General features: G+C 72.2%; 49 protein-coding genes (1 of these 49 running past the window's edge). 27 read left to right on the plus strand and 22 right to left on the minus strand.

Translation table 11 applies throughout. The features are described from left to right. Positions 1–58 precede the first annotated feature (58 nt). A complete protein-coding gene (locus ACFVS8_RS13070; protein ID WP_387062777.1) occupies positions 59–1,183 on the plus strand; it encodes an ROK family transcriptional regulator in 1,125 nt (374 codons plus the stop codon). A gap of 10 nt (positions 1,184–1,193) precedes the next feature. Here the strand turns inward: ACFVS8_RS13070 and ACFVS8_RS13075 are convergent, their stop codons facing one another. Both ACFVS8_RS13075 and ACFVS8_RS13080 read right to left on the minus strand, forming a co-directional pair. After that, positions 1,194–2,201, minus strand: a complete 1,008-nt coding sequence (locus ACFVS8_RS13075) for a YihY/virulence factor BrkB family protein (protein WP_387062780.1) — start codon at positions 2,199–2,201, stop codon at positions 1,194–1,196. An 84-nt stretch (positions 2,202–2,285) separates the two neighbouring features. Then, on the minus strand, positions 2,286–3,317 hold the full coding sequence (locus ACFVS8_RS13080; RefSeq protein ID WP_387062783.1) for an alpha/beta hydrolase: 1,032 nt from the start codon (positions 3,315–3,317) through the stop codon (positions 2,286–2,288). A 333-nt stretch (positions 3,318–3,650) separates the two neighbouring features. On the opposite strand from ACFVS8_RS13080, the gene ACFVS8_RS13085 reads away from it, so the two are divergent. The 6 genes from ACFVS8_RS13085 to ACFVS8_RS13110 all read left to right on the plus strand — a co-directional run bounded on the left by ACFVS8_RS13085 (position 3,651) and on the right by ACFVS8_RS13110 (position 14,592). Next, the gene (locus tag ACFVS8_RS13085) at positions 3,651–5,981 is read left to right on the plus strand and encodes a DEAD/DEAH box helicase (RefSeq protein WP_387062785.1); all 2,331 of its coding nucleotides are present in this window, start codon (positions 3,651–3,653) and stop codon (positions 5,979–5,981) included. A 141-nt stretch (positions 5,982–6,122) separates the two neighbouring features. Then, positions 6,123–6,530, plus strand: a complete 408-nt coding sequence (locus ACFVS8_RS13090; protein ID WP_387062788.1) for a DUF5684 domain-containing protein — start codon at positions 6,123–6,125, stop codon at positions 6,528–6,530. Between the two features lie 153 nt (positions 6,531–6,683). Next, positions 6,684–7,478: a hypothetical protein gene (locus tag ACFVS8_RS13095; RefSeq protein WP_387062791.1), complete on the plus strand. Its 795-nt coding sequence runs from the start codon at positions 6,684–6,686 to the stop codon at positions 7,476–7,478. A 337-nt stretch (positions 7,479–7,815) separates the two neighbouring features. Beyond that, positions 7,816–12,819: a family 43 glycosylhydrolase gene (locus tag ACFVS8_RS13100; RefSeq protein ID WP_387062794.1), complete on the plus strand. Its 5,004-nt coding sequence runs from the start codon at positions 7,816–7,818 to the stop codon at positions 12,817–12,819. A 47-nt stretch (positions 12,820–12,866) separates the two neighbouring features. Then, a complete protein-coding gene (locus tag ACFVS8_RS13105) occupies positions 12,867–13,502 on the plus strand; it encodes a hypothetical protein (RefSeq protein WP_387062797.1) in 636 nt (211 codons plus the stop codon). A gap of 22 nt (positions 13,503–13,524) precedes the next feature. After that, positions 13,525–14,592 carry a hypothetical protein gene (locus ACFVS8_RS13110; RefSeq protein WP_387062800.1) on the plus strand — a complete coding sequence of 356 codons (1,068 nt, stop codon included), beginning with the start codon at positions 13,525–13,527 and terminating at the stop codon, positions 14,590–14,592. A gap of 79 nt (positions 14,593–14,671) precedes the next feature. Here ACFVS8_RS13110 and ACFVS8_RS13115 read toward each other — a convergent pair whose 3' ends face one another. Then, positions 14,672–16,846: a DEAD/DEAH box helicase gene (locus ACFVS8_RS13115; RefSeq protein WP_387062803.1), complete on the minus strand. Its 2,175-nt coding sequence runs from the start codon at positions 16,844–16,846 to the stop codon at positions 14,672–14,674. A 257-nt stretch (positions 16,847–17,103) separates the two neighbouring features. On the opposite strand from ACFVS8_RS13115, the gene ACFVS8_RS13120 reads away from it, so the two are divergent. The 9 genes from ACFVS8_RS13120 to ACFVS8_RS13160 all read left to right on the plus strand — a co-directional run bounded on the left by ACFVS8_RS13120 (position 17,104) and on the right by ACFVS8_RS13160 (position 26,301). Beyond that, positions 17,104–17,919: a GDSL-type esterase/lipase family protein gene (locus tag ACFVS8_RS13120; RefSeq protein ID WP_387062806.1), complete on the plus strand. Its 816-nt coding sequence runs from the start codon at positions 17,104–17,106 to the stop codon at positions 17,917–17,919. Between the two features lie 208 nt (positions 17,920–18,127). Further along, positions 18,128–18,358, plus strand: coding sequence for a hypothetical protein (locus tag ACFVS8_RS13125; protein ID WP_387062809.1), 231 nt, complete (start codon positions 18,128–18,130; stop codon positions 18,356–18,358). 293 nt (positions 18,359–18,651) lie between these two features. Then, positions 18,652–19,971 (plus strand): MFS transporter, encoded by a 1,320-nt coding sequence (locus tag ACFVS8_RS13130; RefSeq protein ID WP_387062812.1) that lies wholly within the window; start codon positions 18,652–18,654, stop codon positions 19,969–19,971. 207 nt (positions 19,972–20,178) lie between these two features. Next, positions 20,179–21,384, plus strand: a complete 1,206-nt coding sequence (locus tag ACFVS8_RS13135) for a thiolase family protein (protein ID WP_387062814.1) — start codon at positions 20,179–20,181, stop codon at positions 21,382–21,384. After that, positions 21,381–22,148, plus strand: coding sequence for an enoyl-CoA hydratase/isomerase family protein (locus ACFVS8_RS13140; protein ID WP_387062817.1), 768 nt, complete (start codon positions 21,381–21,383; stop codon positions 22,146–22,148). The genes ACFVS8_RS13135 and ACFVS8_RS13140 overlap by 4 nt, the downstream gene beginning before the upstream one ends. Continuing rightward, positions 22,145–23,020: a 3-hydroxyacyl-CoA dehydrogenase family protein gene (locus tag ACFVS8_RS13145; RefSeq protein ID WP_387062820.1), complete on the plus strand. Its 876-nt coding sequence runs from the start codon at positions 22,145–22,147 to the stop codon at positions 23,018–23,020. Before ACFVS8_RS13140 ends, ACFVS8_RS13145 begins: the two co-directional genes overlap by 4 nt. A gap of 11 nt (positions 23,021–23,031) precedes the next feature. After that, positions 23,032–25,170 carry a phenylacetic acid degradation bifunctional protein PaaZ gene (gene paaZ, locus ACFVS8_RS13150; RefSeq protein WP_387062823.1) on the plus strand — a complete coding sequence of 713 codons (2,139 nt, stop codon included), beginning with the start codon at positions 23,032–23,034 and terminating at the stop codon, positions 25,168–25,170. Between the two features lie 106 nt (positions 25,171–25,276). Next, positions 25,277–25,666 carry a hypothetical protein gene (locus ACFVS8_RS13155; protein WP_387062826.1) on the plus strand — a complete coding sequence of 130 codons (390 nt, stop codon included), beginning with the start codon at positions 25,277–25,279 and terminating at the stop codon, positions 25,664–25,666. Between the two features lie 8 nt (positions 25,667–25,674). Next, positions 25,675–26,301, plus strand: coding sequence for a hypothetical protein (locus tag ACFVS8_RS13160; RefSeq protein WP_387062830.1), 627 nt, complete (start codon positions 25,675–25,677; stop codon positions 26,299–26,301). A 1-nt stretch (position 26,302) separates the two neighbouring features. Here the strand turns inward: ACFVS8_RS13160 and ACFVS8_RS13165 are convergent, their stop codons facing one another. Next, positions 26,303–26,932 (minus strand): TetR/AcrR family transcriptional regulator, encoded by a 630-nt coding sequence (locus ACFVS8_RS13165; protein WP_387062832.1) that lies wholly within the window; start codon positions 26,930–26,932, stop codon positions 26,303–26,305. A gap of 277 nt (positions 26,933–27,209) precedes the next feature. On the opposite strand from ACFVS8_RS13165, the gene ACFVS8_RS13170 reads away from it, so the two are divergent. Next, positions 27,210–27,887, plus strand: coding sequence for a YdeI family protein (locus ACFVS8_RS13170; RefSeq protein WP_387062835.1), 678 nt, complete (start codon positions 27,210–27,212; stop codon positions 27,885–27,887). Between the two features lie 250 nt (positions 27,888–28,137). On the opposite strand, the gene paaK is transcribed toward ACFVS8_RS13170, so the two are convergent. Together paaK and paaI are read right to left on the minus strand one after the other, a co-directional pair. Further along, a complete protein-coding gene (gene paaK / locus ACFVS8_RS13175) occupies positions 28,138–29,391 on the minus strand; it encodes a phenylacetate--CoA ligase PaaK (protein WP_387063883.1) in 1,254 nt (417 codons plus the stop codon). 145 nt (positions 29,392–29,536) lie between these two features. Next, positions 29,537–29,953: a hydroxyphenylacetyl-CoA thioesterase PaaI gene (gene paaI, locus ACFVS8_RS13180; protein ID WP_387062838.1), complete on the minus strand. Its 417-nt coding sequence runs from the start codon at positions 29,951–29,953 to the stop codon at positions 29,537–29,539. Between the two features lie 158 nt (positions 29,954–30,111). Between paaI and paaA the strand changes: the two genes are divergently transcribed. Genes paaA through ACFVS8_RS13210 form a run of 6 tightly spaced genes read left to right on the plus strand, consistent with a single transcriptional unit; the run spans position 30,112 to position 34,845 of the window. Beyond that, complete coding sequence (gene paaA, locus ACFVS8_RS13185; protein WP_387062841.1) at positions 30,112–31,101, plus strand: 1,2-phenylacetyl-CoA epoxidase subunit PaaA; 990 nt, start codon at positions 30,112–30,114, stop codon at positions 31,099–31,101. Further along, complete coding sequence (paaB, locus tag ACFVS8_RS13190; protein WP_157422835.1) at positions 31,101–31,406, plus strand: 1,2-phenylacetyl-CoA epoxidase subunit PaaB; 306 nt, start codon at positions 31,101–31,103, stop codon at positions 31,404–31,406. Before paaA ends, paaB begins: the two co-directional genes overlap by 1 nt. Then, entirely contained in the window at positions 31,403–32,287 is an 885-nt protein-coding gene (paaC, locus tag ACFVS8_RS13195; RefSeq protein WP_387062844.1) for a 1,2-phenylacetyl-CoA epoxidase subunit PaaC, read from the plus strand. The genes paaB and paaC overlap by 4 nt, the downstream gene beginning before the upstream one ends. Further along, positions 32,281–32,781, plus strand: a complete 501-nt coding sequence (gene paaD, locus ACFVS8_RS13200; RefSeq protein WP_387062847.1) for a 1,2-phenylacetyl-CoA epoxidase subunit PaaD — start codon at positions 32,281–32,283, stop codon at positions 32,779–32,781. The genes paaC and paaD overlap by 7 nt, the downstream gene beginning before the upstream one ends. Beyond that, positions 32,781–34,010: a 1,2-phenylacetyl-CoA epoxidase subunit PaaE gene (gene paaE, locus ACFVS8_RS13205; RefSeq protein ID WP_387062850.1), complete on the plus strand. Its 1,230-nt coding sequence runs from the start codon at positions 32,781–32,783 to the stop codon at positions 34,008–34,010. Before paaD ends, paaE begins: the two co-directional genes overlap by 1 nt. A 52-nt stretch (positions 34,011–34,062) precedes the next feature. Next, the gene (locus tag ACFVS8_RS13210) at positions 34,063–34,845 is read left to right on the plus strand and encodes an enoyl-CoA hydratase/isomerase family protein (protein ID WP_387062853.1); all 783 of its coding nucleotides are present in this window, start codon (positions 34,063–34,065) and stop codon (positions 34,843–34,845) included. A gap of 60 nt (positions 34,846–34,905) precedes the next feature. Here the strand turns inward: ACFVS8_RS13210 and mnhG are convergent, their stop codons facing one another. From mnhG to ACFVS8_RS13240, 6 genes are all read right to left on the minus strand, one after another. After that, positions 34,906–35,286: a monovalent cation/H(+) antiporter subunit G gene (gene mnhG, locus ACFVS8_RS13215; protein WP_387062855.1), complete on the minus strand. Its 381-nt coding sequence runs from the start codon at positions 35,284–35,286 to the stop codon at positions 34,906–34,908. Between the two features lie 108 nt (positions 35,287–35,394). Then, entirely contained in the window at positions 35,395–35,667 is a 273-nt protein-coding gene (locus ACFVS8_RS13220; RefSeq protein ID WP_092968598.1) for a monovalent cation/H+ antiporter complex subunit F, read from the minus strand. Beyond that, positions 35,664–36,338, minus strand: a complete 675-nt coding sequence (locus tag ACFVS8_RS13225) for a Na+/H+ antiporter subunit E (protein ID WP_387062859.1) — start codon at positions 36,336–36,338, stop codon at positions 35,664–35,666. Before ACFVS8_RS13225 ends, ACFVS8_RS13220 begins: the two co-directional genes overlap by 4 nt. Continuing rightward, a complete protein-coding gene (locus tag ACFVS8_RS13230; RefSeq protein ID WP_387062862.1) occupies positions 36,335–37,918 on the minus strand; it encodes a Na+/H+ antiporter subunit D in 1,584 nt (527 codons plus the stop codon). Before ACFVS8_RS13230 ends, ACFVS8_RS13225 begins: the two co-directional genes overlap by 4 nt. Beyond that, on the minus strand, positions 37,915–38,469 hold the full coding sequence (locus tag ACFVS8_RS13235) for a sodium:proton antiporter (RefSeq protein WP_387062865.1): 555 nt from the start codon (positions 38,467–38,469) through the stop codon (positions 37,915–37,917). The genes ACFVS8_RS13230 and ACFVS8_RS13235 overlap by 4 nt, the downstream gene beginning before the upstream one ends. Further along, positions 38,466–41,435, minus strand: a complete 2,970-nt coding sequence (locus tag ACFVS8_RS13240; protein ID WP_387062868.1) for a Na+/H+ antiporter subunit A — start codon at positions 41,433–41,435, stop codon at positions 38,466–38,468. The genes ACFVS8_RS13235 and ACFVS8_RS13240 overlap by 4 nt, the downstream gene beginning before the upstream one ends. 140 nt (positions 41,436–41,575) lie before the next feature. Between ACFVS8_RS13240 and ACFVS8_RS13245 the strand changes: the two genes are divergently transcribed. Then, positions 41,576–42,424 carry a sulfurtransferase gene (locus ACFVS8_RS13245; protein ID WP_387062871.1) on the plus strand — a complete coding sequence of 283 codons (849 nt, stop codon included), beginning with the start codon at positions 41,576–41,578 and terminating at the stop codon, positions 42,422–42,424. A 40-nt stretch (positions 42,425–42,464) separates the two neighbouring features. Here the strand turns inward: ACFVS8_RS13245 and ACFVS8_RS13250 are convergent, their stop codons facing one another. Next, complete coding sequence (locus ACFVS8_RS13250; protein ID WP_387062874.1) at positions 42,465–43,301, minus strand: class I SAM-dependent methyltransferase; 837 nt, start codon at positions 43,299–43,301, stop codon at positions 42,465–42,467. Positions 43,302–43,413: 112 nt separating this feature from the next. Between ACFVS8_RS13250 and ACFVS8_RS13255 the strand changes: the two genes are divergently transcribed. Further along, entirely contained in the window at positions 43,414–44,364 is a 951-nt protein-coding gene (locus ACFVS8_RS13255; RefSeq protein WP_387062876.1) for an FKBP-type peptidyl-prolyl cis-trans isomerase, read from the plus strand. Between the two features lie 194 nt (positions 44,365–44,558). Here the strand turns inward: ACFVS8_RS13255 and ACFVS8_RS13260 are convergent, their stop codons facing one another. The 5 genes from ACFVS8_RS13260 to ACFVS8_RS13280 form a co-directional block, all read right to left on the minus strand. After that, the gene (locus tag ACFVS8_RS13260) at positions 44,559–45,176 is read right to left on the minus strand and encodes an ECF transporter S component (protein WP_387062879.1); all 618 of its coding nucleotides are present in this window, start codon (positions 45,174–45,176) and stop codon (positions 44,559–44,561) included. A 3-nt stretch (positions 45,177–45,179) separates the two neighbouring features. After that, on the minus strand, positions 45,180–46,049 hold the full coding sequence (locus ACFVS8_RS13265) for a siderophore-interacting protein (protein ID WP_387062882.1): 870 nt from the start codon (positions 46,047–46,049) through the stop codon (positions 45,180–45,182). 166 nt (positions 46,050–46,215) lie between these two features. Further along, positions 46,216–47,244 carry an energy-coupling factor transporter transmembrane component T family protein gene (locus ACFVS8_RS13270; protein WP_387062885.1) on the minus strand — a complete coding sequence of 343 codons (1,029 nt, stop codon included), beginning with the start codon at positions 47,242–47,244 and terminating at the stop codon, positions 46,216–46,218. After that, positions 47,241–48,992 carry an ABC transporter ATP-binding protein gene (locus ACFVS8_RS13275; RefSeq protein ID WP_387062887.1) on the minus strand — a complete coding sequence of 584 codons (1,752 nt, stop codon included), beginning with the start codon at positions 48,990–48,992 and terminating at the stop codon, positions 47,241–47,243. Before ACFVS8_RS13275 ends, ACFVS8_RS13270 begins: the two co-directional genes overlap by 4 nt. Positions 48,993–49,233: 241 nt before the next feature. Next, positions 49,234–50,556 carry a glycosyltransferase gene (locus tag ACFVS8_RS13280; protein ID WP_387062890.1) on the minus strand — a complete coding sequence of 441 codons (1,323 nt, stop codon included), beginning with the start codon at positions 50,554–50,556 and terminating at the stop codon, positions 49,234–49,236. Between the two features lie 266 nt (positions 50,557–50,822). Here ACFVS8_RS13280 and ACFVS8_RS13285 point away from each other — a divergent pair, with 266 nt between their 5' ends. Next, positions 50,823–51,239 (plus strand): transferase, encoded by a 417-nt coding sequence (locus ACFVS8_RS13285; protein ID WP_387062893.1) that lies wholly within the window; start codon positions 50,823–50,825, stop codon positions 51,237–51,239. Between the two features lie 142 nt (positions 51,240–51,381). On the opposite strand, the gene ACFVS8_RS13290 is transcribed toward ACFVS8_RS13285, so the two are convergent. From ACFVS8_RS13290 to ACFVS8_RS13305, 4 genes are all read right to left on the minus strand, one after another. Next, a complete protein-coding gene (locus ACFVS8_RS13290) occupies positions 51,382–53,175 on the minus strand; it encodes a carbohydrate-binding domain-containing protein (RefSeq protein WP_387062895.1) in 1,794 nt (597 codons plus the stop codon). Next, a complete protein-coding gene (locus ACFVS8_RS13295; RefSeq protein ID WP_387062898.1) occupies positions 53,172–54,005 on the minus strand; it encodes a polyphosphate polymerase domain-containing protein in 834 nt (277 codons plus the stop codon). The genes ACFVS8_RS13290 and ACFVS8_RS13295 overlap by 4 nt, the downstream gene beginning before the upstream one ends. Beyond that, positions 54,002–54,580, minus strand: coding sequence for a DUF4956 domain-containing protein (locus ACFVS8_RS13300; RefSeq protein ID WP_387062901.1), 579 nt, complete (start codon positions 54,578–54,580; stop codon positions 54,002–54,004). Before ACFVS8_RS13300 ends, ACFVS8_RS13295 begins: the two co-directional genes overlap by 4 nt. 120 nt (positions 54,581–54,700) lie before the next feature. Next, a complete protein-coding gene (locus ACFVS8_RS13305; protein ID WP_387062904.1) occupies positions 54,701–55,747 on the minus strand; it encodes an LLM class flavin-dependent oxidoreductase in 1,047 nt (348 codons plus the stop codon). A 285-nt stretch (positions 55,748–56,032) separates the two neighbouring features. Between ACFVS8_RS13305 and ACFVS8_RS13310 the strand changes: the two genes are divergently transcribed. After that, on the plus strand, positions 56,033–57,126 hold the 5' portion of the coding sequence (locus ACFVS8_RS13310) for an FAD-binding protein (protein WP_387062907.1). 352 nt of this gene lie beyond the right edge of the window; only the first 1,094 of its 1,446 coding nucleotides appear in the window; its start codon is at positions 56,033–56,035; its stop codon lies off the right edge, out of view.

Here is a 57,126-nt window from a genome sequence, read left to right on the forward strand (position 1 = left end):
ACGCGAAGATGGAGGCATCCGCGCCCCGCCCGGGGACCGGTCCGAGAGGAGCACCCGCATGAGCCGCACACCCGGCAGCGGCGGCGCAGACCTGCGCAGCATGAACGCGCGTCAGGTGCTCGGGGCGCTGCACGGCCGAACCGTGCCGATGACGGTGGCCGAGCTCGCCGCCGCCGTGCGCCTGACCCGGCCGACCGTCGAGGCGGCGCTCGCCGAGCTCGCCGGCCTGGGATGGGTCGAGGACCTCGAGCCCGAGGCCTCGCCCAACCGGGTCGGACGGCGTGCGCGACGCTACCGGTTCAACGCCGATGCCGGACTGCTCATGGGCGTCGACGTCGGCCCGCATGCGGTGACGTGCCTCATCGCCGACCTCTGCGGGGCGGTGCTCCACTCCGAGCAGGAACGCTACGACGACCACGGCGATGCGGCGACCGCGTGGGCCGTGATCCGCGCGGTCGTCGATCGGGCGATCGCCGCCGTGCCCGAGCGTCCGCTGCTCGCGACCACCGTCGGCGTGCCCGCGGTCGTCGGCCCCGACGGCGCGATCGCGTACTCCGTGGTCGTGCCCGGGTGGCTCAGGGCCGACATCCCCTCGCTCATCACGACCTCGTTCCCGTCGGAGGCGACGTACTTCGACAACGACGTGAAGCTCGCGACGCTCGCCGAGGCCGAGTGGGGGCGCCTCGCCGGCGCCGAGCACGCGATCTTCCTGCTCGCCGGCCGGCAGATCGGCGCGGGCCTCATCGTCAACGGCCGCCTCACGAGGGGCGCGAACGGAGCGGCGGGCGAGATCGGCGGCCTCGACTCGGTCGACTGGGCCTCGGCGCCCCTGCGCCTCACCGACTCGTTCGAGCCGCGCATCCCGATCGAGGAGATCTTCGAACGCGCCGCCGGCGGCGACCCCGAAGCGGTCGGCGCGGTCGCGGTCTTCGCCAGGGACCTCGCCGAGGGCGTCGCGGCGCTCGCGCTCACGGTCGATCCGGAGATCGTCGTGATCTCGGGTGAGGCCGCGCTCGCCGGCGATGCGTTCCTCGTGCCGTTGCGTCGGGCGCTCTCGTCGCTGGCGCTGTCGACGCCGCGGGTCGAGCGCTCGTCGCTCGACACCCGTGCGGTCGCGCTCGGTGCCGTGGCCCGATCGCTCGACCACCTGCGCGCGTCGGTGCTCGAGCTTCCGGCTCCCTGACGCGGGCGCCTCAGACGAACGGCTCGACGTCGACCGGGGCCCGGAGCGCGGCCGAGGCGCGCATGTCGGCCTCGCGCTCAGCGCGGTTCTTGCGGATCATACGGTCGTCGCGCAGCGGCAGGTGCAGGTGCTCCTCGGCGGGGATGCCGGCCCGGAGCTGCCTGACGCGTTCCATCTCGGTGTCGAGCACCGCGCCGAAGACGATCGCGAGGTTCGACAGCCACCCCCAGAGCAGGAAGGCCACCGCTCCGCCCAGCACGCCGTAGTTGCGCTCATACGTGTCGAACCCGAACACGTAGATGCCGAAGAGCACGGTGGTGACGACCCAGGCCAGCACGGCGGCCACGGCCCCGACGCTGAACCACCGCAGGTTGCGGCGCTTCACGTTCGGCGTGGCCCAGTACAGCAGCCCGATGGTCGCGGCCAGCAGCACGAGCGCGACCGGCACCTTCGCGAGGTCCCACCAGAACACGACGCCCTCGTCGAGCCCCAGCGTGCGCGCGACGCCGTCGGCGACCGGGCCGCTCAGCAGCACGAGGAGGCCGACCGTCGCGCCGAGTGCGAGCACCACGGCCGCGGCGAGGACCATGCGCGGCCGCGACTCCCAGAACGGGCGACCCTCCTGCACGTGGAGGATGCGGTTCATGCCCCTGCCGAAGACGCCGAGGAACCCGGAGGTCGACCACAGCGCGCCGACCGCGCCGACGACGATCGCCGTCCACTGGTGCGAGGCTCCGAGCAGCTGGTCGACCGGCTCCTTCAGCGCCGTGGCGAACGTGTCGCCGCCGAGATCGGCGAGCGTGCGGAGCACCTCACGGGCGACGTCTTCGGCCGTGCCGAAGAGGCCGAGCACGGCGAGCCCCGCGAGCGCGGCGGGGAACAGCGCCAGCACCGCGTAGTAGGTGAGCGCGGCGGCGATGTCGGCGCCCTGGTTGATGCGGAACTCGTGCCACGTGCGAACCATGACGACGCGCCACTCGTGCCTCGAGACCTTCACCGGGGAATCGTCGTGCGTCATCAGCGCCCTCCTGCAGCCGTCGACGGCCGGACGGCGGACTCCTCGATGATGGCATGTCGGGCGTACCCGCGCATGGCCCCGGCCTCAGCCCAGGTGCTCGTGCAGGAAGGCGCCCACGCGGGCCCGCATGGCCTCGTCGAGGATGCCGATCGAGTGCTCGGCGCCCGCGCTCACCGCGAGCTCGACCGGCACGCCCGCCGAGGCGAGGTCGGCCGCGAACCGGCGCGACTGTGCGAGCGGCACGACCTCGGACTCGGCGTGCACGACGAGGAACGGCGGGTCGCTCGGGTCGGCGAAGGTCGCGGGCGAGGCATCCGTCGCCTGGGGGCACGCGTCGGCGTCGGCGTCGGGCTCGCAACCGAGGTACTCCGCCACGATGCCGCGCAGCCAAGGCGAGGCGCCGTCGGCGGTGAGCTCTGCAGAACCGAGGCCGACGGGCCCGGAGATCTCGGCGACCGCGGCGACGCGCGCGCCCGAGTCGAGTGCGCCCTCGCCGCGGGCGCCGAGCAGGGCGGCCAGGTTGCCGCCCGCGGACCCGCCGAAGGCCCCGATGCGGGCGGGGTCGATGCCGAAGCGGGCGAGCTGCTCGGGCTCTCGGAGCCACGACACCGCGAGCGAGACGTCGTCGATGGCCGCGGGGAATCGCACGTCGGGCACCAGGCGGTAGTTCACGGATGCCGCGACGAAGCCCTCGCTCGCGAGCCACGCGCAGACGTTGCGCCAGTCGGCGTTCGCCTTGTCGCCGCGCGCCCAGCTGCCGCCGTGGATCGACACGACGGCGGGCAGCAGCCCGGCGTCGTCGGCGGCGAGCACGGCCGCGGTCTGCGACGGACGGCAGACGTCGAGCGTCAGCAGCGTGCCGTCGTCCTGTACGCCGTACTCGAGGTCCTCGTCGATGCGGATGCCGTCGGGTGCGTGGAACGTGCGGATGCCGACCTGGGCGACCGTGCCCGAGAGCTCGCTCGCGGCATCCGCCCCGCTCGGATCGATCTCGCGCAGCTCGCGATGGAAGCCCGAGAGAGCGGCCACGCCGACGACCGCCACGAGGGCGGCGAGGGCGGCGGCGCCGAGTCGACGTGCTCGAGGGCGACCGCCTGCGGTTCGGGTCGAGGTCACGGCGGGCTCCGGTCAGGGGTGCAGTGATGCTACTCCCGACTCGCCCTGCGGCCGAATCGAACACGAGCGCGCCTCGGGATCGGCGACGGAACGGCTGGTGCACGGCGGTTTCCCAGCGGCATCCGCTAAGCTTCTGAAGTCGGTTCTGGACACCGCACATGTCGTGCGGATGGGTTTGTGAGTCCAAAGGGCCGGTTTCGCGTCATCAGGTCGCGAATAGTCACCGTATGTGAACGGCCCCGGTCGACGATGTTCCGGGTTCTCAGTCATGCTTCGCGCCCCGTGCGCGCGGCCATGCTGCCATGTACTTCGAGTAACCCAGAAAGCATCTCCATGCCCAAGAACAAGAAGCCCGCCGGCGGACGCCCGGCCAAGAACTTCGATCCCTCGTACGCCGGCGGCGGCAAGGGCCGCCCGGCGCGCGCCGGCGGCGCCAAGCCCGGCTCCCGCAGCGCCGGCCACCGCGGCTACCGCCCCGAGGAGCCCGACGCCCCCCGCGCGAAGGACCGCTGGTCGCGCGACGAGCGCGTCGCCGCCGGCCGCACGCCGCACCGCGCCGACCGCGACGGCCGCGCCGACCGCTCCACGCGCGACGGCCGCTCCGACCGCGCGCCCCGCGAGGGCGACCGCGGTGCCCGCCACTACCGCGAGGAGCGTGCGCCGCGCTCGTTCGACCGGAACGACCGCCCCGCGCGCTCGTACGACCGTGACGAGCGTGCACCGCGTCGTGACTTCGACCGCAGCGACCGTGCGCCGCGCTCGTTCGACCGCAACGACCGTCCGGCGCGCTCGTACGACCGTGACGAGCGTGCACCGCGTCGTGACTTCGACCGGAACGACCGCCCGGCTCGTTCGTTCGACCGCAACGACCGTCCGGCGCGTTCGTACGACCGTGACGAGCGTGCGCCGCGTCGCGGGTTCGACCGGAACGACCGCCCGGCTCGTTCGTTCGACCGCAACGACCGACCCGCTCGTTCGTTCGACCGTGACGAGCGTGCGCCGCGTCGCGGGTTCGACCGGAACGACCGCCCCGTGCGTTCGTACGATCGTGACGAGCGTGCGCCGCGTCGCGAGTTCGACCGCAACGACCGCCCCGCTCGTTCGTTCGACCGTGACGAGCGTGCGCCGCGTCGCGAGTTCGACCGCAGCGACCGCGCGCCCCGTTCGTTCGACCGCAACGACCGCCCGGCCCGCCGCGACTTCGACCGCCCCGGGTTCCAGGACTCCGAGCGTCGCCCGTCGAGCTTCTACCCGGCCAAGGACGCCGGCAGTCGCTTCACCCCGAACGACGACGTCGTGCTCGAGCGCCTCGAGGCCGAGGCGATCCAGGCCGGCGACGTCGACGGCGTGAGCTTCGCCGACCTCGGCCTCGGCAACAACGTCGTGCGTGCCCTCGCCGACCTCGGCGCCGCGTCGCCGTTCCCGATCCAGGCCGCGACGATCCCCGTCGTGCTCGAGGGTCGCGACGTGCTCGGCCGCGGCAAGACCGGCTCGGGCAAGACCATCGCCTTCGGCGCACCCACGGTCGAGCGCCTCATGAAGCTCTGGGCCGAGTCGGGCAAGGCCGGCGGCAAGCGCCAGATGGGCCGTGCCCCCCGCGCCCTGATCCTCGCCCCGACGCGCGAGCTCGCGCTGCAGATCGACCGCACCGTGCAGCCGATCGCGCAGAGCGTGGGCCTCTTCACGACCCAGATCTACGGCGGCGTGCCCCAGGGCCGCCAGGTCGGTGCGCTCCAGCGCGGCGTCGACATCGTCATCGGCACCCCCGGCCGCATCGAGGACCTCATCGAGCAGGGTCGCCTCGACCTCAGCCAGATCGCCGTCACGGTGCTCGACGAGGCCGACCACATGTGCGACCTCGGGTTCCTCGAGCCCGTGCAGCGCATCCTCCGCCGTACGGCCGAGGGCAGCCAGAAGCTCCTCTTCTCGGCGACCCTCGACACCGGCGTGGCCGCGCTCGTCGACGAGTTCCTCGTCGACCCGGCCGTGCACGAGGTCGCCGGCGAAGACCAGGCATCGTCGACCATCGAGCACCGCGTGTTCGTGATCGAGAACCGCGAGAAGCGCGACATCGTCGCCCAGCTCGCGAACCGCAAGGGCAAGACCCTCGTCTTCAGCCGCACGCGCGCGTTCGCCGAGGACCTGACCGACCACCTCGAGGACTACGGCATCCGTGCCGTGGCGCTGCACGGCGACCTCAACCAGTCGCGTCGCACGCGCAACCTGCAGCAGCTCACCTCGGGCCGGGTCGACGTGCTCGTGGCGACGGATGTCGCGGCACGCGGTATTCACGTCGACGACATCGACCTCGTGATCCAGGCCGACGCGCCCGACGAGTACAAGACCTACCTGCACCGCGCCGGCCGTACCGGCCGGGCGGGCAAGGAGGGTCGCGTCGTCACCCTGATCCCGCGCAACCGCCAGCGCCGCATGACGGAGCTGCTCGACCGCGCCGAGATCGACGTCGACTTCGAGTTCCTCGCGTTCGGCGACGAGGCGTTCCCCGAGGACCACGCCCCGAAGGCCGCTCCCACCGCCGCGGCGGAGCAGCCCGACACCGCCGACGTCCCCGACGTGCTCGAGGAAGCCGACGAGACGATCGAGGCCGATGACGAGTCCGGCACGCCCGAAGCCGAGCCGTCCGACGAGCCGACGGCCGTCTGAGGCATCCGTCACCCGAAGTCGAACGGGCCCGCGTCGTGCTGACGCGGGCCCGTTCCGCGTGCCGGGGGCGTGGGCGCTCGGACGCTCGCTAGGCTCCCGAGGGGCAGGGTGCCCGGCACCACGATGCAGAGGCGGTGCACGATGGAATTCTCGACGCTGCTCGCCGCGAGCGACGACCTGGTCGCCACGCAGGACTACTCCGGGTCGATCTGGGGGAGCCTGGTCGGCTACGTGATCTGGGCGATCGCCCTCTGGCTCGTCTTCGCGAAGACCGACTACCCCGGCTGGGCGGCGATCGTGCCGATCTACAACGCCTACGTGCTCGTCAAGATCGCCGGGTACCACGGCGCGACGGTGCTGCTCTACCTGATCCCGATCGTGAACATCGTCTTCTCGATCTTCGTGGCGTTCCGGGTCGGGGCCGCATTCGGCAAGGGCGGTGCGTTCAGCTTCTTCCTGCTGTGGCTCTTCTCGTTGATCGGGTACCTGATCATCGGGCTCGGCTCGTCGAAGTACGTCGGACCCGGCGGGCGCGCCGCGGTCGCCTGAGCCACCTGTTGACCGGGCCCGCTTCCCGGGTGGGCGCACCCACCCGGAAGCGGGCCTGTTCTGCGCCGGGGCTCGCCGTTAGCATGAGCGCGACACGCCTTCGACGCCGACGATGCGCGGCTGAGGTCAGGGGCGAGATGTGGAGGGCACGACATGGTCGACGACGGCAACCCGCAGCAGACGCCTTCCGAGCAGCCGACGCCGCCCGAGCAACCCACGGCGCCGCCCGTGCAACCGGCGCCGGCGGGAACCACGCCGGCCGGAACCGGCACCGCGCCCGTCGGCGCGGACTCCGGGCGCCAGCCCGCCGGGGTGACCGCCGCGACCCTCATCTGGGTCGGCGTCGCCGTGGTCGTGCTCTCGTTCGTGGCGGCGTTCCTCGGCTCGTGGCTGGCAGGGTCCGCAGAAACCGAAGCGGTGGCCTCGCCGACCCCGACGCCCGAGGTGGTCGACGAGGCGGCGTACGAGGAGGCCCTCGACGAGATCCTGCCCGCTGGGTCGGCCGTGCGGGCCGGAACCGGAGCGCCCGAGGAGGGCAAGGGCCACGAGGGCGACGTCTACATCGACCTCGAGACCTCCGACGTGCACTACTTCCAGGACGGCGCGTGGGAGCTCGTGGGCAACATCCGCACCTCTGCCGCGGAGAACCTCACCGGCGCGACCGGCGCGACGGGTGAGACCGGTGCCACCGGTGAGACGGGAGCAACCGGGGCGACCGGCGAGACCGGCGCCACGGGCGAGACCGGCGCGCCGGGTGCGCCGGGCACCCAGGTGCTGCTCGGCGTCGGCGAACCCGATCCGACGACGTGCGCCGCCGACGGCGACGTGTACGTCGACACCGAGACGACCTCGTTCTACGAGTGCGACTCGGGGGTGTGGACGCTGTTCGGCCCGCCGGCCGACACGACGCCGACGCCGGCGCCGACCGAGGAGTCCGCCCCGGAGTGACCTGATTCCTGCCCCGGAATCCGCCCCGCAGCGACCTGACTCTCTCCGCGGAGTGACCTGAATCCCGCGCTCGAAGTGACCTGAATCCCCGCCGTGGAGCAGCCCGGCGGGAGTCCGGCCGTCTCCGCGTGGTCCGCGGCCGGCGGCCTCGCGCGGTCAGCGCTCCGAGGCCCGCGGTCCGCGGGGTACAACGTTTACCTACAGCGACATCCTGAAAATCGCTCGACACGGCGGGTCTATCTCCGATATGTTGACGTCAACATCTGAATGTTGACGTCAACATTCCTGATCGAAAGAGACAACGGTGTCCCATTTGACCTCACGCGCGCGTCGCGGGGTGGCAGTCGCCATCGCCGCCACAGCACTCGTCGGATCCGTGCAACTCACCGCGTTCCCCGCTGCCGCGGCCGAACCCGACGCGGTGCTCACCCCGAACCCGGCGGTCACCGGCCCCGCGTTCGACGGCTGGGGCACCAGCCTCGTCTGGATGGCGAACGCCACGGGCGACTACCCGGCAGAGCTCCGGACCGAGCTCATCGACCAGCTCTTCGGCGACGACGGGCTCAACCTCAACATCGCCCGCTACAACATCGGCGGCGGCAACGCGAGCGACGTCGCCGACTACCTGCGCGCGGGTGGAGCGGTCGACGGCTGGTGGAACGCCGATGCACCGCTGACCGACGACCAGGGCGCGATCCCGAGCACGTACGCGGACCGCGACCGCTACCTCGCCGCATGGACCGGCGACGAGGCATCCGACTACGACTTCACCGCCGACGCCACGCAGCTCGCGTGGGTGGACGAGATCAAGGACCGCGTCACGAAGTGGGAGGCGTTCAGCAACTCGCCGCCCTACTTCATGACCGAGAGCGGCTACGTCTCGGGCGGATTCGACGCGAACGCCGAGCAGATCAAGCCCGGGGCGATCGGGAAGTTCGCCACCTACCTGAAGACCGTCGCGCAGCACGTCGAGGACACGACGGGCATCAGCTTCGACACCATCGACCCGCTGAACGAGCCCAACACGAACTACTGGGGCACGACGCTCGACGGTGCGGGCAAGCCGATCGGAGGCCGTCAGGAGGGTGCGCACGTCGGGCCGGCCATGCAGGCGCAGGTGCTCACCGCACTCGCGGCCGAACTCGCCGAGGGCGACACCACCACCGAGGCATCCGTCTCCGGTCCCGACGAGACCAACCCGGGCCGGTTCGTGACCGACTGGGAGGACTGGACGCCCGAGGCCAAGGCCGCCGTCGACCAGCTCAACGTGCACACCTACGGCACCGGCGACCGACTCCGGGTGCGGGACATCGCCAAGGCCGCCGACAAGCCGCTCTGGATGAGCGAGGTCGAGGGCAACTGGGGCGGCAACGGGTGGAACCCGTCGTCGATCGAGAACGGCCTCGGGATCGCCCAGCACGTCACCGACGACCTGCGCGAGCTCGACCCGTCGGCCTGGGTGCTTTGGCAGCCCGTCGAGGACCTCTACAACATGGAGAAGACCGAGAAGCTCAACTGGGGCTCGGTGTTCATCGACTTCGACTGCAACGCCGACGGCGACTCCGAGCGGCGCATCGCCGACGGCGACGCCGACCCGTCGTGCAAGGTCGTGACCAACACGAAGTACGACACCCTCCGCAACTTCACGCACTACATCGAGCCCGGTGATCGCGTCGTGCCGACGAGCGACGCGAACACCACCTCTGCGGTCAAGGCCGATGGCGCCGGCGCCGTGCTCGTGCACACGAACACCTCGACCTCGGCGCGCACCGTGCGCGTCGACCTCTCGCGCTTCGGCGAGATCGCCGCAGGCGCCACCGTCACGCCGATCGTGACGACCCAGTCGCCCGCCGACCAGCCCTCGGCGAACGCGCTCGTGGCCGGAGCCGCGGTCGCGGTCGACGCGGCGACGAAGTCGGCCCTGCTCACGGTGCCCGCCAAGTCGGTCACGACCTTCGTCGTCGACGGAGCGAGCGGCACGGCCGCCGATGCACCCGCACTCCGCGACGGCGAGAGCTTCCGGCTGACCGGGGCGCAGAGCGGCAAGCCCGTGACTGCCACGACCGGCTCGCCCTCGACCGTGCTCGGCGGTTCCACCGACGACGCCGCGGCCCAGGTGTGGACCGCGACGCGCATCGCCGAGGGCGACGGCACGGCGCGCGACCGCTTCGTGCTCCGCCTCGCCGACGGCCGGGCCCTAGTCACGAACGGCAACAGCACCGCGCTGCGATCCGTCAGCGACGAGGAGGCCGCGACGGACGCCGCGGCGCAGTGGCTCGCGAGCTCGACCGACGGCACGCGATTCACGCTGCTGAACGCCGCCCGCGAGCGCGTGCTCGACGTCTCGGGTCAATCCACGTCGGCCGGCGCGACCGTCGGGCTCTGGCAGTCGAACGGCGGAGCGAACCAGCAGTTCACGCTCGACGTCCCCGCGACCGAGACGGGCGGCGACTTCCCCGAAGCCACCCTCGAGGAACTCGTGGCGCGCGACTTCACCCTCTACTTCGCCAACAGCGGGGCGGTCACCACCGACGCCGTCGCCAAGAGCGACCGCATCGGCCTGTACCAGACCCGCTCCGACCAGCCGTACGGCATCGATGCGGCGACCGGCGCGAGCTGGGGCTACGTCGCGAGCGCCACGTCCAACCCGGTCAAGGGCAACTCGAGCACCTCGACCGCCAGGACCGACACGATCCTGGTCGACCAGGAGCCGAGCGGGGCGACGCTCGCGAACCGCGAGGTCGGCTACGGCTTCGACCTGCCCGACGGGGAGTACGAGCTCACGTTCGGCTTCGACATGCCCTCCGGATGGGCGGCACGCCCGGTCGAGCTGCGCGCCGAGGGCCAGGTGCTCGCGAGCGTCACGGCCGGCGACTCGCTCGTCGAGCGCACCTTCCCGGTGACAGTGGACGACGGACGACTGGATGTCTCGGTGCACAGCGCCGCCGGGCGCACCAACGCCTTCCTCGACCCGGCGGTGAACTACGTGATCGTCAAGGCACCCGCCGAGTGGACCACCGCGCTGCTCGCCGAGAAGCTCGCGCAGTCCGAGGCATCCGACGGGGTGGACTACACCGAGGCGAGTCTCGACGAGCTCGAGGCGGCGCGCGAAGCGGCACAGCAGCTCGTCGACGAGGCATCCGACGACGACGCCGCCATCGAAGCGGCATACGACCGGCTCAAGGCGGCCTTCGAGAACCTGCTCGAGGCGATCCCCGCCTACACGAGCTTCCGTCCGGGGCAGGAGTGGCGCGACACCAGCGGCACGATCATCCAGGCGCACGGCGGTCAGGTCGTCCCCTCGACCGATGACGAGGGGAAGACGATCTACTACCTCTACGGCGAGGACCGCACCAACGGCTACCACTCGGCGCCGGGCGTGCACGTGTACAGCTCGTACGACCTGTACAACTGGACCGACCGGGGGCTCGCGCTGCGCACGCTCACGTCGAAGGAGCAGTTCGACGACCCGTACTTCGAGGAGCTCTACGGCGACTACAGCCAAGCGCAGAAGGACGCCGTCTACCGCGACCTCGGCACCGTGCCGGTCGCGGGCGTGACGCCGCCGATCATCGAACGACCCAAGGTCATCCACAACGAGCAGACCGGCAAGTGGGTCATGTGGGCGCACATGGACGGCCCGTCGGCGACCTCGACCGCGCAGTACGCCAAGGCCCGCGCAGGCGTCGCCGTGTCGGACTCGCCCTTCGGCCCGTTCCGGTACATCGACAACTACGCGCTGAACTCCTCGCCCGACGGGTGGGGCGACCCCGGAATGGCGCGCGACATGAACCTCTTCGTCGACGACGACGGAACCGGATACATCATCTACTCGAGCGAAGACAACGCGACGATGTACATCTCGAAGCTCGACGAGGAGTACACCGCGCTCGCGACGCCCGCCGACGAGGCGGTGCAGGGGGTGGACTACAACCGCATCTTCCCGGGTGCGTCCCGCGAGGCACCGGCGCTGTTCAAGCACGACGGCCGGTACTTCCTGCTGACCTCGGGCACGAGCGGGTGGGCTCCGAACCCGACGAAGGTGGCGACCGCCACCGACCTGATGGGCGCCTGGACCGACCAGGGCGACCCGTTCCCGTGGTGGGCGCAGTCCAACTCGTGGAACACGCAGCCGACCTCGGTGATCCCGGTGGATCCCGAGCACGGCAAGTACATCTACATGGGCGACCGCTGGAACGGCGGATCCGACTCGGCGCTCGCGAACGCGCCGCTCGTCTGGCTGCCGATCAGCCTCGGCGAGGGCGGCGACTCGCTCGCGGTGGAGGTGTACGACGAGTGGACGCTCGAGGACCTCGACGGGTGGACCGAATGGAACGTCTCCGGCGTTCCGACCTCGGTCAAGGTCGGCGAAGGATTCGACGCGACGGTCGAGGTCTCGCAGAACGGCGAGGTGACGACGCAGCCGGTGACCTGGAGCTTCGACGGGTCGTTCGACCTGCCCGGCGTCGTCACCGCGACCGGCACCCTGCCCGAGTTCGGCGACCGCACCTTCACCCGCCGGATCACCGTCGTTCCCGAGAACGTGCGGTACGCGGTGAACGCGGGGGGCCAGCGCACCGCCGATTGGCAGACGCTCGTCGATGCGGCGGCCGAGCAGGCGCCGCTGCTGAACAGCCGGCCCGATCAGCAGTACGCGGTCGATGCGGGCAGCCACGCCTCGTGGGGGTACCTGGGCGACCAGAACGCGGTCTCGGGCAGTGACGACGGCACGATGTTCAGCACCCTGCGCTACGCGACCGAGGGCGCCGACCTGGCGTACCGGTTCGACGGCCTCGAGCCCGGGACCTACACGGTCTACGCGGGCTACGCCGACCCGTGGGCGCAATGGGACGACCGCGGCGCGAAGGTCACCGTGAACGGCGTCGTCGTCGAGGCCGACCACGACTTCGACGCGACGAACCAGACCGCCGCGTACGCCGGCGTCTCGGTCGGCGAGAACGGACGCATCGACGTCGCCCTGAGCCCGACCCGCGGGCCCGACGTGCAGTTGAGCTGGCTGATCGTCACGTCGGACGCGGCGCCGCAGCCCGCGCTCGACGTGACCGTGACGGCCTCGACGAGGTGCGTGGCCAAGAAGGTCGTCGTGACCGCATCGCTGAACAACGCCGACGAGGTTCCGGTGACCGTGACCTTCGCCACGGAGTACGGCAGCAAGACGATCACGGCGGTCGCGCCCGGCAAGAACGGCGTGCACGCCTTCACCACGCGGCAGGCCGAGCTGTCTGCCGGAACGGTGACCGCGACCGTGCAGGCCACGGTCGGCGGGCAGCCGGTGACCCGGACCATCGAGGCGGCGTACAGCGGCGCCACCTGCAACTGAACTGATCAGCTTTGATGCGACGAAGCAAGGAAACGAGGAGCACCACCATGAGACGCACCCGAATCGTCGGCCGAGCCTGCGCCATCGGCGCCGGAACCGTGCTGCTGCTGGGCGTGGCCGGCATGGCCGCGGCCGAGGAGAACCACGGCGAGAACGCCGTCGCCGTCGACGTGCAGATCGCCGAGATCGATGAGCCGGGAGTGCTCGCGATGTCGGTCGCGAACACCTCGACGTCGTTGACCGAGAGCGGATCGACGGCGGGCGTGCGACAGTTCGTCGGCACGCTGCCCACCGTCACGGTGACCGATACCCGCACCGCCGACGAGATTCCCCAGGGGGCGGGCTGGTACGTGCTCGGGACCTCGAGCGACTTCGCCGGGGATGCCGGTCAGCCGGCGATCCCCGCCGGGCACCTGGGGTGGGCTCCCCACCTCATCGACGGCGGCGACGCAGGACTCGTCTCGGAGGGCGACGTGGTCGACACCGTGATGGATGCCGACGCTCCTGACGCGCAGTCGCCGTACGGGCTCGTCGACCAGGAGTTGCTCGCGATGGCGTTCGACTCGGCGGAGATCGCCCCCGAAGGCCGATGGACGGCTGACGCGGACCTGTTCCTCCGCACGCCCACGACGGTGGAGCCGGGCGCGTACTCGGCGACCCTCACCCTGTCGCTCTTCGAATAGGGCGGGGCGGATGCGTCGTCGGATGCCCGTCGCGCTCGCGGCCGTGGGGCTCCTCCTCGGATCGGTCCTCTCGGCGGCGCTCGCGCCGGCGCCGGCGGCCGCGGACGGCGTGGCGGCGGCCGTCGCGGACGGCGGCGCGGATTCGACGGTGACCTGGTCGGTGACCCCGTCGGATACGACGGGGCCCGACGGCCGGTCCCGGGTCGAGCTCGAACTCGACCCGGGACGGTCGGTGACCGAGCACCTCGCGGTGCGCAATCTCGGCACCGAGACGGTGACGTTCGCCCTCACGGCGGCCGACGGGTACTTCACCGCGTCAGGGCGGTTCAACATGCTCGCATCCGATCGGCCGTCGACCGGCGCAGGAACGTGGATCTCGATCGCCGACAGCGTGACGGTGCTCCCCGGAGCCACGGCGGTGGTGCCGTTCACCGTCGAGGTGCCGTCGGACGCGACCCCCGGAGACCACCCGGCCGGGGTAGCGGCGTCGGTCACCTCGGTGTCGGACGGCGACGGCGCGAAGGTCGGGGTCGAGAGCCGCGTCGGGTTCCGGGTCATGACCCGGGTGACCGGCGAGTTGGCCCCGGCCCTCCTGACGACGGAGCGTGGCGCATACCGGATCTCGTGGAACCCCCTCGAACCCGGCAGCGTCGTGGTCTCGACCGAGCTGGTCAACGGGGGCAACGTGCGGCTCTCGGCGGAACCGACGGTCGAGGTCGGCGGCAGGACGATCACGCCCGACGGGGCCGAGGCCGGGGTTCCGATCGAGCTGTTCCCCGGTGATCGGCGAGCGGTGCGCTTCACCGTTCCCGCCGTATGGCCGATCGGCCCGGTCACGGTGCGGTCGGTGGCGGAGGCGACGACGATCGAGCCCGACGGAAGCACGAACCCGATCGCACCCGTGCAACGGACGACGAGCGTCTGGGCGCTTCCGCTGCCCCAACTCGTCGTGCTCGTCGCGCTCGCGCTGATCGTGGTCGGGTTCGTGGCCGGACGGCGACGTCAGGCGCATCGGGTCGAGCGCCTGGTCGCGGATGCCCTGGCCCAGGGTCGACGCGAGGCGCTGGACGGTCGCGTCGGCGCGGCATGACGACCGCCTGAGGCACGCCTTCCGTCACCGAGGTGGGCGAACGGCCCGCGCGGCGCGGGCGGGCTCGGGTCGCGCGGTGTCAGCCGCGCAGCGCCAGCACGAACGGCAGCACCGACGTGGCGCCGGCCAGCCGGAGTTCGCGGGCCGCGACCGTGAGCGACCAGCGGCTGTCGGCCAGGTCGTCGACGAGCAGCACGCCCCCCGACGGGAGGTCGAGGCCGTCGGCCGCGAACCGCTGCCAGACCCCGGCGAGTCGGAAGGCGCTGTTGCCGCCCGGTTGCCCGGTCGGGCCGCCGTCGACGGGCGCGAGCTCGCCGAGGTAGGGCAGCCGCCCGATGCGGGCCAATCCCTCGGCGAGCGTGCGCACGAGCTCGGGGTGCGACCGCGACGGCATCGACACCACGGCGACGGGGCGCTCCGACCAGCCCCAGTCGGCGAGCACGCGCACGCAGGCGTCGAGCATCTGCGGGGTGACCGCACGATCGGGCGCCCCCGCGGCGAACACCTCGCGGAGCGTGCCGCCCCACCCGAGGTCGGTCAGGCGCGCGAGTGCGCGGCCCTCGTCGGCCTGCTCGGCGGGCGGGATGCGGCCCTTGACCGGCACCCCGAGCCGGTCGGCCCCGGTCGGCCAGGCCTTGCGGGGCTCGACGGGCACGCCGACGCGATCGAGTGCTCCGGATGCCGCGGCCGCCGCACCTTCGTCGACCTCGCCGGGGTACCAGACCCCCGCGCAGTTGTCGCAGCGGCCGCACGGCGCCGCGGTCTCGTCGTCGAGCGAGCGCTGGAGGAAGGCCATGCGGCAGGAGTCGGTCTGCTCGTACTCGATCATGTGCTGCTGCTCGGCCTCGCGCTCGGCGGCGATGCGCTCGTACCGCTCGGCGTCGTAGCTCCAGGGGATGCCGGTGGCGATCCACCCGCCCGAGACCCGGCGCACGGCTCCGTCGACGTCGAGCACCTTGAGCAGCAGCTCGAGCGGGGTACGGCGGATGTCGACGCGGGCCTCGAGCGCGGGCGTCGACAGGGGCACGTCGGAGAGCTCGTCGATGACCCGGCGCGCGCGGTCTTCGTCGGGCATCGACGCGGTCGCGAAGTAGTGCCAGATGGCGCGGTCTTCGGTGCCGGGCAGGAGCAGCACGTCGGCGCTCTCGCTCGCGCGGCCGGCGCGACCGACCTGCTGGTAGTAGGCGACCGGCGACGACGGGGCGCCGAGGTGCAGCACGAAGCCGAGGTCGGGCTTGTCGAAGCCCATGCCGAGCGCGCTCGTGGCGACGAGCGCCTTGACCTCGTTGCGCTTCAGCAGGCCCTCGGACTCCTCGCGCTCGTCGGGGTCGGTCTGGCCGGTGTAGGCGCGCACGTCGTGGCCGCGTTCGCGCAGCACCCGCGCGGTGTCGGTCGCGGCCGAGACCGTCAGCGTGTAGATGATGCCCGACCCGGGCAGGTCGTCGAGATGGCTGAGCAGCCAGCCCAGCCGGCTCTCGGAGTCGGGCAGCCGCAGCACCCCGAGCCGAAGCGACTGGCGCGCGAGCGGCCCGCGGATCGTGAGCACGCCCTCACCGCCGCGGTCGAACGAGCCGGAGCCGCCGACCGTGTCGGAGGCCGTCGCGCCCAGCTGCTCGGCGACGTCGGCGACGACCCTGCTGTTCGCGGTGGCCGTGGTGGCGAGCACGGGCACCGAACCGGGCATCTGCGCGATGAGGTCGCGCAGGCGTCGGTAGTCGGGGCGGAAATCGTGGCCCCAGTCGCTGATGCAGTGCGCCTCGTCGACCACGAGCATGCCCATGCGCCGCACGAGGGTCGGCAGCTGCTGCTCGCGGAACGAGGGGTTGTTCAGCCGCTCGGGCGAGACGAGCAGCACGTCGACCTCGTCGGCGTCGAGCCTCGCGAGCACCTCGCCCCACTCGTGCGCGTTCGTCGAGTTGATCGCCACGGCGCGCACGCCGGCGCGCTCGGCGGCGGCGATCTGGTCTCGCATCAGGGCGAGCAGCGGTGAGACGAGCACGGTCGGGCCCGCACCCTCCCGCCTGAGCAGCAGGGTGGCGACGAAGTACACGGCCGACTTGCCCCAGCCGGTGCGCTGCACGACGAGGGCCCGCCTGCGCCCCTCGACGAGCGCGCGGATCGCCTCGAACTGCCCGTCGTGGAAGACGGCGTCGTCGCGCCCGACGAGTTCGCGCAGCGCTCCGAGCGCCGCGTCGTGGAGGACTCGGTCGCGATCGGCGGGCGCGTCGGCGGGGTCGGGGGCTTCGGTCACCACCCCACTCTGACGGATGCCGCCGACACCCGCACCCCGCGACGGTCGCCCGCCCGCGGCATCCGGTCGGGCAGTAGCCCGCACCGACCACGCAGCTGGAGGGACCATCCACGAGCGCCGTCGTCGGGGTTGCCGGTGCCACCCGGACGGCGTAGATTTCGCCGCGTTCCCTGCAACGCCTCGGTTCCGGCCGGCGCGACCCGATGTCGGACGGTGCAGCGGAAGGACGTGCCATGACGAGCCGGCGACGGATCCGGAACATGCTGAGTGCGACCGCGGCGGCGGTCGCACTGGTCGCGGGAACCCTGATCGGCGCATCGGGCGCCCAGGCCGCTGCGCCGCCGCCACCCTCGATCGCCGCGCTCGGCGACTCGATCTCGCAGGCGTACGACGCGTGCGGCTACCGCGCGTGCCCCACCTACAGTTGGTCGACCGGCAGCGTCACGTCGGTGAACTCCCACGCGTCGCGACTGCGCGCGCTCGGCGCGACGGGGCTCGTCGTGTCCAACAACTCGGTCGTGGCCGTGAAGGCGGCCGGCCTCCCGGCCCAGGCGCAGGCCGCGGTGACGCAGAAGGCCCAGTACGTGACGGTGCAGATCGGCGCGAACGACGCGTGCACGCCGACGGTCGCCCAGATGACGCCGACCGCGGCGTACGAGGCCTCGGTGCTCGCCGCGATCACCACGATCAACCAAGGCACCCCGACCGCGAAGATCTTCGTCGCGAGCGTGCCCAACCTCAAGCGCATGTGGGAGATCAGCAAGTCGAAGGCGGGCGCACGGCTCATCTGGGCCGCGGCGCGCATCTGTCAGTCGATGCTCGTGAAGCCGACGAGCACGGCGGCGGCCGACAACGCTCGCCGCGACCAGGTGCAGGCGAGGGTGAACGAGTACAACGCGGCCCTCGCACGTGTCTGCACGCCCGCCAGGAACTGCACGTTCGACGGCAACGCCGTCGCGAACTACGTGTTCACGTCGAGCCAGATCTCGACGCTCGACTACTTCCACCCGAGCATCTCGGGGCAGGCGAAGCTCGCCGAGATCACGTGGCCGCTGACGCCGTACGGCGCTCCCTGACCCGGGTCGGGCGCCCCGGCAGGCCGCGCCGCAGCAGGCCGCGGCGCGGCGGGGCGTTCGGGTCGCAGCGTTCTCGCACCGGCCGCCTGAGGCACCTCAGGGACGGCGGATGCCGGTGGCATCCGCCCGTCCCGAATTAAGGCGGTTGCCCGATACCCGAGGGGCACCTCAGCGACGAACGTCGACTCCAGACGAACAGGGAGTCGACATGATGATCTCGGAACTGAGCTACCTGCACCTGCAGCACGTCGAGGAGGTGCGCATCGCGGCTGAGCTCGAGCGCCGCCGCGAGCAGCAGGAGCGCGCGCTCGACGACGATGCGTTCGCCGTCGCGGCGAGCGGGCGCGGCGCGGGCCGCGGCTGGTGGGCCTCGGTGCTCCACCCGCGGGTGCGCCAGGCGGCGGCGAGCCCGTCGCGCGAGCACGCGCGAGCCGCCTGACCACGAACGACGACGACCCGGCCCGCATCGATCGCGATGCGGGCCTCGGCGTGCCGGGCGGCGGGCGTGCCGGGCGTGCGAGGCATGCCGGGCGTACGAGGCGTGGCGGGCGTGCCGGGGTTGCCGGGGTCGTGCGGCCCGACGCCTCGGCCCGGCATGTCACCCGTTCGGGTTGCGTCCGAGCGGGCGCCTGCGTACCCTCATTTCCTAACCGAACAATCGGTCAGGAAGTCGGGCAACGCCGCCGGCCCCGACCGCCGGCCCCCATCCCACGCCAGAACAACGGAGTTCGCATGTCGACCGACGTCAGAGAGACCACGAAGACCGGGCGGATGCCCGCCGAGGAACGGCGGGTGCTCGCCGGCACCCTCGTCGGCACCTCGATCGAGTGGTACGACTTCTTCATCTACGCGCAGGCCGCCGGCCTCGTGCTCGCCCCGCTCTTCCTCGCGCCGCTCGCGGAGTCCAACCCCGGGCTCGCCCAGGTGCTGGCGTTCGCCACCATCGGCATCTCGTTCCTGTTCCGCCCGCTCGGCGCGATCGTGGCCGGCTACCTCGGCGACAAGCTCGGGCGCAAGAAGATGCTCGTCTTCACGCTCATCATGATGGGCGTGTCGACCTCGCTCATCGGCTTCCTGCCGACCTACGCGGCCATCGGCATCGCGGCGCCCATCCTGCTGATCCTGCTGCGCATCCTGCAGGGCTTCTCGGCCGGCGGCGAGTGGGGCGGTGCGGCGCTCATGGCCGTCGAGCACGCGCCGAACAGCCGACGCGGCTTCTTCGGCGCGTTCCCGCAGATCGGCGTGCCCGTCGGCATGATCCTCGCCACCTTCACGCTGTGGGTGCTCACGAGCTCGATGTCGCCCGAGGCGTTCATGGAGTGGGGCTGGCGCATCCCGTTCCTGCTCTCGATCGTGCTCATCATCGTGGGCTACGTGATCCGCCGTGCGGTCGAGGAGAGCCCTGTCTTCGAGGAGCTGCTGAAGCGACGCAAGGAGTCCTCGGCGCCGCTGCGCGAGCTCTTCAAGCACAACACCAAGCAGGTCGTGCTCACGGCGGTCATCTTCATCGCGAACAACGCCGCCGGCTACCTGCTCATCGCGTACTTCGCGACCTACGCGGTGACCGCGCTCGGCATGGACCGCCCGAGCGTGCTGCTCGCGACCACGTTCGCCTCATTCGGCTGGCTGATCTTCACGCTCTTCGGCGGTCGCGTCTCCGACCGGCTCGGTCGCGTGCGCACGTTCCAGATCGGCTACGTGTTCCTTGCGCTGTGGGCGGTGCCCATGTGGTTCCTCATCGACACGGGCGACATCGTCTGGTACTTCGTCGCGCTGTTCGTGATGACCTTCGGGCTCGGCCTGTCGTACGGCCCGCAGGCCGCGCTGTACGCCGAGATGTTCCCGGCGAAGGTGCGTTACTCGGGCGTCTCGATCGGCTACGCGCTCGGCGCCATCCTCGGCGGCGCGTTCGCGCCGATGATCGCCGAGGCGCTGCTCACCTCGACCGGCCAGTCGTGGACCATCGGCCTGTACATCGCGATCGCGAGCGTCATCTCGCTGATCGGAGTCTCGCTGGTGAAGGAGACGAAGGGCCGCGACCTGCTGCAGTGAGCGGATGCGGCGTGCATGACGGCGGCCTCGAGTGACGGATGCCGCGTGCAGGACGGATGCCCCGGGCGAGACTTCGCCCGGGGCATCCGTCATGTGCGGCCGGTTCTCTCGAGGCTCGTGTGGCCAGGATCGCGATCGACGTGCCATAATTACTACCTGAACGGTCGGTCACTAATTCCGACACGACGATGACGTCAGGAGACACGCATGCCGGAGGCCTACCTCGTCGGAGGCGTGCGCACGCCAGTGGGCCGGTACGGCGGTGCGCTCGCGAGCGTGCGACCCGACGACCTCGCCGCCCTCGTGGTCGGCGAGGCCGTGCGCCGAGCCGGTCTCGAGCAGGGTGCGATCGACGCCGGCGCGATCGACGAGGTGATCCTCGGCGCAGCGAACCAGGCCGGCGAAGACAACCGCAACGTCGCCCGCATGGCCGCGCTGCTCGCCGGCCTGCCCGATTCGACCCCGGGCATCACGGTGAACCGGCTGTGCGCGTCGGGCATGTCGGCGATCACCATGGCCGCGCAGTCGATCCGCGCCGGCGACGCCGATCTCGTCATCGCCGGCGGGGTCGAGTCGATGACCCGCGCGCCGTGGGTGCAGGCGAAGCCCGAGAAGGCATGGGCGAAGCCGGGCGCCGCGTACGACACGTCGATCGGCTGGCGCTTCCCGAACCCGCGCCTGCTCGCCCGCGACAAGGCCACGTTCTCGATGCCCGAGACGGCCGAAGAGGTCGCCAGGGTCGACGGCATCACCCGCGAAGCGGCCGACGCGTTCGCGCTGCGCTCGCAGCAGCGGGCTGCCGCGGCTATCGCCGCAGGCCGCTTCGAGGCCGAGATCGTCGGCGTGCCGCTCGCCCGCGGCGGCGCGGTGCTCGTCGACGAGGGGCCCCGCCCCGAGACCACGCTCGAGGTGCTCGCCGGGCTCCGGCCGGTCGTCGCCGGCGGATCCGTCGTCACCGCGGGCAACTCCAGCGCCCTGAACGACGGGGCCTCGGCGATCATCGTCGCCAGCGCGGAGGCCGTCGAGCGCTACGGGCTCGTGCCTCGCGCACGCGTGGTCGTCGGGGCATCCGCCGGCATCGCTCCCGAGATCATGGGCCTCGGCCCGGTGCCCGCCACCGAGAAGGCCCTCGCCCGCGCGGGTCTCACGGTCGCCGACCTCGGCTCGATCGAACTCAACGAAGCGTTCGCCACGCAGTCGCTCGCCTCCATGCAGCGCCTCGGCTTCGACCCCGAGCGGGTCAACGTCGACGGCGGGGCGATCGCCCTGGGGCATCCGCTCGGCTCGTCGGGCTCGCGCCTGGTCGTGACGCTGCTCGGCCGTATGCAGCGCGAGGGCTCGCGGTACGGCCTCGCGACCATGTGCGTCGGCGTCGGCCAGGGCTCGGCCCTCATCGTGGAGCACCTCTCATGACGGATGCCGCGACCGACCTCGACACGACCGACACGCCCCTGCGCATCGAACGCCGGCCCGACCGCGTGATCGCGACGCTCGACCGGCCCGACGTGCGCAACGCGATCGACCAGCGCACGATCGACGCGTTGCACCTGCTGTGCGCCGAACTCGAGGCGATCCCGCGCATCCTCATCCTCACGGGCGCCGGCGGCGTCTTCGCCTCGGGCGCCGACATCCGTCAGCTGCGCGATCGCGGTGCCGACGACGCGAGGCGCGGCATCAACGCGAACGCCTTCATCCGGGTGAGCGAACTGCCGATGCCCGTCATCGCCGCGCTCGACGGCTTCGCGCTGGGCGGCGGGGCCGAGCTGGCCTACGCCGCCGACATCCGCATCGCGACGCCGTCGCTCAAGATCGGCAACCCCGAGACCGGCCTCGGCATCCTCGCCGCGGCGGGCGCGAGCTGGCGCCTGAAGGAGATCGTCGGCGACGCCCGCGCAGCCGAACTGCTGCTCACCGGCCGCACGGTCGAGGCCGACGAGGCCTTGGCGATCGGCCTGGTGAGCGCCCTGCACCCCTCGGAGTCCCTGCTCGACGCGGCGCACGCCGTCGCCGATCGCATCGCCCGCAACGACCGCGACGCCACGATCGCGACCAAGCGCGTCTTCCGCGCTCCCCGCTCCGCGCACCCCGCGGTCGACCTCGAGGCGCAGGCGGTGCTCTTCGAGAGCCCCGAGAAGTTCCGACGCATGACCGAGTTCCTCGAGCGGAGGCAGAAGTGAACGAGCGCACGACCCACGCCGGTGCCCCGCTCGACGTCGGCGTGCTCGGCGGCGGACGCATGGGCGCGGGCATCGCGCACGCGTTCCTGCTCGCCGGCTCGCGGGTCACGGTCGTCGAACGCGACGTGGATGCCGCGGCCGCGGCGTCGTCGCGCGTGCTCGACTCCGTCGCGGCATCCGTCGCCCGAGGCACCGCCGACCAGGGCGCCGAGGCGATCGGCGCGCGCTTCGCCTCGAGCACCGATGTCGCCGCGTTCGCGCGCTGCGGACTCGTGGTCGAGGCCGTGCCCGAGCAGCTCGAGCTGAAGATCGACGCGCTCACCCGCGTCGAGGCCGTGCTCGCCGACGACGCCGTGCTCGCCTCCAACACCTCGTCGATCTCGATCGATGAGCTCGCGGCTCTGCTCGAACGCCCGTCGCGGTTTCTCGGCATGCACTTCTTCAACCCCGTGCCCGCGTCGACGCTCGTCGAGCTCGTGCGCGGCCGCGCGACCGACCACGCGCTCGTCGACGAGGCGCGCGACTGGGTGCGGGCCATCGGCAAGACGCCGATCGTGGTCGCCGACGCCCCCGGGTTCGCGTCGTCGCGGCTGGGCGTCGCGATCGGCCTCGAGGCGATCCGCATGCTCGAGGACGGCGTCGCGTCGGCGGAGGACATCGACCTCGCCATGACGCTCGGCTACAAGCATCCGGTCGGGCCGCTGCGCCTGACCGACCTCGTCGGGCTCGACGTGCGACTCGGCATCGCCGAGTACCTCGCCGCGAACCTCGGCGACCGATTCACCCCGCCCGCCCTGATGCGACGCATGGTCGCCGAGGGCAAGCTCGGCCGCAAGACCGGCGAGGGCTTCTACGTGTGGGACACCCCGTGAAAGGAACGCAGATGACGACCGAGATCCTGCCGAGCTACGTGAACGGCGCCTGGTGGACCCCGGGTGCCGCGGGGGCGACGCCCGGCGACGGCACCCGCGCTGAAGGCTCGCGCCCGGCGACCGAGGTTCGCGACGCATCCACCGGCGAGGTCGTCGCGCGCGTCTCGACCGAGGGACTCGACCTCGGCGCCGCGCTCGAGTACGCCCGCACGGTCGGGCAGCGCTCGCTCGGCGAGCTGACCTTCCACCAGCGAGCCGTGCTGCTCAAGCAGATGGCGCTCGCCCTCACCGAGCGCAAGCAGGAGCTGTACGAGCTCTCGAGTCGCACCGGAGCCACCAAGCAGGACTCGTGGGTCGACATCGACGGTGGCATCGGCGTGCTGTTCACGTACTCGTCGAAGGGGCGCCGCGAGCTGCCCAACTCGCAGGTCTACGTCGACGGCGGCGTCGAGCAGCTCTCCAAGGACGGCTCGTTCCTCGGCCGCCACATCTTCACGCGCCTGCCCGGCGTGGCCGTGCAGATCAACGCCTTCAACTTCCCGGTGTGGGGCTCGCTCGAGAAGTTCGCCCCGGCCTTCCTCGCGGGGGTGCCCTCGCTGGTCAAGCCGGCGACGCCGACCGGATACCTCGCCGAGGCCTTCGTGCGCATCCTCGTCGAGTCGAGGCTTCTGCCCGAGGGGTCGCTGCAGCTCGTCTCGGGCAGCGTGCCCGACCTCTTCGACCACCTGCGCCTCGGCGACCTCGTCGCGTTCACCGGTTCGGCGTCGACGGCCGAGCGCCTGCGCGCGAACGACTCCGTGCAGACCGGCGGCGTGCGGTTCACGAGCGAGACGGACTCCATCAACGCCTCCGTGCTCGGCCCCGACGCCGTCGCGGGTACGCCCGAGTTCGACGCGTACGTGAAGCAGCTCGTCACCGAGATGACGACGAAGGCGGGGCAGAAGTGCACCGCCATCCGCCGGGCCGTCGTGCCCGCGGCATCCGTCGACGGCGTGATCGACGCCGTGCGCGCACGCATCGCCGAGCGCGTCGTGGTGGGCGACCCGCGCGCCGAGGGCGTGACCATGGGCCCGCTCGCGAGCCTCGAGCAGCGCGACGAGGTGCTGCGCCAGGTGCGTCGGCTCGCCGAGGCCGGCGGTGAGGTCGTCATCGGGTCGACCGATGCCCCGACCGTCACGCTCGCCGACGGCTCGACCGGTACCGCCGCCGACGGCGCCTTCGTCGCGCCCGTCATGCTGCGGTTCGCGGATGCCGCGAGCGACGCGCTGCACGAGGTCGAGGCGTTCGGGCCGGTGAGCTCGATCGTCGGCTACGACAGCGTCGAAGAGGCCGTGCGCCTCGTCGCCCGCGGCGGCGGATCGCTCGTGACGAGCGTCGCGACCCACGACCCCTCCGTCGCGGTGGCCCTCGCCACGGGCACCGCGGCCTACAACGGACGACTGCTGCTGCTCGACCGCGACGACGCCCGCACGTCGACCGGGCACGGCTCGCCCCTGCCGAACCTCGTGCACGGCGGCCCCGGCCGCGCGGGCGGCGGCGAGGAGCTCGGCGGCATCCGCGCCGTGCTGCACCACATGCAGCGCACCGCGGTGCAGGGCTCGCCCGAGATGCTCACCGCCCTCACCGGCGTCTGGCATGCGGGAGCCGCGGCCACGCCCTACGCCGAGGCGGGCGAGGCGCACCCGTTCCGCAAGTCGCTCGCCGAGCTGCGCATCGGCGACCAGGTCGTGTCGGGCTCGCGCACGGTGACCCTCGAGGACATCGAGACCTTCGCCCACTTCACGGGCGACACCTTCTACGCGCACATGGACGAGGAGTCGGCCGCGGCCAACCCGTTCTTCCCGGGGCGCGTCGCGCACGGGTACCTGCTGGTGTCGTGGGCGGCCGGCCTCTTCGTCGACGCCGCACCCGGCCCGGTGCTCGCGAACTCGGGACTCGAGAACCTGCGCTTCGTCACGCCCGTCTCGCCCGGCGACGCGATCCGCGTGGAGCTCACGGCCAAGCAGATCACCCCGCGCGAGACCGACGAGTACGGCGAGGTGCGCTGGGACGCGGTGCTGAAGAACCAGCGCGACGAGCTCGTGGCGCAGTACGACGTGCTGACCCTCGTGGCGAAGGAGCTCGTGCCGGTACCGGCCCCGGTCGGGTGAGCGTCGCGGGCGCCGCGCCGTGACGCGCAGGTTCGGTCGCGGGCCGAGCCCGCGCCCCGCCGCGGCTGTCCTTGACCCCGCGGCATCCGTCGTCCACGCTGAGCGCATGAGCCAATCGCCCACAGGCAGGGTCCGCGGCGCGGCCTTCTGGATCTGCTATGCCGTCACGGTGATCAGCGCGGTCACGAGCATCACGTTCGCCATCATCGCGGTCACCGAGTCGGGCATCACCGGGGCAGAGGGCGCGAACGCGCTCTACGCGGCATCCCGCAGCACCGCACTGCTGGTGCTCGCGCTGGTCGCGCCGCTGTTCCGGTCGGATGCCGCGCTCCTCGCGATCGCCGTGGCGATGACCATCGTGCAGGGCATCGACTCGTTCATCGGCGCGATCCAGGGCGACCTCGCGAAGACCATCGGCCCGGCCGTGCTCTGCATCGTCACGATCGTCGCGGCGACCTTCCTCGCGCGGAGCGACCGCATGCGATCGGTGGACTGACCCGAACCATGCCGCACCAGTACCCGCTCCACGTCGACGTCGACGCCACCTGCCTCTGCTGCGGCAGCGTGCAGCGCTTCCGGTTCGCCTCGCCCTCCGACCACGTCGTGTGCTCGCACTGCCGCACGCACGGCGGCGACGAGAAGGCCGTGCGCCGCGACCGCGAGCACGTGGCGCTGTGGCGCGGCATCCTCGAGACGCACGACCGCGAGGCGCGCGAGGCGGCGTCGGCGGCGGCGGATGCGGCGACGGATGCCGCTGCCGCGATCGCCCGGCTGACCGCCGAGGGCGAGCAGTTGCGCGCCGGCGCGCTCGACGCGAGCAGCGCAGCGGGGGCGGCCGTGCGCGACGAGCTGCAGGGCGACCTGGTGCGACGCGCCGAGCGGGCGACCGAGCTCACGAACCGTCGTCTCGACAAGGCGATGGCCGCGCTCTGGCGGCTGCAGGCGTTCCACCACCCCGACCCGCGCAAGCCCGGCTCGTGCACCTGCGGGCGCTCGCTCGCCGCGTGCGGCGAGAGCCGGGTGCTCGAGGGCAGCCGGCAGGACATGCTCGACTGGGAGCGCCGCAACCTCGACCTGCTGCGCGCCGGCAAGCGGCACGGCCTCCCGCCGGAGCACCCCGAGGTCGGCTGAGTCAGCCCAGCAGGTCCTCGATGCGGTTCGACGTGGGCATGCGCAGCCCGTCGAGGGCGACCGCGACCACGTCGTCGGCGAGGCGGTCGGCGTCTTCGGCTCCGCCGGGGCGGTACCACTCGACGAGCGAGTTGATCATGCCGAACGTGAGGCGCGAGACGACGCTCGCGTCGAGATCGCTGCGCAGCGAGCCCTCGGACTGCGCCTCCGAGACGAGTGCGGTGACACGCTTGTCGAACGCGCGCCGACGTTCCAGCGCGCGCCGCTCGACCTCGGTGTTGCCGCGCACGCGCAGCAGCAGGGTCACCGACGGGAGGCGCTCGACGAGCACGTGCACGGCGCCGCGCAGCACGAGGTCGAGCCGGTCGGCAGCGCGGCCGCCCGCGGAATCCGCCGTCTCGAGCACCCCCTCGAGCGCGCCGAGCGCGGAGTCGAGCGCCCGGTCGAGGATCTCGTCCTTCGAGGCGAAGTGGTGGTAGATCGCCGACTTCGAGAGCCCCAGTCGGTCGGCGAGCACGCCCATCGAGGTCGCGTCGTAGCCGAACTCGTTGAAGGCCGCGACGGCGACATCGAGGATGCCCTGCTGGTCGTAGCCCGGGCGCCCGCGGCGGAGCGAGGTGTTCTCTGACATCGGCTTCAGTCTCCCATCTGAACGGTCGGTCGGGCGTGAACGCGGGCGAGCGGATGCCGCGTGGCGGGTGTCGCGCGGGCACTCGCCGCCCGAGTCGTCGCCAACTCAGGACGGACACGCGACACGCCGTCACGGGCGCGGCGACGCGACGAGGAAGCCGACGCGATCCTGAATTCCCGACGCGAAATGAGCGAGCGGATGCCGCGGGGCGGGTGTCGCCGCGGCTGCGGCCCCGGGTGTCGGCTCGGGTGTCGGCGGCCACTGGCAGACTGGGCGCGTGACGAGGCAGATCGGAACCCCCGGAGGCACGCCCGAGCGGCCCGCCCTCTTCTTCGCCGACGCCGCGGAGTTCCGCGCCTGGCTCGAGGCGAACCACGAGACGGCGACCGAGCTCTGGATGGGCCTCAACAAGAAGCACGTCGTCGATCCGGGGCTCACCTGGGCCGAAGCCGTGCCCGAGGCGCTCTGCTTCGGCTGGATCGACTCGGTCGCGCAGCGCATCGACGACGACACGAGGCGACAGCGATGGTCGCCGCGCAAGTCGACGAGCATCTGGTCCGACGTGAACATCGCGCACGTCGAGCGGCTGACGGCCGAGGGGCGCATGCATCCGGCCGGCCTCGCCGCGTTCGAGAAGCGCAGTCCCGACCGCACGGGCGTCTACTCGCACGAGGCCGGCGAACGGGTGCTGCCGCCCGCGGCGCAGGCGCGGCTCGACGCCGACCCCGCGGCATCCGCGTTCTGGAACGCCTCGACCCAGACCTACCGCCGGGTCGTCACGCACTGGCTGCTCTCGGCCAAGCAGGAGGCCACGCGAGAGCGGCGACTGGTGCAGCTCATCGAAGAGAGCGCTGCGGGGCAGATGGTGCCGTTCCAGCGGTACGGCGAGACGCCCAAGTGGGTCGAGCGCGCGGCCGAGGCCGCGCGGGCCGCCGGCGGACCGGCGAGCGAGTAGCGGGGCACGCGGGCGGAACGTCCATCGGCGCCGGCCGCATGCTCGACCGGCGACCGGCGACCGGCGACCGGCGACCGGCGGCCGACCGGCGACCGGCGGCCGACCGGCGACCGTCGACTGGCCCGGCGACCGGCGACCGGCGGCCGACCGGCGACCGGCGGCCGACCGGCGACCGTCGACTGGCCCGGCGACCGGCGACCGGCCCGGCGGCCGTCGACCGACGAGCGCCTGCCCGCGGCATCCGCTCGGCTCAGCGCAGGTCGTAGACGCGCTTGTACTTGCCCTCGCTGCGCGGCAGGGTGCCGGGCTCCTCGAGCTGCACCTCGACGGTCGAGCCGATGAGCACCTTGATCTTCTTCGCGAGCACGACGGATGCCGCCTCGCACGTCTCGCGCGAGAGGTCGGGGTGCCGTTCGATGCGCACCTTCATGGTGTCCATGCGCCCGGCCTTCGAGAGCTCGAGGATGAAGTGCGGGGTGAGCGTCTCGATGCCGAGCACGATCTCCTCGATCTGCGTCGGGAAGAGGTTCACGCCGCGCAGGATGATCATGTCGTCGTTGCGGCCGGTGATCTTCTCGATGCGACGCATCGCCGGGCGTGCGGTGCCGGGCAGCAGGCGCGTGAGGTCGCGCGTGCGGTAGCGGATGACCGGGAACGCCTCCTTCGTGAGCGAGGTGAACACGAGTTCGCCCATCTCGCCGTCGCCGAGCACGGCGCCGGTGTCGCCGTCGATGATCTCGGGCAGGAAGTGGTCCTCCCAGATGTGGGGTCCGTCTTTCGTCTCGAGGCACTCGTTGCCGACGCCGGGGCCCATGACCTCGCTGAGGCCGTAGATGTCGAGCGCGTCGACGCCGAGGCGCTCCTCGAGCTCACGGCGCATCTCGTTCGTCCACGGCTCGGCGCCGAGCACGGCGACCTTGAGCGAGGTCGAGCGCGGGTCGATGCCGGCCTCGACCATGGCGTCGGCGATCGTGAGCAGGTAGCTCGGCGTGCAGAGGATCGCGTCGGGCTCGAAGTCCATGATGAGCTGCACCTGGCGGGCCGTCTGGCCGCCAGACATCGGGATGACCGTCGCGCCGAGCGCCTCGATGCCCGCGTGCGCGCCGAGGCCGCCCGTGAACAGGCCGTAGCCGTAGGCGTTGTGCACCTTCATGCCCGGGCGGATGCCGCTCGCGCGGAGCGAGCGCGCGATGAGCGATGCCCAGCGCTCGAGGTCGCCCTTCGTGTAGCCGACGACCGTGGGCCGGCCGGTCGTGCCGCTCGAGGCGTGGATGCGCGCGACCTGCTCCATCGGCACGGCGAACATGCCGAACGGGTAGGTCTCGCGCAGGTCGGCCTTGGTCGTGAACGGCAGCTTCGCGACATCCGCCAGCGTTCTGATGTCGTCGGGGTGCACGCCCGCCTCGTCGAACTTGCGGGTGTAGAGCGGCACGTTCTCGTAGGCGTGGCGGACGGTCTGCTGCAGCCGTTCGAGCTGCAGCGCCTCGAGCTCGCTGCGGGTCATTCGCTCCTCGGCGTCGAGGGCATCGGATGCCGCGGGCGCGAGGCCCGAGACGCTGGGGGTCGTGATGCCGGTGGTCGTGCTGCTGGGGGAGAGGGTCGTCATCGACACGTGGTGCTCCTGGTTCGCGGTCAGGTCGGAGGTCAAGTCAGAAGGTTCGGTTGGTGGAGATCGAGCGGCCGCGGTACTCGGCGACGGGCTCGCCGTGCTCGTCGACGACCGTGACGTCGTAGATGCCGGTGCGGCCCGATCGGGTGCGGCGCACGGCCGTGGCCGTGAGGGTCTGGCCGGCGGTGGTGGACTTCAGGAACGCGATGTCGGCGCCGGCGGCGACCGTGACGTTCTCGTCTTCATTGCAGGCGATCGCGAAGGCCGTGTCGGCGAGGGCGAACACGAAGCCGCCGTGCGTGATGGCGAATCCGTTCGTCATGTCCTCGCGCACGCGCATCGAGACGACGGCGTGGCCGGGGTCGTCGCGTTCGACGACGAGGCCGAGGGATGCCGCAGCACGGTCGCGCTGCATCATCTCGCGGTTGATCGGGGCGGCGGTCGCGGCATCCGTCATGTGAAGCTCCTCGTCGAGTTCCGGGCGCCGTTGCTGCGGCGTACCTTCGACTATATACTAACTGAACGATCGGTTAGTATTATGTTCTGAGACGGACGGATGCCACCGGCACCGCGCCCGAGAACACCACAGGTACGTGAACAACACAGGAGTCGACGATGACCTCACCCGCTGACCTCAGCGTGGTCGAACCCGAGCCCTCGGCAGAGCAGGCCCGGTTCGACGACCTCATCGCCGCGGACTCGCGCATCGAGCCCCGCGACTGGATGCCCGAGGCGTACCGCAAGACGCTGATCCGGCAGATCAGCCAGCACGCGCACTCCGAGATCATCGGCATGCAGCCCGAGTCCAACTGGATCACGCGCGCGCCGAGCCTCAAGCGCAAGGCGATCCTCATGGCCAAGGTGCAAGACGAGGCCGGCCACGGGCTCTACCTCTACTCCGCCGCACAGACGCTCGGCATCACACGCGACGAGATGATGCAGCAGCTCATCGAGGGCCGCGCGCGCTACTCGTCGATCTTCAACTACCCGACCCCGACCTGGGCCGACATGGGCGCCATCGGCTGGCTCGTCGACGGCGCGGCCATCTGCAACCAGGTGCCGCTCTGCCGCGCCTCCTACGGCCCGTACGGCCGCGCGATGGTGCGCATCTGCAAGGAGGAGTCGTTCCACCAGCGGCAGGGCTTCGAGATCCTGCTCGAGCTCATGCAGGGCACCGAGGCGCAGCGGCAGATGGCCCAGGAGGCCGTGAACCGCTGGTACTGGCCCGCGCTGCAGATGTTCGGCCCGCCCGACGACCAGTCGCCCAACTCGGCGCAGTCGATGGCGTGGAACATCAAGCGCTTCTCGAACGACGACCTGCGCCAGCGCTTCGTCGGCATGCTCGTGCCGCAGGCGGAGGTCATGGGCGTCACGCTGCCCGACCCCGCGCTCGCGTGGAACGAGGAGACCGGGCAGTACGACATGAGTGAGATCGACTGGACCGAGTTCAACGAGGTGCTCGCCGGCCGCGGCCCCGCCAATGCCGAGCGCCTGCGCCGCCGCCGCGAGGCGCACGACGAGGGAGCATGGGTGCGCGAGGCCGCCGCCGAGTACGCGCGCAAGCAGTCCGAGCGCGAGCTCGCGGCATCCGGGGCGGTGGCGTGATGTCGACACCCGGCGAGATGGGCACCGAGCCCTGGCCCCTGTGGGAGGTCTTCGTTCGCGCCAACCGCGGACTCAGCCACGTGCACGTGGGCTCGCTGCACGCGCCCGACGCCGACATGGCCGTGCGCAACGCGCGCGACCTCTACACGCGCCGCAACGAGGGCGTCTCGATCTGGGTCGTGCCCGCCGATGCGGTCACGACGAGCGACCCCGACGCGAAGGGCGCCTTCTTCGAGAGCCCCGCCGGCAAGAACTACCGTCACGCGGTCTACTACACGAAGAGCGAAGGGGTGAAGCACCTGTGAGCGCGCACGCACCCGACGCCGATCCGCACGGCGGGCATGGCGACGTGCACGGCGACGTCTCGGTCGAGCAGCTCGAGCTGGCCGAGGAGCTCGCCGGCGCGGGCATCACGGGCACCGGCGCGGTCGCGACGACGGATGCCGCGGAGTACGCGACCCGGCTCGGCGACGACGCCCTCGTGCTCGCCCAGCAGCTCGGCATGTGGATCACGCGCGCCCCCGAGCTCGAAGAGGACGTCGCGCTCGGCAACATCGCCCTCGACCTCATCGGCCACGCGCGTTCGCTGCTCCACTACGCGGGCACCGCGACCGGGCGCACCGAAGACGACCTCGCCTACTGGCGCGACGAGCCCGACTGGCGCAACGCCTGGCTCTTCGAGCAGCCGAACGGCGACTTCGCGCACACGATCGCCCGCCAGCTCGTGGCCTCGCTGTACCTGTTCGAGTTGTACCGCGCGCTCGAGTCCTCGACCGATGCGACGATCGCCGCGATCGCCGCGAAATCCGTCAAGGAGGTCGACTACCACCGCGACCACGCCGTGCAGTGGGTGCTCCGGCTCGCCGGCGGCACCGACGAGTCGCGGCGCCGCATGATCGTGGCCGTGGCCGACACCTGGCCGTACGTCGACGAGCTGTTCGTCGACGACGTGCTCACCTCGCGTCTGGTGGAGCGCGGCGTCGCGGTCGCGCCGTCGACGCTCCGGCCCGCGTTCGAGTCGGCGATCGACGCGGTGTTCGCCGAGGCGCAGCTCGAGCGGCCCACCGGGCGCACCGCGTTCATCGCATCCGGCGGCGGACGCGAGGGCCGCCACACCGAGCACCTCGGGCCGCTGCTCGCCGAGATGCAGGTGCTCGCCCGCCAGCACCAGGGGGCGTCGTGGTGACCGCGACCGCCGAACGCACCGCCTGGCAGGTCGCGGCGACCGTGACCGACCCCGAGATCCCCGTGCTCACGATCGAAGACCTGGGCGTGCTGCGCACCGTCGAGGTCGCCGACGACGGTGCGGTGCACGTCGAACTGACCCCCACGTACAGCGGGTGCCCCGCGATGGACGCCATGCGCGACGACGTGCTGCTCGCGCTCACCCACGCCGGCTACGACGACGTGCGCGTCGACCTCGTGCTCGCACCAGCCTGGACCACCGACTGGATGACCGAGGACGGCAAGCAGAAGCTGCGCCGCTACGGCATCCAGGCGCCGACCGGTCGCGCCGCCGCGCGCGACGCCGGGCCGGTGCGGGTGCAGCTCGCCGTGAAGTGCCCCCGATGCGACTCCCTGAACACCAAGGAGCTCGCCCGGTTCGGGTCGACGTCGTGCAAGGCGCTCTACGAGTGCCGCGACTGCCTCGAGCCCTTCGACTACTTCAAGGTGCTCTGATGGCCGCGCGAAACCTCGGGTCGACCGGACACTTCGGCACGGCGACGGCCACGGCGCCGACTCCCTCGGAGGAGTCGGTCGCGACGGCGTTCCTCGCCTCGACGGTCGGCGGCACCGCGTCGAGCGACGAGGGCCTGCCGAAGCGCCGTCGGGCGCGGTTCCACACGCTCTCGGTCGCCGAGGTGCGTCCCCTCACCGCCGACTCGGTCGAGGTCACCTTCGCCGTGCCCGACGAGCTCGCCGACGACTACACGTACCTGCCGGGCCAGTACGTCGCCCTGCGACGCGACTTCGACGGACACGAGCTGCGGCGCAGCTACTCGATCTGCCGCCCGCCGGTGCGAGGCAGCGTCTCGGTCGCGATCAAGCGCGACCTCGGCGGCCTGTTCTCGACGTGGGCGAACACCGAGCTCGCAGCCGGCGACACGCTCGACGTCATGAGCCCGCAGGGCACGTTCACGTCGACGCTCGACGCGCTCGACGGCAAGCACGTCGTCGGCATCGCCGCGGGCTCGGGCATCACCCCGCTCATGGCGCTCGCCCACACGGTGCTGTCGCGGTCCGAGACATCCGAGTTCGAGCTCGTCTACACGAACCGCTCGACGCTCGACGTGATGTTCCTCGAAGAGCTCGCCGACCTGAAGGACCGCTATCCGTCCAGGCTCGCGCTGCACCACGTGCTCTCGCGCGAGCAGCGCACGGCGCCCGTGCTTTCGGGCCGCATCGACGGCGAGAAGCTCGAGACCATGCTCGACGTGATGATCCGCCCCGAGACGGTCGACGAGTGGTTCCTCTGCGGACCGTTCGAGCTCGTGCAGCTCGCCCGCGACACGCTCGAGTCCCGCGGCGTGGCGGCCGAGCACGTGCGGTACGAGCTCTTCACGACCGACGCCGACCGCGTCGAACCCCGCCACGGTCGGCCCGTCGTGGTCGAGCGCGACGAGCCGACGATCGCGATCGAGTTCATGCTCGACGGGCAGTCCACGACGGTCGAGAGCCCCGTGAGCGCGAACGAGTCGATCTTGAACGCGGCCCTCCGCGTTCGGCCCGACGTGCCGTTCGCCTGCGCGGGCGGCGTGTGCGGCACGTGCCGTGCGCGTGTGATCGACGGCAGCGTGGCGATGACCGAGAACTACGCGCTCGAACCCGACGAGCTCGAGCGCGGCTACGTGCTCACCTGCCAGTCGCACCCGAAGTCCGACCGCGTCGTGGTCGACTACGACGTATGAACGACGACCGCACGCCGGTGCCGGTGCGGCGCCGCCGATCGAACGGAGCATCATGATCGAGCTCACCGTGGCCGACGGGGTCGCCGAGATCACGCTGAACGCCCCCGAGAAGCTGAACGCCCTCGACGAGCAGGCGCTCGACGAACTGGCAGCGGCCTACGGCGAGGCCGAGCGCCTCGTCGCATCGGGAGATGTGCGGGCGCTCGTGCTGCGCGGCGAGGGGCGCGCGTTCTGCGCCGGCCGCGACATCTCGGGCGTCGATCCGCGTGAAGACGACGTGCTCGGCTACCTCGGCGGCCGCGTGCAGCCGCTACTCGAGCGCATGGCCGCGATCCCGGTGCCCACGTTCGCCATCGCGCACGGCGCGTGCCTCGGGGTCGGACTCGGCCTGCTCGTCGCGAGCGATATCGTCTACGTCGCCGATACCGCGAAGATCGGCTCGCCGTTCGCGAACCTCGGCGCGACGCTCGACTCGGGCGGCCACGCGCTGTTCGTCGAGCGCCTCGGCGCGCACCGCACCATGGACCTCATCGTCACCGGTCGCCTCATGTCGGGCGCCGAGGCCGTCGCCGCGGGCCTCTTCTCGCAGGTGTTCCCGGCCGACGAGGTGACGGATGCCGCCCGCTCCGCGGCCCGCGCCGCTGCGACGGGCGCCACGCAGGCGTTCGTCGCCTCGAAGGCGCTCGTGGCCTCGCTGCGCGACCGGCTCGGACTCTGGGCCTCGATGGCCGATGAGAACCGCGCGCAGGCCGCGCTCTGCGACACCGACGACTACCGCGAGGGGTTCGCGGCGTTCCAGGAGAAGCGCCGGCCGGTGTTCACCGGGCGCGGCTGAGCCGGCGCGGCTGAAGCGAGCAACGCCCCAGGGGCGGCGCCGGCTGCGTCGCGACGCGCCTCAGCGCACGTCGTCGGCCCGCGGCATCCGCTCGGCCTGCTGGTCGTGCTCGGCGATGTCGCGGTCGAGTTCGTCCTCGATGAGCAGGTCGCGGCGCACATGGTCGCTGCGGTAGGCCGAACGCCCGAGCATGTGCGCGGTCATGGGTTGGGTGAGCAGCTGGAACGTCATGACGAGCACCACCGTCGTGAGCACGCCCCACGTCGGCACCTGCACGACGATCGCGACGAGCACGGCCGCGAGACCGAGCACCTGCGGCTTCGTCGCGGCGTGCAGGCGGGTGAGCACATCGGGGAAGCGCAGGATGCCGATGCCCGCGGCCATCGACAGGAACCCGCTCACCACGATGAGCAGGCCCACGGCGATCTCGGCGGCGCTCATCGCGGGCTCCTGACGTGAGCAGGGCGGCACGCGGGGGCGATCTCGGCGGCGCTCATCGCGGGCTCCTGACGTGAGCAGGGCGGCACGCGGGGGCGATCTCGGCGGCGCTCACGAGGCATCCTGCTTCGCCATATAGCGGGCGATCGAGATCGACCCCACCACCGCGAACATCGCCAGCACGAGCAGCACCACGAGGGTGTCGGTGTGCTTGTTGACGGCCATCTCGGCGCCGAGCGCGCAGATCGCGATCGCGAGCAGCACGTCGGTCGCGAGGGCGCGGTCGAGGATCGACGGTCCCTTGATGATGCGCACCACCGCGGCGATCGCGCCGATGCCGAACATGACGCCCGCGACGATGCTCGCGAGCACGAGGAAGCTCATCTCTCCTCCTTCGAACGGATGTCACGAGCGGGCGCCGTGCGCGCCCGCGCGCGTCGCTCGCGGCGGGCCTCTCGCACCGACTCGGCCTGGGCGTGCGTGCCGATGGCCAGCACGATGCGCTCCTCGGTGCCGAGCACGTCGCGGTGGGTGCGCTCGATGTCGGCCTGCGTGCGCGTGCCGAGCGCATGCAGGTAGAGCAGGCCGCGCTCGCGGTCGATGTCGACCACGACCGTGCCCGGCACGACCGAGATGGCCTCGGCCGTGAGCGTGGTCACGAGGTCGGAACGCGTGAGCAGCTGCACGGCGATGATCGAGTTCATCGGCTTCCACCACGGGTTGATCGAGAACCAGGCGACCTGGAGCGAGGCGACGACCACGTCGAACATCATCCGGAGGCCGAGCAGCAGGCCGCGCCACGGGTTGAACCGGCCGCTCAGCAGCACGGGCGGCAGGTAGAGCGTGCGCGTCACGAGCACGGCGAGCACGATGCCGGAGACGACCGTGAGCACGTCGATGTGATCCCACAGGAAGCACCAGAGTGCGACGAGCGCGACGAGCAGCGGCAACTGCCGCCAGACCGACCACCAGCGGGAGACCGGCGGGCGGGCGCCGGAGCCGGAGTGCGCGGCCGGTGCGTCGGTCACGGGGCGGGCGTCGTCGGCGGACGTCACTGCACACCTCCCGGGAAGACGAGGGAGACGTACACCGACGGGTCGACGAGGTTCTCGGCGGCTCGGTCGGCGAGTCCGAAGATCGGGCCGGCGAAGACCGTGAGCAGCACCGTCACGACGACGAGCACCGTCGTCGCGGCGACCATGAGCCTCGGCGTGGTCTTCGTGGCCGTGACGGTCGCGCCCTCCGGTGCCTCCTGCACCGAGCCGAGCAGCACCGACTCGTAACCGTCGAGCTCTTCACGACGGCGCCAGAACGCCATGTTCCAGAACCGGGTGAGCGCGTAGAGCGTGATGAGCGAGGTGAGCGCGCCCGCGGCGATCACGACCCAGACGAGCCACGCCGTCGCGGGGTCAGCCGCAGCCTGCTCGCCGCCCGCGAGGAACAGGCCGGCCTTGCCGAGGAAGCCCGAGAACGGCGGGATGCCGCCGAGGTTCAGCGCGGGGATGAAGAACAGGATCGCGAGGAACGGCGACGCCTTCAGCAGCCCGGCGAGGCGGTTGATCGAGGTCGCGCCGCCGAAGCGCTCGATGAGCCCGGTCGTGAGGAACAGGGTCGTCTGCACCGTGATGTGGTGCACCACGTAGTAGATCGTCGCGGCCATGCCGAGCTGCGTGCCGAGCGCGATGCCGAAGATCATGTAGCCGATGTGGCTCACGAGGGTGAACGACAGCAGTCGCTTTATGTCGGCCTGGGTCAGGGCGCCCAGGATGCCGATGACCATCGTCAGCGCGCCCACGACCATGAGCAGCAGCGAGAGGTCCTGTTCGGAGAAGATCACGGTCTCGGTGCGGATGATCGCGTAGACGCCGACCTTCGTGAGCAGGCCCGCGAACACCGCCGTGACCGGGGCCGGAGCCGTCGGGTAGGAGTCGGGCAGCCAGAACGACAGCGGGAACACCGCGGCCTTGATGCCGAAGGCGATGAGCAGCAGCAGGTGCAGCACGAGCTGCACGCTGTCGGGCAGCGCCCCGATGCGCACCGACAGCTGCGCGATGTTCGCCGTGCCCGTCGCGCCGTAGATGAGCGCGATCGCGCTCAGGAAGAACAGCGACGAGACGAGGCTGACGATGATGTACGTGACGCCGGCGCGAATACGCTCGCCCGTGCCGCCGAGCGTCAGCAGCACGTAGCTCGCCGAGAGGAGGATCTCGAATCCGACGTAGAGGTTGAACAGGTCGCCGGCGATGAAGGCGTTGAAGACGCCCGCCGACAGGATCAGGTAGCTCGGGTGGAAGATCGAGACGGGCGTCTCGCGATGCCGGTCGGCGACTCCCTGGCCGACCGCGTACACGAGCACCACGAGCAGCACGACGGCCGACACGAGCAGCATGATGGCCGAGAGTCGGTCGACGACGAGCACGATGCCGAACGGCGCGGGCCACCCGCCGACGTGCACCGCGAGGGGTTCGTCGGCGTCGACGACCGCCAGCAGCACCGACGCGATGACGACGACGCTCGCGAGCACCGCGGTGCTGACGAGCATCTGCGCTCGGCGGTGACGGCCGAGGATGAGCGCGGTGGCCGCGCCGAGCAGCGGCAGCAGCACCACGAGGGGCACGAGTGCGGCGGGGCTCATCGGTCGCCCTCCCGGTCGCCGTGGTCGTGGTCTCGGTCGCCTGCGCCGCGATCGGCGCGGTCGCGAGCGGATGCCTCGAACTCGAGCCGTTCGTCGAGGTCGTCGTCGGGCTCCTCGTCGCTGGCCTCGATGATCTCCTGGATCGCGGCGTCGTCGGCTGCGGAGCTCCGAATGAGGTCGGCCGCCTCCTCGGCGTCGTGCAGGTCTTCCTCCTCGTCGTCGATGAGGTCGCCCTTGGCGCCGAGCTGGGCCAACCACCACGAGCGGTAGATGAGGGCCAGCATGAACGCCGTGATGCCGAGGTTGATCACGATCGCGGTGAGCACGAACGCCTGCGGCAGCGGGTCGGAGATCTCGTCGGGGTCGACGCCCTCGCCGAGGATCGGGGCGAGGCCCGGCGCCCCGCTCATGAGGTAGATGAGCACGTTCACCGCGTTGCCCACGAGCAGGAACCCGATGAGCACGCGCGTGAGGCTGCGCTCGAGCATGATCGAGATGCCCGCACCGAACATCACGGCCATCAGGATCACGAGGGTGAGGGATCCGGTCATGCGCGCACCCCCTCCGCCTCGGACGACGACTCGGTGTTGTCGGACGCCTCCTCCTGCTGCCGGTCGACCTCGCCGCCGAGCGACCGCAGGATGTCGAGCACGAGGCCGACGACCACGAGGTACACGCCGATGTCGAACAGCGTCGACGTGCCGATCGAGATCGTGCCGAGCACGGGCACCTCGGCCTCGAACCAGGCCGACTCGAGCGGCAGGCCGCTGAAGAAGAGCGACGCCGTCGCCGTGCCGGCGGCGAGCAGCAGGCCGGTGCCGAGCAGGCGACCTGCGTCGACCGGGGCGGCCTCGCCGAGCTCGTAGCGGCCTCCGGCGAGGTAGCGCGCCACGAGCGCGAGGCCCGCGAGCAGGCCGCCCGCGAAGCCGCCGCCCGGGGCGTTGTGGCCCACGAAGAGCAGGAAGACCGAGACGACGATCGCGGGGTGGAAGAGCAGGCGCACGAGCACCTCGATGAGGATCGAGCGGTTGCGCGGCGAGATCGTGCGGCCGGCGAGCAGCCACGTCTGCCTCGTCGACGCCGCCTCGGCCGCGGCATCCGTCTCGCCGTCGGTGTTCGCGAGGCTCGTGCGCGGGGCGCGGATGCTCGCAGCCTGCTCGGGCAGCGGGCGGATGCGGTCGCGCCGGTCGAGGCCCAGGTCGCCGTCGTCGAGGCGCGGCGCCCCGCCGGTGCGACCCGAGACGAAGATGAGGCTCGCGACGCCCGTCGCCACCGCGACGAGCACCGAGATCTCGCCGAGGGTGTCCCACGCGCGGAGGTCGACGAGCATGACGTTCACGATGTTCTTGCCGTGGGCCTCGAGCGCGAGCGCGGGCAGGCCCCCTGCGATCGTCGGCTCGATGCGGGCCCCCAGCGCGACCAGCCCGATGATGCCCATGACGATGCCCGCGACACCGCCGATGATGCCGCGCGCGAGCTTGTGCACCGGGGGGTTGCGCTGGGCGATCTGCTTCGGCAGCCGGCGCAGCACGAGCACGAACACGACGATCACGATCGTCTCGACGAGCGCCTGCGTGAGTGCGAGGTCGGGGGCACCCGACATGCCGAACAGCAGCACGAGTCCGTAGCCGGTGACGCTCACGAGCAGCACCGCGGTCATGCGCTGGCGCACGAGCACGGCCGCGACGGCCGCGACGCACATGACCGCGGCGATGAACGGCTGCGAGCTGAAGTCCCAGAGGCGGATGTCGGCCGGCCACTCGGAGTTCAGGATGCTCGCCGTGCCCAGCCCGCCGATGAACACCGCGATGATGATCGTGAGGTAGCCGGGAAGGCCGCGCGACTGGATCGCGGTCGTGACCGCGGCCGCCGCGCGGTCGACGGCCGAGACGATGCCGAGGTATCCGCGGCTCGAGTCGACCATGGGCACCACGGCGGCCTGCAGCCGGGCGACCTCGCGCCTGGCCCACACCATCAGGCCGCCGACGGCGAAGACGCCCAGTGAGAGGTAGAGCGCGGGCTCGAGGCCGTGCCAGAGCGCCAGGTGGTACTCGTGGCCGCCCGGCAGTTCGTCGGCGTAGGCGGCGAGCAGCGGCTCGACGAGGCCGATCGCGAACGCGGCGACGAGTCCGCCGACGGCCAGCACGCCCGGTGCGACGGCGATGGCCGCACCCGGCGAGTGCAGCGGCGTCGGCTCGACGTCGGGCTTGGTCGAGAACGCGCCCCAGAGGAACCTGGCGGTGTAGGCGAAGGTGAGTACCGAGCCCGCCACGGCGCCGACGAGCGCGATCCACGCCCACAGGGCGGTCTGGCCTCCGGCGGCGGTCGCGTCGATGAACGCCGTGAACACGCCCTCCTTCGCCACGAAGCCGAGCAGGGGCGGGACCCCGGCCATCGACGCGGCGGCGAGGGCCGCGATCGTCGTGACCACCGGCATCCGCCGCCCGAGGCCCGAGAGCCTGCGCCAGTCGCGCGTGCCCGCCGCGTGGTCGACGATGCCGACCGTGAGGAACAGGGTGGCCTTGAACATCGCGTGCGCGAGCAGCAGCGCGACGCCTGCGAGGGCCGCGTCGCGCGTGCCGAACCCCGTCACGAGCACGAGGAAGCCGAGCTGGCTCACGGTGCCGTAGGCGAGCAGCAGCTTCAGGTCGTACTGCCGCAGGGCGCGCCATCCGCCGACGAGCATCGTGAGGACGCCGAGCCCGATGACGATCGGATGCCACACCGAGAGGTCCGCGTACCCGGGGGCGAGCCGTGCCACGAGGTAGACGCCGGCCTTCACCATCGCGGCCGCGTGCAGGTACGCGGAGACCGGCGTGGGGGCTGCCATCGCGGCCGGCAGCCAGAAGTGGAACGGCACGAGCGCGCTCTTCGAGATCGCGCCCACGAGCACGAGCGCGATGCCCCACTCGCCCGCGGCACCCGTGACGGGGTGCGCGATGAGCTCGGAGAGCGAGGTGGTGCCGCCCTCGACCGCGAGCAGCACGAGCCCGACGAGCATCGCGAGCCCGCCGAACGTGGTCACCGTGAGCGCCTGGAGCGCCGCACCACGACTCTCTTTCCGGCCGGTGTAGTGGCCGATGAGGAGGTACGAGAGCACGCTCGTGGCCTCCCAGAAGGTGAAGAGCACGAACACGTCGTCGGAGGTCACGAGGCCGAGCATCACGCCCGCGAAGGCGAGCAGCAGGCCGGCGAAGCGGCCGAGCGCCGGCTCGTCGTCGGCGAAGTACCAGGTGCAGTAGAGCAGCACGAGCGCGCCGATGCCCGTGACGACGAGCGAGAGGATGAGCGCGAGCGCGTCCATGCGGAAGCTCAGCGCGATGTCGAGCTCGGGGATCCACGAGACGGACTCGACGACCGGGGTTCCGGCGAGCACGCCGGGCAGCCAGGTCAGCAGCACCACGAAGACGGCTGCGGGCACGAGCGCGATGACGGCGAAGACCCGACGACCCAGGCGCTTCGCGAGCCACGGGGTGAGTACCGAGACCGCCGCGAAGATCGCGAGGCTGGTGATCATCCACCCTCCTCACGCTTCAGTTTCAGTCACAGTCCGTCCGGACAGTTTACCGGGGCGAGGGGCGCCGTCGGCCCGGTGATCGCGAAAGACATGAACGGCGGGGGATGCCGCGGGCGACCGTGATGACGCAGGATGGACGGATGCCGATCCTGATCACCGTCGACGAACTCGCCGATCGCCTCGCCGCGGATGCGCCCGACGCGCGCACCGTCGTGCTCGACGTCCGCTGGAGCCTCGCGCAGCCCGACGGCACCGAGGCATACCGTGCAGGGCATATTCCCGGAGCCGTGTACGTCGACCTCGACACCGAGCTCGCCGACCACGACGTCGTCGGCGCAGGGAGGCATCCGCTGCCGGCCGAGGCGGCGCTCACGGCCGCGATGCGACGGTGGGGCCTCCGTGCCGGCGACTCCGTGGTCGTCGTCGACGACCTTGGCAACCAGTCGGCGGCCAGGGCCTGGTGGCTGCTCCGCCACGCCGGGTTCGACGACGTGCGCATGCTCGACGGTGCGCTCGGGGCCTGGCGCGCTGCGGGGCATCCGCTCGAGACGGGCGACGTCGTGCCCGAGCCCGGTGACGCGACCGCGCACTACGGCGGCATGCCCGTGCTCGACATCGACGAGGCCGCCGCCCTGCCTGCGCGCGGGGTGCTGCTCGACGTTCGTGCGGCCGAGCGCTACCGCGGCGAGGTCGAGCCGATCGACCCGCGCGCCGGGCACATCCCGGGAGCGCGCTCGGCGCCGACCGGGTCGACGCTCGACTCGGACGGGCGGTTCCTGCCGGCCGATGCGCTCAGGGCGCGCTTCGCCGAGGTCGGCGTCGTGCAGGGCACCCAGGTCGCGACCTACTGCGGGTCGGGCGTCACGGGCGCCCACGCGGTCGCGGCGCTCGCCGTCGCCGGCGTCGACGCCGCGCTCTTCCCCGGCTCGTGGAGCCAATGGTCGAACGACGCCTCGCGACCCGTGGCGACGGGCGCCGAGCCCGGCTGAGCACCGATCGGCTTCGCTGCGCGACGTCGAGTCGCCGGGCTCAGCCCGGCAGGTGGCCGACGCCGATGATCGTCGACAGGTCGGCCCGCGTGATGCCGCGCTCGGCAAGGAATTTGCGGAACCGCGTCGCGACCCGCTCGCGCGCCTCGTCGTCGAGGTCGGCGACGAGCCTCGACCTCGACATGCCGACCACGAGCCGCCACGACAGCTCGTCGTCGAGGTCGACATGGCGCGGCACGAGTTCGGCGCGCGTCTGCTCGAGTCCGAGCGCCCCCAGCCACTGCGCGAGCGCTCCGGGGCTCTCGGGCACCGTCGGCAGCGCGCGGTCGCGGTACGCCGCCACGGCCTCGGCGCCCGCCTCGCCGCCCTCGGTCTCGACCGCGTCGCAGAGCGCCTTGGTGAAGTCCTCGAAGGCGCCCGGAGCCCAGAGGGTCACGGCGAGACGCCCACCGGGCTTCAACCGCTCGACGAGTCGCCCGGCCCCGGCCTCGGGGTCGGTGAAGAAGAACACCCCGAGCACGCACTGCACGAGGTCGTAGCCCGTCGGTTCCCAGTCGAGCACGTCGGTCGCGTGCAGGCGCAGCTGGGGCAACGGCGCAGACTCGCGCTCGGCGCGCTCACGGGCGAGCTCGATCATCGACTCCGACAGGTCGATCGCGTCGACCGCGCCCGACGGGCCGACGAGCTCGGCCGTCGCCACCGCCGAAGCCCCGTCGCCGCAGCACGCGTCGAGCACCAGCTCGCCGAACTGCGGTGCGGACCGCAGCACCGTCGCCATCGAGATCGGATCCCACACCACGTCGTCGAGCTCGGCGAAGGCGCGCGCGTGCTCGACGAAGTGCCTGACGGTACCCCGAACGTCCCCTTGTTCCCCCATGGCCCCCATTCTGGCCGGTCACGGGGCCGGATGTCTGGAATTCAGGCAATCGAAAGCCCGAACGTGCAGACTGGAACCTCCTGCACTCCGATCGAATCGAGAAGACCCCCTCATGAATCGTGCCCTGCGCCGCGTCGCGCCCGTCGCGCTCGCCACCGCGGCAGCCGCCCTGCTCCTCGCCGGATGCGCCGGCGGCGGAGCCCCCGAAGCCACGGACACCCCGGCCGCCGCCGACTGCATGGACCTCTCGTCGGGCGAGCTCAGCGACGGCGTGAAGGTCGAGGGCGACTTCGGAGCGGTGCCCACGGTCACCTTCGACACCCCGCTCGAAACCGACGAGCTGCAGCGCACGGTCGTCATCGAGGGCGACGGCGACACCACGGCCGCCGGCGACAGCGTCAACGCCGTCGTCAGCGCCTACGCCGGATCCAGCGGCACGCAGCTCTTCTCGCAGCCCGCGACGATCGAGGCCGGCGGCGAGGGCGTCTACGAGGCGTTCCTCGCGGGCATCGACTGCGTGCCCACCGGCACCCGCACGGTCACGGTCGCCCCGGCATCCGCCCTCTACGACGGCGCGGGCAACGAGAACGTCGGCCTCGCCGCCGGCGAGAGCGTCGTGATCGTCGTCGACGTCAAGGAGCCGCTGAAGGCCGAAGAGTGGACCGACGACGTGCCCGAGGTGAAGTTCGGCGCCGAGGGCGAGGCGCCCACGGTCACGCTGCCCGACACCGAGCCGCCGGCCGACTTCCAGCTCAAGGTGCTCGAGGAGGGCGACGGCGACGAGGTGCAGACCGGCGACACCGTGACCCTGAACTACCAGGGCACCAGCTGGAACACGGGCGAGGTCTTCGACCAGAGCTACGGCGGCGACCCCGCGCAGTTCTCGACCGACCAGGTGATCCAGGGCTTCGGCGCGGCGCTCGTCGGCCAGAAGGTCGGCACCAAGCTCATCGTCACGATCCCGCCGGAGTACGCGTACGGCACCGACGCCGATGCCGCCGAGCTCGGCGGACAGACGCTGGTGTTCCTCGTCGAGATCCTCGACACGACGCCCCCGGCGTAACGCACGACACGAACGGCGAACGGGCCGCAGCGATCACTCGCTGCGGCCCGTTCTGCGTCTCGCGCCGGTGATGTCGCGCGAATCGTCGCCATGCGGCGTCGGCGACGACGATCTGCGCGACATCACGAGGGGCGGATGCCTCGGGCCTGCCGGCCTGCCGGCCCGCCGGCCCGCCGGCCCGCCGGCCCGCCGGCTCAGGCCTGCGTGGCGGGCTCCGCCTGCGCCGCGGCATCCGTCGCCCTGATGCGCCGCACCGGGCGCTGGAGGCCGCGCGCCACGCCCGTGCGCTCGAGGCTGCGGGCGATGAGCAGGCCGAGCCAGACGCCCGCGAGGTTCGAGAGCACCGAGAGCGCCGGGTAGGCGATCTGCGCCCAGAGCGGCATGCGGTCGACTCCGAGGAACGGCATCGAGTAGAGCGCGTACGGCAGTGCGAACGCGGCGGCGCCGACGTAGAAGATCCACGGGCGGAACGAGCGGTACAGGCCGAGCGCGATCGGGATCTCGACCATCGCCCCGATCATGAGGCAGGTCAGGATCGCCGACGGCCCCTGCGGGGTCAGCACCGCGTTGATGAGGCCGGCGATGAGCGAGGTGAGCAGCGCGACGCCCGGCTGGCGCAGCAGCGCGAGCGCGATGACGAACGGGATGCTCCAGATGCCGGCGAACGCGGCGTAGAGCAGCGGGATCGCCGGGGCGACCGTCGTCGACAGCACGAACGCCGGAATGAGCACGATGCCGGCGGCCGCGCCGATCGCGGCGCACGTGAGCAGCAGGCGGGTGGGGGTCTTCAGGCGGGTCGTCTTCGCGGGCACGGCTCAGGCTCCGATCAGCTGGGCGGACTCGACCGCGGGGGCGCCCTTCGGCAGGCGCCAGTATCCGCAGAAGCTCACCTCGCTCTTGGCCCAGCCGCGCTCGTTCACGAGCAGTCGACGGATGCCGGTGGCGAGCCCCGACTCGCCGACCGCGTAGCCGTGGGTCACCACGTCGGCGGGCAGCTCGAGCGTGGAGGCCGCGGCGTACGCGCCCGCGCCAGGTCGGTCGTGGTGCTCGCGCACGACCCAGTGGACGACGAGGCCCTCGGGCTTCGGGAACTCCTGCACGTCGTCGGCGTGCGGGATCTCGACGATCGCGACGCCGCGCGCGTCGGCAGGCAGCGAGGCGGCGATGCCGGCGACGGCCGGCAGGCCGGTCTCGTCGGCCACGAGCAGGAACCAGGCCGCCTCCTCGGGCGCGTCGAACCCGTAGCCCTCGTCGAGGAGGCCGATCCGGTCGCCGACCGTGCACGAGGCGGCCCACGCTGCGGCGACGCCCTCGAGCGCACCGGTCTCGGGGTGCTCGTGCAGCACGAAGTCGATGTCGAGCTCCGCGCCGCGCTCGGCCGTGGCCCCGCGGTACGCGCGCACCGTGTAGTTGCGCATGGTCGGGCGCACGGCCTTCGGCGTGCGGAGCAGCTGCGCGTACCCGAGGTAGCCGTCGCGGTCGGGCAGGTGCACGCCGTCGGCGCCCTCGGGCGGCAGGAACAACCGGAACCACTGGTCGAACCCTCGCGGCGCGAACTTGTCGATCTCGCCCCCGCCCACGGTGATGCGGGTGAACGATGGGCTCACGCGGGCGGTGGCCAGCACCTCCAGCTCGATGGGCGTCGTGCGCTCGGTCTTCACCTGGCGGCTGTGCGTCTTGGCCATCGGGGGTCCTTCCGGGACTCGTGGGTCGGGCGGTGCGGTGCGGTGGTCTGGTGGTGTGGTGCGGTGGTCTGGTGCGGTGCGGTGCGGTGCGGTGCGGTGCGGTGGTGCTGTGCTGTGCTGTTTGCCGGCCGGGCCGGGCCGGTTCGTGCGGCGGAGGCGGATCGGGTCAGCCCGCGAGGTCGGTGCGGTCGCCGGTCACGCCGCCGAGCCCCGACTGGAGCGCCCACCAGTAGATGGCGGCCGACACGACCCAGAAGGCGACGACGAACACCGTGTCGCGCACGCGCCAGCGGCTGATCGTGCGTTCGCTGCGCGTCGGGTGGGCGCCGAACGCCCGTGCGTCCATCGCGAGGGCGACGCGCTCGGCGTGCCGGATCGCGCTCGCGAGCAGCGGGATCGCCGTGCCGACCGTGCGGCGCACGGCCGCGACCGGTCCGCGCCCGGCATCCGTTCCGCGAACGCGGTGCGCGGCTCGGATCACCTCGAGCTCGTGGCCGAACCGCGGCACGAACCGCAGCGCCGCCAGTGCGGTGTAGCCGATGCGGTACGGCACGCGAAGGTTCTGCACGAGCGCGCGCACCAGCTCGGGCCCGCTCGTCGTGAGACCCGCGATGAGCGAGAGCATGAGCAGCGCGGCGATGCGCAGCGCGGTCGCGAGGCCCACGAGGTAGCCCGCGAGCGTGAAGCTCCAGTCGCCGATCGAGAAGAGCACGACGGATGCCGCGGCGCCCGCGTCGCCGAGACGCGCCGGGTCGACCCACAGCCCGAAGCTCAGCCCGAGCAGCGCGATCGCGACCGGGGTGCCGAGCAGCAGCACCGCCAGCGCGCGGCCCGAGAGGCGCGCGCCGATGAGCAGCAGCCCGAGCGCGAGCACGATGAACGCCGTCGGGATCGCGAGCCCGCGCGTGAAGATCAGCGCGACCATCACCGGGAGCGGCGCCGCGAACTTCGCGAGCGGGTTCAGGTGGTGCAGGAACCGGATGCCGGAGGTCGGCGCCTGCTCCGCGTAGGGGTCGCGCGGCAGGGCCGTGCTGGTTGCGGCCGCGGCAGCGGTGGTCGATGCGTTGGTTGCGGGGGTGGAAGCGGCGGTCGCGGTCGCCGCGGCGGCGCGGGTCTCGGGCGTCGCGGCGCCGGCGGCGCGGGTCACGGGCGTCGCGGCGGCGGCGGCGCCGGTCTCGGGCGTCACGGCGTTCATGCGGCGGCCCGATCGCGGGTGGGCAGCTGCGACATCCGGGTGACCGCGTGCCATTCGGGGTGCCGCACCAGGCCGCGCGTCGCGCGCGCGAGCGGGGGATGCCGCAGCCCGGCGGCCTCGATCAGCGGGCCCGCGAGCACCTCGGCCGTCGGGCCGACCCCGAGCAGGCGCCCGTCGCGCATGACGGCGACGTGCGTGGCGTGGTCGGCGACGAGCTGGAGGTCGTGGGTGACGACGAGCACGGTCGTGCCCTCGGCGTTCAGGCCGCTCAGGATGTCGAGCAGCTCCGATGCGCGGGCGCGGTCCTGGCCGAACGTCGGCTCGTCGAGCGCGAGCACGGGTGCTCCGGCGACGAGCGCGGTGCCGACCGAGAGCCGGCGCTTCTGCCCGCCCGAGAGCAGGAACGGGTGGCGATCGCGGTGCTCGGTCAGCTCGAAGCGCTCCAGCATGCGGTCGACCTCGACGCGCCGGGCCGCCTCGTCGACGCCCTGCAGGCGCAGCCCGAGCTCGAGCTCCTCGGCCACCGTGTGCGCGACGAACTGGTGCTCGGGGTTCTGGAACACGAAGCCGATCTGGCGTGCCCTGGTGCGCGCGTCGGCCCGCGAGGGATCGAGGCCGAGCACGTCGACGCTGCCCCTCGGCGAGGCGATGACCCCCGCGATGGCCTGCAGCAGCGTGGTCTTGCCCGCGCCGTTCGTGCCGACGATCGCGAGGAAGTCGCCCGATGCCACGTCGAGGTCGACGCCGTCGACGACGACCGGTCCGCGACGACCGCCGCGTCGCACCGAGCAGTCCCTCACTGTGATCGCGGGAGCGGATGCCGCGGGCTCGCCGTCGGCGCCGACGCCACTGCCTGCGTAGCCTCCGCTTCCGACGAGCGGCGAGGGCAGCACGCCGACGGCGTCGAGCGCGGCGGCGAGCTCCGCGGGACTGAGCGGCAGCGGGTCGAGCACGACGCCGGCGTCGCGCAGCCTGAGCGCCGCGAGGGTCGAGACGGGCAGCCAGACGCCGAGGTCGAGCAGTTGCTCGGCGCGGGTCTGGAGCACCTCGCGCGCCGGGCCGTCGATCACGAGGCGACCGGCCGCGTCGAGCACGACGACCCGGTCGACGATGTCGACGGCGGCGTCGAGGTTGTGCTCGACGAGCACGATCGCGTGGTCGCGCTCGCTCGCGAGGTCGCGGAGCACCGAGTAGACCTCGTCGATGCCGGCGGGGTCGAGGTTGGCCGTCGGCTCGTCGAGCACGAGCACGGGTGCCGCGAGGGCCAGGGCGCAGGCGATCGCGAGGCGCTGGCGGCCGCCGCCCGAGAGCACGTCGGGGTTGTGCGAGCGGCGCTCCCAGAGGCCGACGAGCTTCAGTGCGCGCTCGGCGCGCTCGAGCACCTCGGATGCCGGCACGAGCTGGTTCTCGGGCCCGAAGCAGACCTCGTCGATCAGCGTGCCGGTCACGACCTGGGCGTCGGGGTCTTGGAAGACCATCGCGACGTGCTCACTGAGCTCGGCGACGGTGTGCTCGGCGCTATCGAGCCCGGCGATGCGCACCGTGCCGGCGAGCGCTGCCGGCACGGCGTGCGGCACGAGCCCGTCGAGGGCGAGCGCGAGCGTCGACTTGCCGCATCCCGACGGGCCGAGCAGCAGCACCACCTCGCCGGGGCGCACCTCGAACGAGACGCCGTCGGGCGTCGCCCGCGCGGTCTCGTCGTGGCGGATGCTCACGGCGTCGAGGGCGATGAGGGGGGCGGCGGTCACGTGGATCCCGGAGGTCGGCCGGAGCGCGGGTCCGGGCGGGGTGGGTTGGCTCGCCGAGCGATCGGCTTAGGACAGCCTAACCTTTGGCGACGGATGCCGCGACACCGCGTCCGGGCCGCCACGGCCCACCACGGCCGCGCGACGGGCCCGCGACGGCCGGCCGACGTCGAACGGTCGCAGACGGCGGCTTCCGGGTCGGAATGCCCGCCATCTGCGACCGTTCGGGTTGTACGCGGGGGTGCTACGCCACGGCGGCGCGGCGGGACTCGTGGGCGAGCACGGCCGCCTCGAGCTCGCCCTCGATGAGACCGAAGGCGTCGTACCCCGCGATGTCGTCGGCCAGGCCCTTCGCGCGATCGGTGAACGAGCGATCGGCCAGCACCAGGTCGACGGCGTCGCGCACGGCCTCGGCGGTCGGCGTGCCGGTGCGCAGGTTGACGCCGACGCCCGACCACTCGACGCGCATCGACACCTCGGGCTTGTCCTCCGTGTCGCCGGCGGCGACGATCGGCACGCCGTGGCTGAGGGCGAACTGCGCGCCGCCGTATCCGGCGTTCGTGACGAACACGTCGGTCTTCGGCATGAGCAGGTCGTACGGCAGGAACTCGGCGGCGCGGGCGTTGGCGGGCAGTGCACCGAGGTCGGCCACGGGGCATCCGCCGGTCGAGACCACGACGAGCACGTCGCGGTCGGCCAGCGCGTCGAGCGTGGGGCGGATCAGCCGATCGAGGTCCTTGTTGTCGATCGTGCCCTGCGTGACGTGCACGACCGGACGCGAACCGTCGAGCTCGTGCCACCACTCCGGCAGCGGGCCGGCGGCCGGTGCCGGCGGCAGCACCGTGCCGACGAAGCGCACGCTCTCGGTGAGGTCGCGGCGCGGCGGCTCGAATCCTGCCGGGCCGAGCTGCAGGAACCGCTCGTGCAGCCGCGACAGGTCGAGCACGAACGACGGCAGGCTCGGGCGGCCGAGCGAACGCATCACGTCGTTGGCGAGCTTCTGCGTCGCGCGGAACGCGACCTTCTGCACCAGCACGTTGAGCACGCGGTTGCGCACCCGGCCGAGCGCGCCGGGCTTCGGCAGGAGCCCGAGGCCGTACGGCGCGACATCCGTGCTCGACTGGCTGAAGGGCAGCACGCCCACCGCGATCACGGGCGGATGCGCCGACGCGGGGTCGTGCGCCCGGTCGAGCAGCAGCGGCAGCACGCCCGCGAACGCGCTCTCGACCACGATCGCATCGGGCGAGCACGCCGCGACGGCCGCCTCGACCGCGGCGAACTGGTCGGGCACCGTCTTCACGAAGATCGTCTGCACGTCGTACTGGAGCTTCGCGATGCCGCGGTATCGGTCGCGGTCGGGCAGGTGGTCCTGCATCACGCGGTCGTCGTAGTCGGCGACGCCGCCCAGTGCGCGGTGCGTCGCGCCGGCGGCCTCGACCGCGGCGCGGAAGCGCGAGCCGGTGAGCACGGTGACGTCGTGGCCGCGCGACACGAGGTCGTGCGCGATGGCGATCATGGGCGAGACGTGGCCCTGGATGGGGTTGGAGCAGAGCAGGTAGTTCGACATGCGGATCTCTTCGACGGATGCGGCGAACCCGGCGGATGCGCCGGGCGCATGCCGGGCGGAGACCCGGCACGAGGGGCGACGCTAGCCAGACCGTCGAGCAGGCCGCCAGCGATTCGCGCCGATCTCGGTGTCAGCCCGTCGAGCTTTCAGTGCGAGCCCCGAGATCGGCGGCCCGTACCGCGCCCGCACCGCGGGAATGCTCGGCTCATCTGCGGTGTTGTACATATGTCCGGGTGCGGCAGACCTCGCATCCGAGGGAGGACAACGTGGGAATCAGTTACGTCGAGTTCGAAGACGAAGCCGGGGTCCTGCGTCGCTACCGCAAGCACGCGAACGGCCGTGGACTCGTCTCGACGACGGCGAAGGTCGACGCGAGCGCCTTCGTCGACCCGACGGCGTACGTCGATCCGGGAGCCGAGGTGCAGCGCGGAGCGCGCATCGAGCACGGCGGGTGGGTCGAGTCAGGGGCGATCATCGCCGAGCGTGCCGTCGTGGGCGTCAACGCCCGCGTCGGGCAGCGCGCGGTCATCGGCCGCAGCGCCGTCGTCGGTCCGTTCGCGCAGGTCGGCAAGGACGCGCGCGTGCAGAACGCGGCCCGCGTGCCGCGCGAGTTCGTGGTCGAGGCCGGCGCCGAGTTCGCCGCCTCGGGCGACGACCTGCGCCGCCTCGGCCTGGCGGCCTGACCGCCCGAACGCGCCCAGCGCGAAACGACGCCCGCTCGACCGTTCGGTCGGGCGGGCGTCGTCGTGCCCGCGGGCGTCGGGCCGGCGGGCGTCGTCGTGCCTGCTGGCGTCGTGCCCGAGCGCGTCGGGCCTGCGGTCGCCGTCAGCCGCGCGGAGGCTGACCGCCGTCCATGCCGCCGCCGCCCATGCCGCCCGCGACCTCGTCGCCGGCGACCCCGGAGCCGAGCGTCGATCCGTCGGCGGTGACCGTGTAGGTCTCGCCGTCGACGAGGTCGGCCGACGAGACGACGAGCGACTCGGTCTGCTTGGCTGCGTCGTAGGTCGCGACGACGGTGCCGTCGGAGGCCACGACCTGCAGGGCGGTGCCGGCTGCCGCCGTCGAGTCGAGCACGATCGCCACCGACGCCTGGGCCGAGTCGCCGCTCGGTGCGACGAGCATGCCCGAGCTGCCGGCGGCCACGAGCGTGCCGCCCGACACGTCGAACGTGCCGTCGACGTCGAGCGCGCCGTTCATCTGCTCGGTCGGCCCGTCGACCACGACCTCGCCGCCCGTGATGCTCGCGTCGCCGTTCACGTCGATGCCGTCGCCGTCGGAGTGCACGAGCAGCGTGCCGCCCGAGATCGTGAGCGTGCGGCCTGACGAGCTCGACGACTCGGCGTAGCCGTCGGGTGCGCCGCCGCCCTGCTCGGAGCCGGTGCCGTCGGCGCCGCCCGCGACGTTCACGCCGTCGTCGCTCCCGGTCACCTCGGTGTCGCCTCGGCTGATGGTGATCGCGGCGGCCTCGAGCGCCTCGTACGACTGCGTCACGAGCACGGAGCCGCCCGACACGGTGAGTGCGACATCGGCGTGCACGCCGTCGTCGCCCGAGGCCAGGGTTACGTCGCCGTCCGCGAGGTGGGCGGTGTTGTCGGTGTGCAGCGCGTCGTCGGCGGCGTCGACGCGCACGGTGCCGCCGTCGACGACGATGTACACGCCGCCCTTGACGCCCTTCATGGAGGTGTCGTCGGATGCCGCGGCATCCGCTCCGCCGCCCGCGGTCACGTCGAGCGTGCCGCCCCAGACGACGGCGTCGGTCGCCGCGTCGATGCCGTCGCCGCCGGAGACGACGGTGACGTCGCCGCCCGCGATCGCCACGTAGCCGCGTTCGGCCTCCTCCGCGTTGTCGGACTTGATGCCGTCGCCCCCGGCGGTCACGTCGAGGGTGCCGCCGGTGATCATCACGAGGTCCTTGCCGCGGATGCCGTCGTCGGCCGCGTCGACCGTGATGTCGCCGGCCGCGATCGCGAGCGCGTCGCGGCTCGCGATGCCGTCGTTGCCGTTGCCGTGCACCTCGAGCGAGCCGCTGCCGGAGATCACGAGGTCGGCGGCGCTCGCCATTGCCGCGTTCGCGGACTCGTCGTCGGCGTACGAGGAGGCGTCGGACAGGGTGTTCTCGCTGCCGTCGGCGAGCACGAGCTGCACCTCGTCGGCCGCCACGACGTCGATCGCCGCGCCGTCGGCGTTCGCGATGTCGACGCCGTCGAGCACGACCGTCACGTCGGCGTCGGCCGCGTCGACGGCGAGCTGCCCGCTCGACGAGCCGCTCACGACGTAGGTGCCGGCCGCGGTGATCGTGACGACGCCGTCGGCGACGGTCACGCCGTCGGCCTCCGCGGGGTCGTCGAGGTCGATCGAGACGGCCGATGCCGCGTCGTATCCGGAGATCGCGGTCGGCGCCTCCTCGTCGTCGGCCATGACCTCTGACGCGGTCGCGCCCGGTGCGACGGCCTCCGCCTGCTCGAGCACGACGCCCGAGTCGGTCGACGACGAGGAGGCGGTCTCGGCGTCGGCCGGGGCGGCGCAGCTCGCGAGGAGCAGGGTGCCGGTGAGCGCGATGGGCGCGAGGCCCGCGGCGACGAGCCAGGGGCGGCGGCGGGTGGGCTTGGCGGAGGTCATGGGAGGTCCTTTCGGGAGGAGGCGTTCGCGGGGGAGGCGGGCTGCGCCGGGGCGAGCGTCGCGTGCGAGAAATGGGTGCGGAGCACGGGGGCCCAGCGGTTGGCGGGCAGCCCGGGGCGGAGGGCCGCGAGGCCCGTGCCGAACTTCGAGACGGTCGCGGGCCGGTGCCCGAGCGACCAGAGCGCGCGGTCGACCGGTCCGGCGCTGCCGCCGGACTTCGTCTCGACGATGACCGATGCGGGCGTCGCGAGCGTGCGGCCGTGCGGGCCGAGTTCGATCCACTCGAGGTCGACGTCGACGGTCGCGCGGCTGCCACCCGGAACGAGCAGCGTCGCGCGGCGGTACCTCGTGGTGAGCACCGGCCGGAACGGCTCGCCATGCGGCGCATCGATGCCGGCCTCACCGAGCGTCGCCGTGGCGTAGTCGAGGGCCTCGCCGTGCAGGCTCGCCGTGACCGACGGGTCGATCGCGACGCGCTCCTTCACCGTGACCGCCCGGCCGCCCCTGGTCTTCACCTCGAGGAAGCTCGTGTCGGAGTCGACGTACGACCGCGTGCGGATCTTGTACCGCCGGCGACGGCCGTACGCCGCGAGGTGGTAGCTCTCGAGGCCGTTCGTGTCGAAGTAGACCGATTCGTAGCGGGCCGATCGGGCCCCGGCGATCTCGAGCGCGAGGGTGCCGTCGGGCAGGCGGTCGAGCAGCGTCGGCAGCGCGGCGGCCGGCAGCATGTACTTGCGATCCACGCGGGTCAGCAGTTCGGCCGAGGCGTTCAGCTCGTCGAGGCCGATCGGGTCGAGTGCGGACAGCGCGCCCGAGGCATCCGTCGTCATGATGCGACGCTCTCGCGGCGCATCGCCGAGACCCGGTGGAGTTCGTAGCGCACGTCGACCGTCGTGGTGTCGTTCACGAGATCGAGCCGCTCGACGCGGAGTGCGCGCACCCGGGCGCCGAGCAGGGCCTCGAGGTGGGCCTGGAGCTCGGCCTCGTCGGCGATCGCGCGGTCGACCACGACGAGCTGCTGCCGGTACCGCTGCAGCACCCGCCCGTTGTCGACCGCGGCGAGCACGGCGACCACGAGCGCCATCAGCGCGGGGGCGGCCCAGCCGAGGGCCGAGCCGAGCCCGCCGATGAGGCCGAGCGCGAGTGCCGCGAAGTAGTAGGCGACCTCGTGCTGCTGGATCTCGCTCGATCGCAGCCGGATGATCGAGAGCACGCCGAACAGGCCGAGGCCGAGGCCGGCGCCGACGGCGGTCGACCCGAGCACGAGCGAAACGGCGAGCACGCCGACGTTGACGGTCAGGTAGGCGACGAGGAGGTCGCGGCGCCGGTGGCGCGGGAAGTACAGGCCGAAGACCAGCACGCCGACGGCGACCAGGTCGATGGCGAGCAGGAGGATGGGGTCCATGTGGATGCTCCGAACGTTGTCGATGCATCCATTCCGTCAGCCCCGTCAGGCCGACGACTGTGGACTTCCGATGACCCTCCTATGCGTCGTGGACGCGTTTCCTGAACGCGCGACGCGGGATCAGAACAGGCGGTCGGCCAGCAGCTCGAGGGTCTGCGCGCGGCCCGGTGCGGCATCCGCCGACTCGCTCGCGTAGGAGCCCGAGATCGGCGAGACCATGACCTCGTCGATGCCGTGGCGCGTCGCGAGGGTGCGCAGTTCGGATGCCGCGGCATCCGCGTCGCCGATGATCCAGCGCCGTTCCATGCCGGCGATGAGCTCCTCGACCATCGAGTCGGCGGGTGCTGTCTGCGCCTCTTCAACGGTCTCGAGCTCGCGCATCGGCCGGTTCGTGCGCAGGCGCGCCATGGCGCGCAGCTGCGGCAGTGCGCGGGCGCGCGCCTCCTCGCCCGTGGGCGCGACCGAGGCGTTCGCGGTGAGGAACGTCACGGGCGACGGGTGCGCCTCGCTCGGCCGGTACTCGGTGCGGTACAGCTCGAGCGCGCGCTCGAGGCCCTCGCCCGAGAAGTGGTTGGCGAACACGTAGGGTAGGCCGAGCTCGGCCGCGAGCTTCGCCGAGTAGTCGCTCGACCCGAGCAGCCACACCTGGGGCGTGCCGACGGCCGCGGGCGTCGCCGTGATCGCGTACTCGCGCCCGCTCGTGAGCCGCAGCGTCGCGCCCTCGGGGGAGACGAGGCCGAGGATGTCGGCGATGTGGTCGGGGAACCGGTCGACGTCGGCCGTCGGCCCCGAGATGCGCAGCAGCTGCGTGATGACCGGGTCGCTGCCCGGCGCGCGGCCGAGGCCCAGGTCGATGCGGCCCGGTGCGATGGCCTCGAGTGCGGCGAACTGCTCGGCGACGACGAACGGCGCGTGGTTCGGCAGCATGACCCCGCCCGACCCGACGCGGATGCGCTCGGTCTGCGCGACCGTGGCGGCGATGAGCACGGGCGGCGTCGTCGAGGCCACCGAGCGCATGTTGTGGTGCTCGGCGAACCAGTAGCGGGTGTACCCCAGCCGGTCGGCGAGCTTGGCGAGACCGACGGATGCCGCGACGGCGCCCGCACTGGTCTGGCCGCTCCGCACGGGAACGAGGTCGAGCACGGACAGGCGCAGCGTTTCAGACATCGTCAAGGGCAACGGGCGGTGGCCCTCGGGTATTCCGGATGCCGCGGCATCCGCTCTCCGGACACCGAAACCGCCGGTCAGGGGCGGTCTCGGGCGCGCAGCGCGGTTCGACGTGCGTCGCGGGATAACCCTGAGCGGCTTGCAGGGATGCCACTGGCGCGCCGGGCCTCGCGCCGCCGTTGTATGGGTCCTGCGTTCGTGCGTGCCGATGGGATCCCCCGCGGCCGTCCGCCCCACCGAGTGGGGCCAGGGCCCGCGGCGCGACCCCATCGAAAGGAACCACCAGTGAACACCCCCGTGTCTCTTGCCGAGTTCGCGAACGTCGAGCTCCCGACCCGCGAGGAGGCCTTCGCCGAACTCGCTGCCCGACTCGACGGCCGCCTGAGCGTGCCCGGCGATCCCGGTTGGGACGCCGATCGCCTCGCCTGGAACCTCGCCGTCGACCAGCGGCCCGCGGCCGTCGTTGTGGCTGCGAGCGCCGAGGACGCCGTCCGCACCGTGCGCGCAGCCGCCGCCTCGGGCCTCGGCGTCGCGGCGCAGTCGACCGGCCACAACGCCGGCCCGCTCGCCGCGCAGGCCGACTTCGACGAGGTCGTGCTGCTGCGCATGCACGAGCTCCTCGGCGTCGAGATCGACGCCGAGGCGCGCGTCGCCCGCATCCAGCCCGGCGCCCAGTGGGGCGACGTGGTCGCCGCCGCGACCCCGCACGGCCTCGCCGCGCTCGCCGGGTCGTCGCACGACGTCGGCGTCATGGGCTACACGCTCGGCGGCGGCGTGAGCTGGCTCGCCCGCTCGCACGGCCTCGCCGCGAACCAGGTGCTCGCCGCCGAGATCGTGACCGCCGACGGCGAACTGCGTCGCATCGACGCCGAGCACGACGCCGACCTGTTCTGGGCGATCCGCGGCGGCGGCGGCGACTTCGGCGTGGTCACCGCGCTGGAGTTCCGACTCTTCCCCATCGCCGAGGTCGTCGCGGGCATGCTGCTCTGGCCGCTCGAGGCCGCCGACGAGGTGCTCCGGGCCTGGTCCGAGTGGACCGGCGGGCTGCCCGACAGCGTCACCTCGACGGCGCGCGTGCTGCGCCTGCCCCCGCTGCCCGAACTGCCGCCCTTCCTCGCCGGACGCTCGATCGTCGTCATCGAGGCGGTGTGCCAGGAGAGCCCGGGGCGGGCGGCCGAGCTGCTCGCGCCGCTGCGCGCGCTCGCACCCGAGATCGACACCGTGCACCCGCAGCCCGTCGCGGAGCTGCTGCAGCTGCACATGGACCCGCCCGTGCCGACCCCCGGCCACGGCGACGGCATGATGCTCTCGGAGTTCTCGCCCGCGACCGTGCGCGCGTTCCTCGAGGCCGTCGGCCCGGGTTCCGAGACGGCGCTGCT

The sequence above is a fragment of the Agromyces sp. NPDC058110 genome, from assembly GCF_042884735.1.
In the GTDB taxonomy this organism is placed as follows: Bacteria; Actinomycetota; Actinomycetes; order Actinomycetales; family Microbacteriaceae; genus Agromyces.

Excerpts from the sequence above, each read along its gene's own strand:
- ACFVS8_RS13155 (WP_387062826.1), top strand. The coding sequence starts at position 25,277 with ATGAGCCAATCGCCCACAGGCAGGGTCCGCGGCGCGGCCTTCTGGATC.
- ACFVS8_RS13090 (WP_387062788.1), top strand. The coding sequence starts at position 6,123 with ATGGAATTCTCGACGCTGCTCGCCGCGAGCGACGACCTGGTCGCCACG.
- ACFVS8_RS13305 (WP_387062904.1), bottom strand. The coding sequence starts at position 55,747 with ATGTCTGAAACGCTGCGCCTGTCCGTGCTCGACCTCGTTCCCGTGCGG.
- paaK (WP_387063883.1), bottom strand. The coding sequence starts at position 29,391 with ATGACCCGCAGCGAGCTCGAGGCGCTGCAGCTCGAACGGCTGCAGCAG.
- ACFVS8_RS13135 (WP_387062814.1), top strand. The coding sequence starts at position 20,179 with ATGCCGGAGGCCTACCTCGTCGGAGGCGTGCGCACGCCAGTGGGCCGG.
- ACFVS8_RS13270 (WP_387062885.1), bottom strand. The coding sequence starts at position 47,244 with ATGAACGCCGTGACGCCCGAGACCGGCGCCGCCGCCGCCGCGACGCCC.
- ACFVS8_RS13095 (WP_387062791.1), top strand. The coding sequence starts at position 6,684 with ATGGTCGACGACGGCAACCCGCAGCAGACGCCTTCCGAGCAGCCGACG.
- ACFVS8_RS13075 (WP_387062780.1), bottom strand. The coding sequence starts at position 2,201 with ATGACGCACGACGATTCCCCGGTGAAGGTCTCGAGGCACGAGTGGCGC.
- ACFVS8_RS13165 (WP_387062832.1), bottom strand. The coding sequence starts at position 26,932 with ATGTCAGAGAACACCTCGCTCCGCCGCGGGCGCCCGGGCTACGACCAG.
- paaB (WP_157422835.1), top strand. The coding sequence starts at position 31,101 with ATGTCGACACCCGGCGAGATGGGCACCGAGCCCTGGCCCCTGTGGGAG.
- ACFVS8_RS13300 (WP_387062901.1), bottom strand. The coding sequence starts at position 54,580 with ATGGACCCCATCCTCCTGCTCGCCATCGACCTGGTCGCCGTCGGCGTG.
- mnhG (WP_387062855.1), bottom strand. The coding sequence starts at position 35,286 with ATGAGCGCCGCCGAGATCGCCGTGGGCCTGCTCATCGTGGTGAGCGGG.
- ACFVS8_RS13125 (WP_387062809.1), top strand. The coding sequence starts at position 18,128 with ATGATGATCTCGGAACTGAGCTACCTGCACCTGCAGCACGTCGAGGAG.
- paaI (WP_387062838.1), bottom strand. The coding sequence starts at position 29,953 with ATGACGGATGCCGCGACCGCCGCCCCGATCAACCGCGAGATGATGCAG.
- ACFVS8_RS13290 (WP_387062895.1), bottom strand. The coding sequence starts at position 53,175 with ATGACCTCCGCCAAGCCCACCCGCCGCCGCCCCTGGCTCGTCGCCGCG.
- ACFVS8_RS13130 (WP_387062812.1), top strand. The coding sequence starts at position 18,652 with ATGTCGACCGACGTCAGAGAGACCACGAAGACCGGGCGGATGCCCGCC.
- ACFVS8_RS13120 (WP_387062806.1), top strand. The coding sequence starts at position 17,104 with ATGCTGAGTGCGACCGCGGCGGCGGTCGCACTGGTCGCGGGAACCCTG.
- paaA (WP_387062841.1), top strand. The coding sequence starts at position 30,112 with ATGACCTCACCCGCTGACCTCAGCGTGGTCGAACCCGAGCCCTCGGCA.
- ACFVS8_RS13240 (WP_387062868.1), bottom strand. The coding sequence starts at position 41,435 with ATGATCACCAGCCTCGCGATCTTCGCGGCGGTCTCGGTACTCACCCCG.
- ACFVS8_RS13235 (WP_387062865.1), bottom strand. The coding sequence starts at position 38,469 with ATGACCGGATCCCTCACCCTCGTGATCCTGATGGCCGTGATGTTCGGT.
- ACFVS8_RS13280 (WP_387062890.1), bottom strand. The coding sequence starts at position 50,556 with ATGTCGAACTACCTGCTCTGCTCCAACCCCATCCAGGGCCACGTCTCG.
- ACFVS8_RS13140 (WP_387062817.1), top strand. The coding sequence starts at position 21,381 with ATGACGGATGCCGCGACCGACCTCGACACGACCGACACGCCCCTGCGC.
- ACFVS8_RS13265 (WP_387062882.1), bottom strand. The coding sequence starts at position 46,049 with ATGGCCAAGACGCACAGCCGCCAGGTGAAGACCGAGCGCACGACGCCC.
- ACFVS8_RS13105 (WP_387062797.1), top strand. The coding sequence starts at position 12,867 with ATGAGACGCACCCGAATCGTCGGCCGAGCCTGCGCCATCGGCGCCGGA.
- paaE (WP_387062850.1), top strand. The coding sequence starts at position 32,781 with ATGGCCGCGCGAAACCTCGGGTCGACCGGACACTTCGGCACGGCGACG.
- ACFVS8_RS13220 (WP_092968598.1), bottom strand. The coding sequence starts at position 35,667 with ATGAGCTTCCTCGTGCTCGCGAGCATCGTCGCGGGCGTCATGTTCGGC.
- ACFVS8_RS13085 (WP_387062785.1), top strand. The coding sequence starts at position 3,651 with ATGCCCAAGAACAAGAAGCCCGCCGGCGGACGCCCGGCCAAGAACTTC.
- ACFVS8_RS13295 (WP_387062898.1), bottom strand. The coding sequence starts at position 54,005 with ATGACGACGGATGCCTCGGGCGCGCTGTCCGCACTCGACCCGATCGGC.
- ACFVS8_RS13230 (WP_387062862.1), bottom strand. The coding sequence starts at position 37,918 with ATGAGCCCCGCCGCACTCGTGCCCCTCGTGGTGCTGCTGCCGCTGCTC.
- ACFVS8_RS13210 (WP_387062853.1), top strand. The coding sequence starts at position 34,063 with ATGATCGAGCTCACCGTGGCCGACGGGGTCGCCGAGATCACGCTGAAC.
- paaZ (WP_387062823.1), top strand. The coding sequence starts at position 23,032 with ATGACGACCGAGATCCTGCCGAGCTACGTGAACGGCGCCTGGTGGACC.
- ACFVS8_RS13110 (WP_387062800.1), top strand. The coding sequence starts at position 13,525 with ATGCCCGTCGCGCTCGCGGCCGTGGGGCTCCTCCTCGGATCGGTCCTC.
- ACFVS8_RS13245 (WP_387062871.1), top strand. The coding sequence starts at position 41,576 with ATGCCGATCCTGATCACCGTCGACGAACTCGCCGATCGCCTCGCCGCG.
- ACFVS8_RS13160 (WP_387062830.1), top strand. The coding sequence starts at position 25,675 with ATGCCGCACCAGTACCCGCTCCACGTCGACGTCGACGCCACCTGCCTC.
- ACFVS8_RS13070 (WP_387062777.1), top strand. The coding sequence starts at position 59 with ATGAGCCGCACACCCGGCAGCGGCGGCGCAGACCTGCGCAGCATGAAC.
- ACFVS8_RS13255 (WP_387062876.1), top strand. The coding sequence starts at position 43,414 with ATGAATCGTGCCCTGCGCCGCGTCGCGCCCGTCGCGCTCGCCACCGCG.
- ACFVS8_RS13250 (WP_387062874.1), bottom strand. The coding sequence starts at position 43,301 with ATGGGGGAACAAGGGGACGTTCGGGGTACCGTCAGGCACTTCGTCGAG.